Source organism: Streptomyces griseoloalbus, from assembly GCA_014650015.1.
GTDB classification, from domain to species: Bacteria; Actinomycetota; Actinomycetes; order Streptomycetales; family Streptomycetaceae; genus Streptomyces; species Streptomyces griseoloalbus.
Genome location: BMUD01000009.1, coordinates 170,191 through 227,052 on the forward strand (window position 1 = coordinate 170,191; position 56,862 = coordinate 227,052).

Consider the following 56,862-nt stretch of genomic DNA (forward strand, 5'->3'; position numbering starts at 1 on the left):
GCGCTGGTGGGCAACCAGAAGGGCTTCTTCCAGAAGGAGCTCGGCGGCACCGAGGCCAGGTACGCGGTGTTCAACGCGGGGCCGTCACAGATCGAGGCGCTCAACTCCGGTTCCCTCGACATCGGTTTCATCGGCCCGTCCCCCGCGGTCAACGGCTACACCAAGTCGGACGGCAAGAACCTGCGGATCGTCGGCGGTTCGGCGTCCGGCGGGGTGAAGCTCGTGGTGAACCCGGACAAGGTGACGTCCCTGAAGGACGTCAGGGGCAAGCGGATCGCGACCCCGCAGCTCGGCAACACGCAGGATGTCGCGTTCCTCAACTGGGTGGCCGAGCAGGGCTGGAAGGTCGACGCGCAGAGCGGCAAGGGCGATGTGACGGTCGTCCGCAGCGACAACAAGGTCACCCCGGACGCGTTCAGGTCCGGTTCGGTCGACGGTGCCTGGGTGCCGGAGCCGACCGCGTCGAAGCTGGTCGCGGAGGGGGGCAAGGTACTGCTGGACGAGGCGGCCCTGTGGCCGGACGGGAAGTTCGTGATCACGAACATCGTCGTGCGGCAGGAGTTCCTGAAGGAGCACCCGAAGGCCGTCGAGGCGGTGCTGAAGGCGTCGGCCGAAACCAACAAGTGGATCAACGCCCATCCGGACGAGGCGAAGGCCGCCGCCAACGCGCAGCTGGAGACCGACTCCGGCAAGGCGCTGCCGGACGACGTACTGGACCCGGCGTGGAAGTCGATCCGGTTCACCGACGACCCGCTGGCCGCGACCCTCGACGCGCAGGCGGAGCACGCCGTCGAGGCGGGCCTGCTGGAGCAGCCGGACCTGACCCGCATCTACGACCTGACGCTGCTCAACAAGGTCCTGAAGGCCGCGGGCGAGCCCGCTGTCGACGACGCCGGACTCGGCGCCGAGTAAGCCCGGATCACTACGAGTTCCCAGGAGGTGACGACCATGGCCACGACCCTCGCCAAGGCCGCCGACGGCACCGAGGCGGTCACGCAGGCCGCCCGGATCGAGCATGTCTCGAAGTCGTTCGCCGGCCCCGCCGGGCAACAGCTCGTGCTGGACGACATCACCCTCGATGTCGCGCCCGGTGAGTTCGTCACCCTGCTGGGTGCCTCGGGCTGCGGCAAATCCACACTGCTCAACCTGGTCGCGGGGCTCGACCGCCCCACGGCCGGCGCGATCAGCACGGACGGACGTCCGGCCCTGATGTTCCAGGAGCACGCCCTCTTCCCTTGGCTGACCGCGGGCAAGAACATCGAGCTCGCCCTGAAGCTCCGGGGCGTCGCGAAGAACGAGCGCCGCGGCCGCGCCGAGGAACTGCTGGAGCTGGTCCGGCTGAAGGGCGCGTACGGCAAGCGGGTGCACGAGCTGTCGGGCGGTATGCGGCAGCGGGTCGCGATGGCCCGGGCGCTCGCCCAGGAGAGCAAACTGCTGCTGATGGACGAGCCGTTCGCGGCCCTGGACGCCATCACGCGGGACGTACTGCACGACGAGCTGACCAGGATCTGGCGCGAGACGCGGCTGTCCGTCCTGTTCGTCACCCACAACGTGCGCGAGGCGGTCCGGCTGGCGCAGCGGGTGGTGCTGCTGTCCTCCCGCCCGGGCCGGATCGCCCGTGAGTGGACGGTCGGCATCCCGCATCCGCGCCGTATCGAGGACACCGCGGTGGCGGAACTGTCCGTCGAGATCACCGAAGAACTCCGTGGGGAGATCCGCCGTCATGGCCAGCACTGAGACGACCGCCAAGGACTCGGGCGACCTCGCCGGTCTGGAGGCGGGGCTCGACGCACTGGAGACGGTGCAGGCCGGACGCAAGCCGTTCCGGCAGACCTTCGTGGAGAAGATCTTCCCGCCCGTCGTCGCCGTCGCGCTGGTGCTGGCGGCGTGGCAGGCACTGGTCTCCTTCAAGATCGTCGACGATCCGACCAAGCTGCCCTCGCCGGGCGCGGTGTGGGAGGTCGTCCGCCAGGCGTGGCTCCAGGGCGAGCTGCTCGGCTACATCTGGACCAGCGTCTCGCGCGGTCTGCTCGGCTTCTTCTTCGCGCTGCTGATCGGCACCCCGCTGGGGCTGCTGGTGGCGCGGGTGAGGTTCGTCCGCGCGGCGATCGGCCCGATCCTGTCCGGCCTGCAGTCGCTGCCGTCGGTGGCGTGGGTGCCGCCGGCCGTGATCTGGCTGGGCCTGAACAACCAGATGATGTACGCGGTGATCCTGCTCGGCGCGGTCCCGTCGATCGCGAACGGCCTGGTCTCCGGCGTCGACCAGGTGCCCCCGCTGTTCCTGCGGGCCGGCCGCACGCTGGGCGCGACGGGACTCAAGGGCACCTGGCACATCGTGCTCCCGGCCGCGCTGCCCGGCTACGTGGCGGGTCTGAAGCAGGGCTGGGCGTTCTCCTGGCGTTCGCTGATGGCCGCCGAGATCATCGCGTCCTTCCCCGACCTCGGCGTGGGCCTCGGCCAGCTGCTGGAGAACGGCCGCAACGCCAGCGACATGGCCATGGTCTTCGAGGCGATCCTGCTGATCCTGACCGTCGGTATCGCCATCGACCTGCTGATCTTCAGTCCGCTGGAGCGGTGGGTGCTGCGCAGCCGCGGTCTGCTGGTGAAGGGCTGAGGCACACCATGCACCGTCCGGTTCTGCTCGTCATCGCCCACGGCAGCCGCGACCCGCGGCACGCCGCGACCGTGCACGCCCTGGTGCGGCGGGTGCGCTCGCTGCGGCCGGGGCTGCGCGTGGAGACCGGGTTCCTGGACTTCAACGTGCCTTCGGTCAAGGGGGTGCTGGAGTCCCTGGCGGCGGAGGGCGTCCGCGACGTGGTCGCCCTCCCGCTGCTGCTGACCCGTGCCTTCCACGCCAAGGCGGACATCCCCGCGGTGCTGGCGCAGGCTCCGCCGCGGCTGCGGATCCGGCAGGCCGAGGTGCTGGGTCCCTCCCCGCTGCTGCTGGCGGCGCTGGAGCACCGGCTGTACGAGGCGGGCCTGACGCCCGCCGACAAGTCCTCGACCGGGGTCGTGCTGGCCTCGGCGGGGTCCACCGACCCGGAGGCGATCGCAGTGATCGCAGACATCGCGCGGGAGTGGCGGCACACCGGTTGGTGCGCCGTGCGGCCTGCGTTCGCCTCCGCATCCCTGCCCCGCACCGAGCAGGCGGTACGCGAACTGCGCGCCCTCGGCTGCGAGCGCGTGGCCGTCGCGCCCTACGTCCTGGCGCCGGGCTTCCTCCCGGACCGCATCGCCCGGGGCGCGGCGGAGGCGGACGTCCTGGCGGATGTGCTGGGCCCGGCGCCGGAGGTGGCGCGGGTCCTGCTGGAGCGGTACGACGAGGCGCGGGCGCCGGTGCTCGCGGCGGTCGGAGCCTGATCGACGAGGCGCGGGCGCCGGTGCTCGCGGCGGTCGGAGCCTGATCGACGAGGCGCGGACGCCGGTGCTCGCGGCGGTCGGAGCCTGATCGACGAGGCGCGGACGCCGGTGCTCGCGGCGGTCGGAGCCTGATCGACGAGGCGCGGACGCCGGTGCTCGCGACGGTCGGAGCCTGATCAACGAGGCACGGGCGTCCGGGCACGGTCGTCCCGGCCCCGTTTCCTGGCCGCGCTTCCTGGCCCCGGTTCTCTCGTGCCCGCCTCCTCGGCCCCCTCGCCTCCTCTGCCCCGGTCGAAAGGACAGGCTGCCCGTCCCGGTCCGCTGCGGCTCGAAGAGGTGGGGGTGGGCGGCCGGGGCCCGGAAGCTGTCGAAGCGCTCGGCCGCCCGCGCACCCCGGGGGCGGCCAGGTCCCATCCCGGTGGCGCCCCGGTCAGTCGCCGGTGAGCTCCGCGAGTCTCACCACCGTGTTCCAGTTGCGGCTGGTGGCGATCAGACCCTTGTTGATGCGGGGTTTGGCCAGGTGCTCGGCGAGTTTGGAGCGGCCCAGGCCGGCCGGGGCGTACAGGTAGAGGGCGCGGTCGCCGAGTCGGAACTCCTCCGGCAGATACGCCTCCTGGTCGATCTCGGCGAAGCGCTCGGGGGCGACGGGCGCGGAGAAGTAGGTGACGTGGAGCTGTTTGGCCTCCAGGGTGGCGGCCGGGAACGGGCAGGCGTCGACGATCGCCCTGAGATAGGCGTGGTCGCGCACGATCACGTCCACGCCGAAGCCGAAGTGCCGCTCGAGCGCCGCCGCCAACTCGGCGGCCAGTGACTCCTCGTCGCCGTGTCCGGAGGTGAACGCCGCCTGGCCGCTCTGGAGATATGTGCGCACGCCCTCGTGACCGAGGCCCTCCAGGAGGGTGCGCAGTTCGGCCATCGGGACTTTTCTGCTGCCGCCCACGTTGATCCCGCGCAGCAGTGCCGCGTATCTCGTCACCATGCGGACACCATAGGACGGCCGTCGTGCCCCGTGGGGTGGGCACGACGGCCGTGTCCGCGGAACGCGGACCGGTTCCCGAGGGCGGTTCCGTGCCCCTGAGCGCGGCCCTGAAATCCCCCGGTAGGTGGAGGGGCACCTGTCCTACCCAGTGGGGAGGAGGCGGGCGCCGATCGGATGATTCCCGGCTCCGTGGCTTCACCGGACAGCAGGACGATCCGGACTTATCCGGCCCATACCGTCGAAAGCGATAGGTGGCGGCAGGGGTCGCTGCCGTACAAGGGAAGCGAGCCCGTCATGGGGAACGGAGAAGCGCGGGTGCGGGGCCTCGCCGCCCGGGCCGGCGGCTGGAGCGCCCGGCACCGCTGGGCGGCCGTCGGCGTCTGGGTGCTGTTCGTCGTGCTGGCGATGGGACTCGGTTCGGCCGCCGGCCGGGTCGACGTCGGCGACAGCGATCAGCTCAAGGGAGAGACCAGTACCGCCGCCCGCATCATCGAGGACGCCGGCATCGAGGAGCCGGCCGGTGAGACCGTGCTCGTCCAGGCCAGGGACGGCGGCCTCAAGGCCACGGACGCCGAGTTCCGGTCCGCGGTCACCGCGGTCGTCACGGCCGTGGAGGGGACCGGCGAGGTCACGGACGTCACCTCGCCGTACGAGAGCGACACCATCTCGAAGGACGGGCGCAGCGCGCTGGTCCAGTTCGACGTGCGCGGCGGCTCGGACACCGCCGGTGACCGGGTCGGGCCGGTGCTGAACGCCGTGGAGCGGGTCCAGAAGGACCATGAGTCGCTGCGGATCGAGGAGATCGGCGGCGCCAGCATGACGAAGACGTTCGACGACGCGTTCGGCGACGACTTCAAGAAGGCCGAGTACTCGGCGGTGCCGGTGGCCCTCGGCATTCTGCTGATCGCGTTCGGCGCGCTGGTGGCGGCACTGCTGCCGGTGGCGCTGGCGATCACCGCGATCATGGCGACGATGGGCCTGATGGGTCTCGTCAGCCACCTCCAGCCGATGAGCGAGACCGCGAACTCGGTGATGCTGCTGGTCGGCCTGGCCGTCGGTGTCGACTACTGCCTGTTCTACCTGCGCCGCGAGCGTGAGGAGCGGGCGGCCGGACGGGACGCGCGGACCGCGCTGCGGATCGCCGCCGCGACCAGCGGCCGGGCGATCGTCGTCTCCGGTGTCACGGTGTGCGTGGCCATGGCCGGCATGCTGTTCACCGGGCTCGCGGAGTTCGAGGCGATGGGCCTGGCCTCGCTGATGGTCGTGGCGGTCGCCATGGTCGGTTCCGTCACCGTCCTGCCCGCGCTCCTTTCACTGCTGGGCGAGCGGGTCGAGAAGGGCCGGCTGCCGTTCCTGCGCAGGCGGCGCTCCAGTGGCAGCGGCGACAGCCGGTTCTGGTCGGCCGTGGTGAAGCGCGTCCTCGCCAAGCCGGTGCTGTCCGTCCTGGTCGCGACCGGTGCGCTGCTCGCGGTGGCGGCTCCGGCGGTCGGGATGAAGACGCAGGACCTCACGCTGGACCAGGAGTTCGGCGACTCGCTGCCGATCGTGCAGACGTACAACCGGGTCAACGAGGCGTTCCCGGGCGGCTCCGAGCCGGCCGAGGTGGTCGTCAAGGCGGACGACATCAACGCGCCCGAGGTGAAGGCCGCGCTCGCCGCGTTCCGTGAGCGGGCGATCGCTTCGGGTGCCTCGCGCGGGCCGGTCGAGATCACGCTGCACGACCAGCGGAACGTCGCCTTCGTCCACGTCCCGCTGGTCGGCGGCTCCGACCAGGACAAGGCGGGCGTGAGCCTGGAGAAGCTGCGTGACGAGGTGCGTCCCGCCACGCTCGGCGAGGTGGACGGGGTCGAGGCCCCGGTCACCGGGCAGGTCGCCGGTTCGAAGGACTTCAACGACCAGGTGGTCGGCTCCGTCGTCCCGGTCTTCGCCTTCGTGGTGGCCTTCGCCTTCCTGGTGATGCTGCTGTCGTTCCGCTCGCTGACCGTCGCGATCACCTCGATCGTGCTGAACCTGCTGTCGGTGGGCGCCGCGTACGGCATCCTCGTGGCCGTCTTCCAGCACGGCTGGGGCGCGTCCCTGGTGGGCGCGGAGGGCGTCGGCGCGATCATCACCTGGCTCCCGCTGTTCCTGTTCGTGATCCTGTTCGGCCTGTCGACGGACTACCACGTGTTCGTGGTCTCCCGGATCCGCGAGGCCCGGCTGCGGGGCCGGACGACGCGGGACGCGATCCAGCACGGGGTGGTCACCACGGCCGGTGTGGTCACCAGCGCCGCGATCATCATGGTCGCCGTGTTCGGCATCTTCGGGACGCTGTCCATGCAGTCCATGAAGCAGATGGGCGTCGGCCTCGCGGCGGCGGTGCTCATCGACGCGACGATCATCCGGGGTGTGCTGCTGCCGGCGGTGATGACGCTGCTCGGCGAGCGCAACTGGTACCTGCCGAAGTGGCTGCGCCGGATGCCCGACCTGACCCACGACGAGTCGCCGGAGGCGGTGGCGCCGCCGAAGGCGCGGGACGACGAGGGTGAGCCGGTGCGGGTCTGATCCCGCAGGCACCGCGCGAAGGGGCCCGGCGGTGGTCTGCCGGGCCCCTTCGTCCTGGTCGCTCCTACCGTCCCGGCAGCTCGGCCTCGATGAGGTCGGCCGCCCGGCGGGTGCCGCCCTCCCGGGCCATGTCGGCCTGGATGTCCTTCAGCCGCCGGGCGACCTCCGGATCGTCGACGAGGGCGAGCGCCGTGGCCCGCAGGGTTTCCGCGGTCGCCTCCTCGGTGGGCAGTTGCCGGGCGACGCCGAGCGCCTGGAGCATGTCGGCGTTGCCGAACTGGTCCACGGCCTGCGGTACGGCGATCATCGGCGTGGCCGTGGCCAGCCCCTCCTGGCTGCCGCCCGCGCCGGCGTGGGTGACGAACAGGTCGGCCTGCCTGAGGATCGCGAGCTGCGGCACCCAGGTGCGCACCTCGACGTTCTCCGGTACGTCGCCCAGTTCGGCGGGGTCGACATGCCGGCCGATCTGGAGCACCAGGTGCCAGCCGGGCAGGTCGCCGAACGCCCTGACGCACTCCCGGTAGAAGGCGGGCTGCTTGGTGAACGCCGAGCCGAGCGACACCAGCACGACCCTGTCGGCCCCCGCGGGCCGCTGCCAGTCGCCCTCGGCGGCGCGGTCGCCCTGACAGGCCCCGACGAAGGAGTACACACGCTCGTCCACCCGGTCGGCGTGGGGCTGCAGCGCCTTGGGAATGAGGACGATCGAGCGGGCGGGACGGCCCCCGAAGTCGTCCGGGTGCTGGGTGATGCCGTTCTCCTCCAGCCAGGCCTGGAAGCGGGCGTAGTACGCCTTCCCCCGCTCGGTCTTCTTCGGCTCCTCCCACATCGGCTCGGCCACCTCCGCCTCGTACCCGTCCCAGGCGACGAGGTTCGGCGAGAGGGAGACCGCGGGCACGCCCCAGCGGTGGGCGAGCACACGCGCCGGGTAGGAGGCGATGTCGTGCAGGACGAGGTCCGGTTCGTCCCCGTCGTACGCCTCGATCAGCTGCGGGAGCGCCTGGATCGCGTCGTTCAGGAACGGCTCGACGTTGTCCAGCAGGGTGCTGCCCCAGGCCTCCGGATCGGCGTCGGGACCCGGCAGCGTGCTGTTCCACGGCCTGGGTTCGGCGCCGGTCCCGGCGACCTTCTCCGCGAAGACCGGCGGGATCGCGTACGTCACCCGGTGCCCCCGCGCCACGAGCTCGCGGATCACCTCCAGGCTGGGGTTCACGTGGCCGTGGGCGGCGATGGAGAACATGGCGATGTGAGCGGGACTGGTCATGCCGCGACAGTAAGCAAGACGATACGTCTCGTGCAACTGGTTTGCGATCACCGTGCCAGCACCTCGTGCAGCCGCAACCACTGCTCCGGCGTGGCCGCGCCGACCAGGACCCCCGGGTCCAGCCGCGCCGCCCGGAACGCGGCGTCCACCCGCCGCCGGGAATGCGTCCGGCACAGGGACGCGTGCAGTGAGCCGCCCACGCCGGAGAAGCCCAGCTCGACGAGATGGCGCCAGCCGTCGTACACGGCGGCGTCGAGCAGCGGGGCACGGCGGCGCTCGATCCGTACGACACCGGCGTCGACCCGCGGCACGGGCCGGAAGGAGCGCCGGCCGACCCGTGCGAGCAGCCGCCACTCGTAGTCCGGCCAGGTCAGCACCGTCAGGCGGGTCCAGCTGCCGTAGTCCCCGGTGCGTTTGCGGGCGTACTCGAGCTGGGTGAGGAGCGTGGCGTCGGTGAGCCGGGGCGCGCGCAGACACCAGTCGACGACGGCCGCGGTGCGGGAGAACGGCACGTTCCCGGCGACGGAGAACGGCGTGCGCGGCGGGCGCGCGGCGAGGAAGTCGGCGCCGACGACGCGGACGTGAGGGGTGCCGGAGAAACGGCCGCGCAGCGCGGACACGAGCCGTGGGTCGATCTCGTAGGCGTGCAGCTCCCGGCAGAGCGGGGCGAGGGTGTCGGTCAACGCACCCTTGCCCGCGCCGACTTCGAGCAGCAGCGGGGCGGATCCGCCGTGCGGGACGGCGAGGCGGGCGAAGCGCCGGGCGGTGGTGCGGTCGGCGAGGAAGTTCTGCGAGAGCGCGCGGGAGGTGGAGGTGGGGCGGGCCATGGCCTGCGGTCCTTGTCTTCCGTGAAGGGGAAAAGGGGCAGAGAAGTGCCCTGACCGGAAGACAGAGGGAAAAAGGGGGAGGCGTACGAACGGCAGCCGCGCTGGATCAGCGGGCGTGACTCCCCGGGCCGGTCAGGGCTCCGGGGCCACGACGCATCCGGAGGGAGTGCGTGCAGCCCCGGCCGGGACCGGAGTTGATGATCGCGTTGAACGCTGCCATGGAGCGCACGCTAGGCGGCGTGCGCGACCGCAGCAACGGGTTTTCGCACCGGTGCGCTCAGCGCTGGTAGCGGGCCAGTACCAGGTTGCCGTCCTCCTCCAGCCGCTCGCGCAGTTCGTCGAGGCCGATCGCCCCGCTGTAGTACTCCTGGAGCGCCGGGGTCGCCACCTTGTCCTTCCACTCGGGGTAGCCCCGCACGGTCTGGGCGGGGGCCGGGCGCAGACGGTCGGCGAGTGCGGTGCCGGTGGCCCAGCCGTGTTCGGCGGTGCGCAGGGCGGGGTCGGCGAGGGCCTGCCGGCCGGTGGGCAGCATCCAGTCGCCGAGGGCGAGACGGACCATGTTCTCCGGCTGGAGCAGGAAGTCGAGGAAGGCCGCGGCCTCCTTCTTGTACGGGCAGTCCTCGGCGACGGAGAGCGTCTGCGGGCTGACGCCCTGGGTGAGTCCGCCGGCTCCGGCCGGGGCGGGCAGCACCTGCCAGTCGAAGCCCTTCGGTGCCTGCTGGACGATCTGCTGACGGTAGGAGAAGCCGAGCGGCACCATCGCGTACTTGCCGGCGAAGAAGCCGGGCAGGGTGTCGGAGCCGCCGCTGCCGAGCGTGGTGGGCGAGGCGCTGCGGTCGGTGTTCGCCTGTTCGTGGACGGTGCGGGGGACGACCTCGTCGCCCTCCTCGAACCGGACGGTCACCTTGCCGTCGGCGCCCCGGTGGAAGAGCCGGCCGCCTGCGGAGAGGGACAGGTTGAGCGTGGCGGACACGGGCTCCTTGAGCGGCCAGGCGACGCCGTACTTCCCGTCGCCGCTGAGCCGCTTCGTCACCTGGCGGAATTCGTCCCAGCTCCAGGGGTGTTGCGGGGTCGGGACGCGGACACCGGACTGCTTCAGCCAGGTGGCGTTGGCGATGAGCACGCGCGGTTCCTGGAGGAAGGGCACGCCGTAGATGCCGTCCGCGAAGGTGACGGTCTGCCAGCTGCGGGGCGGGATGTCGGACTTCAGCCGCTCGGGCAGCAGCTCGGAGAGATCGGCGAGATAGCCGCCGTAGGCGAAGTCGGCGAGGTCGTCCGAGGCGTCGTGGATGATGTCGGGGGCCTCACCGCCCTCGAAGGAGGTGAGGAGCTGGTCGTGGACGCTGTCCCAGCTGCCCTGGACGTACTCCACCCGGACGTCCGGGTGGGTGGCGTTCCACTCCTCGACCAGTTCCTTGTTCGCCTCGACGGACTCCTGCTGCCAGGCCAGGGACTGGAAGCGCAGGGTGATCCGGGCGTCGTCCCGGGTGCCGCCGGCGGAGCAGCCCGTCAGCAGCAGGGCGACGGCGAGCACCGCCACGAGCGTTCTGGTCCGCATCAGCTCTTCACCGCCCCGGCGAGCATGCCGCCCGTGATCCGCCGCTGGATGATCGCGAAGACGACCAGGGAGGGCAGCGTCGCGAGGAACGCGGCGGCCGCCAGCGGGCCGAGGTCGGCGACTCCCTCGGCACCGATGAAGTGGGTGAGGACGACCGGCAGGGTCTGTTTCTCCGCGGTCTTGAGCAGCACGAGGGCGAAGAAGAACTCGTTCCACGCGGTGATGAAGGCGAACAGCGCGGTCGCCACGATCCCCGGCGCGAGAAGCGGCGCGGTCACCGACACCAGGATGCGCAGCCGCCCGGCCCCGTCGACGGCCGCCGCCTCCTCCAGCTCGGCCGGCACGGCGCGGACGTACCCCGCGAGCATCCACAGCGCGAAGGGCAGCGCCCAGACCACGTAGACCAGCACCAGGCCGGGCACGGAGTCGATCAGCCGCAGGTTCTTCAGCACGAGGAACAGCGGGATGATCAGCAGCACGAACGGGAACGCCTGGCTGACCACCACCCAGCCGGTCGCGGCCCGGGCGAGCCCGGTGCGGTGGCGGGCCATCACATACGCCATCGGGGTGGCGACGACGACGGCGACGACGGCCGCGGCGAGCGCGGCGAGCAGGGAGTTGAGGGCCGCTCGCAGCAGTGGTTGTTCGTCGAAGGCCTGACGGAAGTTGGCGAGGGTGGGGTCCTGGGGAATCCAGGTCGGGTGCAGACCGGCCAGCTCGCTCGGGGGCTTGAACGCCGTCGAGAGCAGCCAGAGGAACGGGAAGGCGAGGAAGACGAGGTAGGCGAGCAGCGCGGCGTACTGGCCGACGCGGGCGCCGGTGGTGGTCCTCATGCCTCCTCACCTCCCCGGAGCCGGCCGACGAGGAAGACGGCCAGCGTGATCGAGACCGCAGCGACCATGACGCATCCCATCGCCGCCGCGTAGCCGAACTGTCCGTAGCGAAAAGCCTCTTCGTAGGCGAAGAGCATGGGCAGCCGGGTGCGTCCGCCGGGGCCGCCCTGGGTCAGCACGTAGACCAGGGCGAAGGAGTTGAAGTTCCAGATCAGATTGAGTGCCGTGATGGCGAGGGCGATGGGGCGCAGGGCGGGCCAGGTGACCGTGCGGAAGCGGCGCCAGGCGCCGGCGCCGTCCACCGCCGCCGCCTCGTGCAGCTCGCGCGGGGTGTTCTGGAGCCCGGCGAGCAGCGCGACGGTCGTCTGGGGCATACCGGCCCACACACCCACGACGATCACCGCGGGCAGAGCGGTCGCCAAGCCGCTGAGCCAGTCCCGGTCGCCGCCGAGGCCGAGGTCGCGCAGCGTCTCGTTCAGGATGCCCGCGTCCGGGTTGTAGACGATCCGCCACATGATGCCGACGACCACCTCGGGCATCGCCCAGGGGATGATCGCCAGGGCGCGGGCCGCCCAGCGCAGTTTCAGGTCCTGGTCGAGCAGCAGGGCGAGGCCGAGGGCGAGCAGGAACTGCGGCACCGTCACCCCGACCGCCCACACCAGGCCGATGCGGAACGACTCCCAGAACAGCGTGTCGTGCAGGAGGTCCCGGAAGTTGAGGGTGCCGATCCACCGGGTCGGCTCGGTGCGGCCCGACTGGGCGTCGGTGAAGGCCAGCAGGACGCCGTAGAGCAGCGGTCCCACGCTGAGGACGAGGATCGGGAGCAGCGCGGGCAGCACCAGGAACCAGGGGCCGTGGCCGACGACGCGCCCCGGCCGACGGCCCGGGTCGGGGGCGCGGGGCGCGGATCTCCTCACCTCGGTCACCGATGTCACGGAATCAGCCCCTCTGCGCTGCTCGGTCGGGCCAGGTCATGGTCGTGAAGGCGGTCTGCCTCGTCAAGGCACCGCGCACACCGCCGGAGCTGTGCGAATGGGACACTGGCCGACGGATGGCCGGATCACGGCGGTGCAGCCGCGCGCGGCCCCCCGGATGGTGACCACGCCTGGGGCACGGTCGGACGCGTCCGGCCGGGCAGGGACGATCGGGTGCGGACGGACATGGAGGCGGGCGGATGGACGAGGCACGGGCGCGGGACGTACTGGCGGCCGCGGGGGTGCTGCCCGGTGCGGGGCGTGACGCGCGGCTGCTCGCCCTCGGCGAGAACGCGGTGTTCGCCGCCGGTGACCTGGTCGTCAAGGTGGGCCGCGACGCCGAGCTGCTGGGCCGGGCCCGCCGGGAGCTGGACATCGCGAAGTGGCTGGCCGGGGCGGGCGTACCGGCGGTGCGGCCGGCCGAGTCCGGGGCGGCGCTGGTCGACGGGCACCCGGTGACCGTGTGGCACCGGCTGCCGGAACCGGTGCGGCCCGCCGAGCCCCGGGATCTGGCCGGGCTTCTGCGGCTCGTCCACGCACTGCCCACTCCCCCCTTCGAGCTGCCGCCGCGCGAACTGCTGGGCGGTGTGGAACGCTGGCTGCGGCTCGCGGGCGACGCGATCGACCCCGCGGACGCGGCGTATCTGCGTGAACGGCGCGACGGTTTCGCGTCGGCCGCCGCGGCGCTGACGCCCCGTCTGCCGCCCGGCCCCATCCACGGGGACGCGCTGCCCCGCAATGTGCACATCGGGCCGGACGGGCCGGTCCTGGTCGATCTGGAGACCTTCTCGGCCGATCTGCGCGAGCACGACCTGGTGGTCATGGCCCTCTCCCACGACCGCTACGGGCTGCCGGACGAGGCGTACGCGTCGTTCACCGGGACCTACGGCTGGGACGTGCGCGCCTGGGAGGGCTGTGCGGTGCTGCGCGGTGCGCGGGAGACGGCCAGCTGCGCGTGGGTCGCCCAGCACGCGCCGGGCAACCCGAAGGCGCTGGCCGAGTTCGAGCGCCGGGTGGCGTCCCTGCGGGAGGGGGACGAGACGGTGCGCTGGTATCCCTTCTGAGACGGCACCGGGAGCGTCAGACCGGCTCGCCCGCCAACTCCCGCAGCGGCCAGGTGCCGTCGACCGATGCGGTGGTGTCGCCCTTGCGGCGCAGGAAGTTCTGGAAGTCCGCCGCCCACTGCGCGTACCACTCGATCTGGCGGCGGTGCAGTTCCGCCGGGCCGAGGGCCGCGACCTTGGGGTGGCGGACGGCTATCGCGCAGGCCAGCCGGGCCGCGGCGAGGGCGTCGGCGGTCGCGTCGTGCGCGGCGTCGAGGACGACGCCGTACTCCGCGCAGACCGCTTCGAGGTTGCGCTTGCCGCGGCGGTAGCGGTCGACGGAACGGTCGATGGTGTACGGGTCGATCACCGGGGCGGGGTCCCTCCCGCCCAGGCGGTCGCTCAGGGACGGCAGTCCGTGGCGCCGCAGTTCGGCGGAGAGCAGGGTCAGGTCGAAGGCGGCGTTGTAGGCGACGACCGGGACGCCCGTCCTCCAGTGGGCGGTGAGGACGTCGGCGATGGCGTCGGCCACCCGGTCGGCGGGGCGGCCCTCGGCGGCAGCCCGCTCGCTGCTGATGCCGTGCACCGCCACCGCGTCCGCGGGGATCGGCACGCCCGGGTCGGCCAGCCACTCCCGGCGGCCCATCGGCTCCCCCGCCCTGACCTCGATCACGGCCCCCGTGACGATCCGTGCCTCGCGCGGGTCGGTACCCGTCGTCTCCAGGTCGAAGCCGATCAGCAGCTCCCGGTGCCAGCCCATGGGCTGCCCCCCTTCTGTGTGGTGCGTTCCCCCAGTGGTCTCCACCCTCGCACGCGCCACTGACAATCAGAGGATCGCATTCCGCTTATCGGCCGGAGCAGGTCGCCACAGGCCGCCCCGGCACGGGGCGTTCACGACACAGGACGTGAATCCGCCCACATCAGCTCGAACTCCTCGCGGTAGATGGGGAACAGTCCACCTTCCTCGACTTCGCCCGGCTTGACCACCTTGGTCCCGTTGCGCAGGACCAGCACGGGCGCCTCCATCCCCCGGGAGCGGCGCAGATGGTTCTGCACGACCGCGACCCCGTCCGACCCGTCACCGTCCACGAGGTAGGCCGTGCAGCGGGGCGTCTCGTCGTAGACCTGGATCTCGAAGGCACCCGGGTCGCGCAGCCGGGACCGTACGCGGCGCATGTGCAGGATGTTCATCTCGACGGCGCGGGCGAGCTCGCCGCGCTTGATGCCGAGTTCGCGCTCGCGGCGCTTGACCGCGCTGGAGGCCGGGTTCAGGAACAGCAGCCGGACCCGGCAGCCGGACTCGGCGAGCCGCACCAGACGGCGCCCGGAGAAGTTCTGCACCAGCAGGTTGAGGCCGATACCGAGGGCGTCGAGCCGGCGCGCTCCGCCGAAGATGTCCTCGGCCGGGAACTGGCGCAGCAGCCGCACCCGGTCCGGGTGGACGGCGACCACATCGGCGTACCGGTCGCCGACCAGGTCCTCGACCGCGTCGACGGGCAGCCGGCGGGCGGACGGCACGTCCCCGCCGGCGCCGAGCATCTCCAGCAGCCGTGCGGAGGCCCGTTCGGCCTGGCTCAGGACCGCCTCGGACAGGGCGCGGTTGCGGGACACGACGTTCCGGGTGACCTCCAGCTCGTCCAGGGCGAGCTCGACGTCCCGGCGGTCGTCGAAGTACGGCTCGAAGCAGGGCCAGTGCTGCACCATCAGCTCGCGCAGCTGCGGCAGGGTGAGGAAGGACAGGACGTTGTCGTCGGCCGGGTCGAGCAGATAGCCCTTGCGGCGGCTGACCTCGCGCACCGCGACGGCGCGCTGCACCCATTCCTGCCCGGCCGGTCCGGCCGCGGCCACCACCCAGTCGTCGCCGTGCACGGGCTCGTACACGGGCCGCAGCACGGCCGCCACGACCGCGCGCAGCCGCTGTTCGACGAGGTTCAGCCAGATGTAGGCGCGGCCGGCCCGCTGGGCGCGGGTGCGCACCTCGCGCCAGGCGTCGGCGCCCCAGTCCAGTTCCGGCCCGATCGAGCCCGCGTCCATCGGCCGTGCCAGGGACACCGCTCCGGGCGGGACGTCCGTGGAACCACTCCCCTCGTGACCCTCGTCACCAGGGGGCAGTTCCAGCCCTCCCGAGCCCACCCGCGCACCGCCTTCCGCTCCCCCGAGCACTCCCCGTCCCGACGATCAAGGAGAGTACTCCGCATGCGGCGCACGGTGCAGCCCGATGGACAGGGTCGTTTCTCAACTTCCCCCGTCCAAGCGACCGTTCCGCCCTCCGACCGCACGGGGAGTGAGCGGATTCATAGCCCCGCCGCCACGGGACGACCGAGCACAACGCCCCACGGTGGGAAGGGAATCGGGCACCGGGGCGGGCCCGCTCGCCCGACATCGCGGCCCCCTCGCCGGCACCACGTTCACGCTCCCGGTCACCGCGACCGTCCTCCGGTCACCGCGCTCGCCCGCCCCGCCCCGCGACAGCTCACCCGGCCGTCCCGGCACCCGCCACACCCGCCCCGGCCCGCGCGAGGGCGACGTCCCGCGCGCGGCTCGCGGAAACCGCCCGTCGACGGATGCACGGGTCCGGGACGACGGGGCAGAGGTAAGGGATGGTTCCCGCCCTTTCGGGGAGACTCGGGAAGACTCGGAGCCCAGGCGCCGCCACCGGCGCCGTACACCTGAAAGAGTCGTATCCATGCAGGTCTGGCCTGGCGAGGCGTATCCGCTCGGTGCCACGTACGACGGCGCCGGAACGAACTTCGCGGTCTTCACGGAGGCCGCGGACCGAGTAGAGCTGTGTCTGCTGCACGACGACGGCTCGGAGACGGCGATCGAGCTGCGCGAGAGCGACGCGTTCGTGCGGCACGCGTACGTGCCCGGCGTCATGCCCGGGCAACGGTACGGCTTCCGGGTGCACGGGCCGTACGCCCCCGAGCGCGGGCTGCTCTGCAACTCCGCGAAGCTGCTGCTCGACCCGTACGCGCGTGCGATCAGCGGGTCGGTCAGCTGGGGCGAGGAGGTGTACGGCTACCACTTCGACGCACCCGACCGGCGCAACGACCTCGATTCGGCGCCGCACACGATGTCGTCGGTCGTGGTCAACCCGTACTTCGACTGGGGCGACGACCGGCGCCCCCGTACGGAGTACCACCACACGGTGATCTACGAGGCCCACGTCAAGGGCCTCACCATGCGCCACCCGGGGCTGCCCGAGGAGCTGCGCGGCACCTACGCCGGCCTCGCGCACCCGGCGGTGATCGATCACCTCACCGAGCTCGGGGTGACCGCCCTGGAGCTGATGCCGGTGCACCAGTTCGTGAACGACCACCGCCTGGTCGACATGGGCCTGAACAACTACTGGGGCTACAACACCATCGGCTTCTTCGCCCCGCACAACGCCTACGCGTCCTGGGGCGACCGCGGCCAGCAGGTGCTGGAGTTCAAGTCGGCGGTGAAGGCGCTGCACGAGGCCGGGATCGAGGTGATCCTCGACGTGGTCTACAACCACACCGCCGAGGGCAACCACCTGGGCCCGACGCTGTCCTTCAAGGGCATCGACAACCCCTCGTACTACCGGCTCACCGACGACCGCCGCTACTACATGGACACGACGGGCACCGGGAACTCCCTGCTCATGCGGTCCCCGCACGTACTGCAGATGATCATGGACTCGCTGCGGTACTGGGTCACCGAGATGCACGTCGACGGGTTCCGCTTCGACCTCGCGGCGACCCTCGCGCGGCAGTTCCACGAGGTGGACCGGCTGTCGTCGTTCTTCGACCTGGTGCAGCAGGACCCGGTGGTCTCCCAGGTGAAGCTGATCGCCGAGCCGTGGGACGTCGGCGAGGGCGGCTACCAGGTGGGCAACTTCCCGCCGCTGTGGACCGAGTGGAACGGCAAGTACCGCGACACCGTGCGGGACCTGTGGCGGGGCGAGCCGCGCACGCTCGCGGAGTTCGCCTCCCGGCTGACCGGCTCCTCGGACCTGTATCAGGACGACGGACGGCGCCCGCTGGCCTCGATCAACTTCGTCACCTGCCACGACGGCTTCACGCTGCACGACCTCGTGTCGTACAACGACAAGCACAACGAGGCCAACGGCGAGGACAACCGGGACGGCGAGAGCCACAACCGGTCCTGGAACTGCGGCGTCGAGGGCGGGACCGACGATCCGGACGTGCTGCGGCTGCGGGCCCGGCAGATGCGCAACTTCATCGCGACGCTGATGCTCTCCCAGGGCGTGCCGATGATCAGCCACGGCGACGAGGTGGCCCGTACCCAGCGCGGCAACAACAACGCCTACTGCCAGGACAGCGAGCTGGCCTGGCTCGACTGGCCCGAGCCCGGGCAGGCCGAGGACGACGAGGGGGACATCCGCCGCCGGCTGCTGGAGTTCACGCGCGCGATGGTGTGGCTGCGCAAGGACCACCCGGTCCTCCGCCGTCGCCGCTTCTTCCACGGCCGGCCGGTGGAGGGCACCCACGACGACCTCTCCGACATCGCCTGGTTCACCCCCGAGGGGGCGGAGATGACCCAGCGGGACTGGGACTCCGCGCGGGCGTCGGCGCTGACGGTGTTCCTCAACGGCAACGCGATCTCCGAGCCCGGACAGCGCGGGGAGCGCATCACCGACGACTCGTTCCTGCTGATGTTCAACGCCTCCCCCAAGCCGCTGGACTTCGTGGTCCCGGTCGACCACGGCCGGCAGTGGCAGGTGGTGGTCGACACCGCCCGCGCGGACGGCGTCCCGCCGGGCACCGGCCCGAAGGTGGCGGCCGGCACCCGGCTGACCCTGATCGACCGCAGCCTGACCGTGCTGCGACGGCCGACCTGAGCGGCCCGGAGAGCCACCCGTCCGGGCGACGGGTGGCCCGGTGGGGTAAGCGATGACACGAAAGGCGGCCACGCGGGTACGTAGGTTCCCATGACCCCTGAGCGACCTGACCCGGCGGTGCCCACGGCCACCTACCGGCTGCAGCTGCAACCCGACTTCCCGTTCGGGGCGGCGGCGGACGCCGTGCCGTACGTGGCCTCGCTCGGCGTGTCCCATCTGCATCTGTCCCCCGTCCTGGAGGCCGTGCCCGGCTCGGCGCACGGCTACGACGTGGTGGACCACACGCGCGTGCGCGAGGAACTGGGCGGCGAGGAGGGGCTGCGGGAGCTGGCGCGCACCGCGCGGGAGCACGGGCTCGGTCTGGTCGTGGACATCGTCCCGAACCACATGGCGATGTCCCCGCGCCACAACCACGCCCTGTGGGAGGTGCTGCGCGACGGACCCGCCTCGCGCTACGCGCGGTGGTTCGACATCGACTGGGAGGCGCAGGGCGGACAGGTGCTGCTGCCGGTGCTCGGGGGGCCGCTCGGCACGGAGATCGACCGGCTCAGGACCGACGGCGACGTGCTGCGCTACTACGACCACGTGTTCCCGCTCCGCGAGGGCACGGCACAACTGCCGCTGCCGCAACTGCTGGACGCGCAGTGGTACCGCCCGGTGTGGTGGCGCCTGGCCCGGACCGAGCTGAACTACCGGCGGTTCTTCAGCATCTCCGAGCTGATCGGCGTGCGGGTGGAGGACCCCGAGGTGTTCGAGGCCACGCACGCGACGGTCCTGCGGCTGCTGCGCGAGGGCGTGATCGACGGGCTGCGCGTCGACCACCCCGACGGGCTGGCCGACCCCGACGGCTATCTGCGGCGGCTGCACGAGGCGACGGGCGGCCGGTGGACGGTGGTGGAGAAGATCCTGTCCGACGGGGAACCGCTGCCCGCCTCCTGGCCGGTCGCGGGCACCACCGGCTACGACGCCCTGCGGCACGTGGACGGCCTGTTCACGGACCCGGCGGGGTTCGGGGAGCTGCTCGGCCAGTACCGGCGGTTCGCGGCCCCGCAGACGGACCGGGGCGGCGACTGGGGCGCCACGGTGCGGCGGGCCGCGTACAAGGTGCTCACGCACGAGCTGGCCACCGAGGTCGACCGGCTGACCCGGGTGGCGAGCCGGCTGTGCGCGACCTCGCCCGAGCCCGGGCTGCGCGACCGCGCGCCCTGGGCGCTGCGCACCGCGCTCCTGGAGCTGCTGGTGCGGCTGGAGGTCTACCGCCCCTACACGTCGGTCGACGCGGCCGGTGTGGTCACCGAGGAGGCCGCCGCCGAGGCCCGGCTCGCCTTCGCCGTCCCCGAGGAGGCCGGGGCGGTGGACGTCGTACGGGACCTGGTGCTCGGGCGGTACGGGGACGGGCCGCGGCACGTGGAGTTCCGTACCCGTTTCGCGCAGACCGCGTCGGCGCTGCGGGCCAAGTCCGTGGAGGACACGGCGTTCTACCGCTACGTGCCGCTGCTGTCGGCGAACGAGGTGGGTGGCGACCCGGGCAGCCCGGCGGTGTCCCCGGAGCGGTTCCACGCGTACTGCGCGCGCGTGCAGCGCGACTGGCCGGCGACCGGGACGGTCGTCTCGACGCACGACACCAAGCGCAGCGCCGATGTGCGCGCGGCGCTGCATGTGCTCACCGAGTGCCCGGGGCGCTGGGCGGACGTCCTGGCGGAGGTGACCCGCACCGGCGAGGGCGTGCCGGACGCGCAGGTGGCGTGGGCGGCCTGGCAGACGGTGTTCGGGCTGGGGCCGGCCGAGGAGGAGCGGGTGCGGGGGGCGCTGCTGAAGCACGTCCGCGAGGCGGGGCTGTACACGAGCTGGACCGAACAGGAGCCGCCCTACGAGGAGGCGGTGGCGCGGTTCGTGGCGGCGGGGCCGTGCGGGGTGCCGGGCGAGCGGGTGGCGGCGTTCCGCGCCGCACTGGAGCCGCACATCCGGGCGAATGTGCTGGGCACGGCTCTGGTCCAGCTGACGATGCCGGGGGTCCCCGACCTCTACCAGGGCACGGAGCACGAGTACCGGGCGCTGGTCGACCCGGACAACCGGCGGACGGTGGCCTTCCCCTCCGTACCGGCCGCCGGTGCGGTCACCGACGCGGACGCCGATGCCTACGCGGCCGCGGACGCCAAGGAGGTGGTGACCCGTGCGGCGCTGGGGCTGCGGGCACGGCGGCCGGAGGTGTTCGGTGAAACGGCCTCCTACGCACCGCTGACCGCCGAGGGACCGGCCGCGGCCCACTGTCCGGCGTTCGTACGCTCCGGAGAGGTGCTCACCGCCGTGACCCGACTGTCGCTGCGGCTCACGGAGGCGGGGGGCTGGCGCGGGACACGGCTGCCCCTGCCTCCGGGACGCTGGACCGACGTACTGGAGCCGGGCCGGGAGTTCACCGGACACGCGCGCGTGGCCGACCTGTTCGAACGGCTGCCCGTGGCACTGCTGGAACGCGTCCCGGACTGACACCCGCGTCGGTCCGGGTCGCGGCGCGCGTACGCCCGAAGCGTCACGGCCCCTCTCGGCCCTCTCGGTGCTCTCGGCCGGATGCGATGGCGGCCCGGCGTGCACACCGGGCCGTCCTCGCGCGGGAGCGGGTGACACCCGCGCGGTGACCGGGACGGGCCTTAGGACGCCCCCGGGAACCTCCCCCCTCACGCCCTTGACACCGTCTTCCGGCCGTGGGGTACTGCGCAGTGCGGATTCAGGTGGTGCGACGGGGGGTGAGTCCGCTGGCGGAGCTGCGCTATCCGACGGTGGCCGAAGTGGTCTCCTCCTCCCGCGCGCTGACCGTTCAATGGCCCGGTCTGTGCGTAATGCGGCAGGTGGGGGTCTCCCGCGCGGGCCGGCCGCTGCATCTGCTGTCCGTGGGACACGCCCGGCGTGCCGTGCTGGTGGTGGCCGGCGCGCACGCCAACGAGCCGGCCGGCGGGGGCACCCTGCTCGCGCTGGCCCGGCGGACCCTTCAGGAGCGGGACCTGCGCGACGGCACGTCCTGGCACTTCCTGCTGTGCGCGGACCCCGACGGGGCGAGCCTCCATGTGACGCCGGCGCCGCGCAGTCTGTACGACTACCACCTCGGGTTCTTCCGCCCGGCGGGGCCGGAGCAGCCGGAGTGGGCGCCGTCGGTGCTGCCGCCGGACCGGCTGCCACCCGAGACCCGCGCCCTGACCGGGGTCATCGACGAGGTACGGCCCTATCTCCAGGTGTCCCTGCACGGCACCGACCTGGGCGGCAGCTGGGTGCAGCTGACGGGCGACCTGCCGGGTCTGGCCGAGCCGTTCGCCAAGTCCGCGGCGGAGTCGCACATCCCGGTGGAGACGGGCGCCTCCGACGCGGCGGGCTGGCCGGCGTCCGGCCCGGGGGTGCATGTGATGCCGGCGCCCGAGGCCGCGGCGGCCTATCCGAGCCTCACCGACGACGCGCGGCACAGCACCTGGTACGACGTCCACCGGTACGGCGGTCTGACCGCGGTGATCGAGGTGCCGATGTGGGCCAGCGACCTGGTGGACGATCCGGCACCGCATCCGGCGCCGGCCGCGGCGATGCGCCGGCTCGCGGACCGGCTGCTGCGGGACGCGGGCGAGGTGCGGCGGGTGCTGGAGGAGGCGCGGCCGCGGCACGAGGACACCGGCGGCCCGCTGCTGCGGGCGGCCACCTGGGGGCTGGAGCTGGTGCCGGGGCTGGCCGCCGACCTGGTCCGCACGCCGCCCGTCGACGGCACGAGGGCGTATGTGGGCAGCGTGGACGCGTTCGCGCGCCGGGTGCCGCTCAGGGCGGCGGCCATGCTGCGGCGGGCGCTGCTCGAGACGGACGCGCACGCGGCGGCCCGTCTCGAGCGTCTGGTCGCGCACTGGAGCGACGCCTTCGCCGCGCGCTTCCACGCCCGCTGGGTGCCCGTGGAGCACCAGGTCGAGCACCAGTCGCGCACGGTGGTGGCGGCGGCCCACCAGGCCCGCGAACAGGCCCCCTGAACACCGGCGTCCGCCGGGTGGCGGCGAGGTGCCGGCCCGGCCCGCACGTGCGCGGTGGGCCGCGTCCGGCGCCGTTCCCGGACGCCGCCGGACCGTTACGGCCCGTCCAGGGCGAAGACCGACCCGGTCCGGGCCGCCAGCATGCAGGAGTTCGGGAAGGTCTCGGTGTACTCGACGGGCTGCCCGCGCCATGTCCCGCGCGCGTGGGCGGTCACCGGGGCGTAGAGCATCGGGCAGAAGACGTCCTTCGCCGGGATGGCGGTGATGCGCCCGTCCGCCGCGGCCAGTTCCGCGCAGGCGTCGGCGGCGTGCCGGTGGCCGCGGGGCGGGTCGCACCGCAGCAGGGTGCCGCCCTGCGCGGTGGACGGCGTCTCTCCCTGGCTGACGGTGAGCAGCAGATAGCTGTCCGGGGCCAGGTGCCCGGTGGTCGCCCGTGCGGGTGCCGCACAGGCGAGCAGGACGAGGGCGGCGAGCAGTCCCGCCCGTACCGCTTTCACTGAGGTGTGCGTCATTCCCGATGCATCGGCACGGCGGTCCCCGAACCCCACCCCGGCTCACCCGAACGGGAGGGGGTCCAGGGGTGACGCGGGGCCAGTTCGAACGCGGCGAGCACGACGCGTGCCTGGTACCCGGCCTGGCGCGGGACGGGGATCCGGCGTGCCCGGCTGACGTCCCGGTAGTCGGCGCACCGCGCGTCGATGAGCCGGTCCAGCTCCGGCAGCGCCGCGGCCGGGCCGTGCCCGGCTCGCGTCACCCGCGCAGGGCCCGCCGTCTGACCGGGAGTGCACGGTGTACGCACCGTCAGTCACGACGGCCGGGGGGTACGCCACCACCGTGACCGGCACGGGGATGTGGCGGCCGGCGGTGCCGGCGCGGTCAGCGCGCCGCGAGCCGGTAGGTGATCCGGCCGAAGCCGATCTGGTCGCCCTCGCGGACGACGGCCGCGCCGACCACCCGGCGCCCGTTCACCGTCGTGCCGTTGGTCGAGCCGAGGTCCCGCAGCACCCATAGGCCGCCCTGATGGCGGAGTTCGGCGTGCACGCGGGAGACCGTCTCGTGGCTGAGCCGCAGTCCGCTGGCGGGATCGCGCCCTATGCGCAGCGGGTGACCGGCCGCCGGGTGCGGCAGCAGCAGCTTGGGCAGCTTCTCGGCCTGCCAGGCCCGGCGCAGCCGCACGGTGAATCCGGAGACCGCCTCCACGGTGCCGAACACCAGGCGCGAGAGGCGGGATTCCCTGGGGAGATCGGCGGTGAGCACGGCGAGTTCGTGAGAGCGGCGGGCGGCGAGCGCGAGTTCCATGCGGCGGACGAACGTGTCGTGGGACAGGCGGCCCATGGCGACACCGTCCCGCAGCACGTCCAGCACCTTGTCGCGCTCCGCGTCGGAGATCCGCGCGGGGTACGTGTGGAACTCGAAGGACGACGTCACGCTGCTGATTGTCGGTCAGCGACGGCCGGGCTGTCCAGAAAGCGGGAGTACGGCGCCCCACCGCGCGTACCGGGCGACACCCGCCGCAAAAGGGAGGATCCGCCAGCGCACGGACCTCCCATGGCGCACGATGGACGGGCCAGGGGGTGCCGTTCGGATCAGGTCGGCTCCGGGGGACAGCGGCTCGCGACCGATCCGAGCGGGCCGGGGCCCGCGCGGCACCGGCCGGATCCGAACGGCCCCCCTGCATCAGGGCGAGCAGACGAAGGGGAACCGTCCGTGCAGTTCGAGGTGTGGGCACCGCAGGCCGGCCGAGTGACGCTCCAGTGCGACGGCGTCGCACACGCGTTGGAGCGCGATCCGCGGCGGGAGGGGTGGTGGCGGGGGGAGGCGGAGGCGCACGACGGCTCCCGGTACGGCTTCGCGCTGGACGACGGTCCGGTGCTGCCCGATCCGCGCTCGCGCCGCCAGCCGGACGGCCCGGACGGACCGAGCGCGGTCGTCGACCACGACAGGTTCGCCTGGCGCGCTCGGTGGTCCGGGCGCCCGCTGCCCGGCGCGGTGCTGTACGAGCTGCACGTGGGCACGTACACGCGCGAGGGCACCTTCGACGCGGCCGCCGAGCGGCTCGGTCATCTCGCGGACCTGGGCGTGACGCATGTGGAGCTGATGCCGGTGTGCCCCTTCCCGGGCCGGCACGGGTGGGGGTACGAGGGCGTGTCGCTGTGGGCGGTGCACGAGCCCTACGGCGGGCCGGAGGGGCTCAAACGGTTCGTCGACCGGGCGCACGCGCTGGGTCTCGGCGTCGTCCTGGACGTCGTGCACAACCACCTGGGGCCGTCCGGGAACTACCTGCCCCGGTTCGGCCCGTACTTCACGGACACCCATCACACTCCGTGGGGCGCGGCGGTCAATCTGGACGCCCCCGGCTCCGACGAGGTGCGCGCGTATCTCGTGGACAGCGCGCTGGCCTGGCTGCGGGACTACCGGATCGACGGGCTGCGGCTGGACGCGGTGCACGCGCTGGTGGACACGCGCGCGCACCACTTCCTGGAGGAACTGTCCCGGGCCGTCGACGCCCTGTCCGCCGACACGGGGCGGCCTCTGTTCCTGATCGCCGAGTCGGACCTGAACGACCCCCGGCTCGTCATGCCGCGCGAGGACGGCGGCCTCGGGCTGCACGCCCAGTGGAACGACGACTTCCACCACGCTCTGCACACCGCGCTGACCGGCGAGTCGCAGGGGTACTACGCCGATTTCGCGCGCGCCCCGTTCGCGGCCCTCGCCAAGACGCTCACCGGCGGCTTCTTCCACGACGGTACGTACTCCAGTTTCCGGGGCCGGCACCACGGCCGTCCGCTGGACCGCGACCGGGTGGCCGCGCACCGGCTCCTCGGATACGGCCAGACCCACGACCAGGTGGGCAACCGCGCCCAGGGGGACCGGCTGGCCGCTCTCCTCTCCCCCGGCCTGCTGGCCTGCGCGGCGGCCCTCACGCTGACCGCCCCCTTCACGCCGATGCTGTTCATGGGCGAGGAGTGGGCGGCCGGCACGCCCTGGCAGTTCTTCACCGACCACACCGACCCCGGACTCGCCAGGGCGGTGCGCGACGGCCGGCGGCGGGAGTTCGCGGCGCACGGCTGGGCCGAGGAGGACGTGCCCGACCCGCAGGACCCCGCCACCCGGGACCGCTCCTGCCTGGACTGGTCGGAGCCGGAGCGCGATCCCCACGCGCGCGTGCTGGCCTGGTACCGGCTGCTCGTCGCCCTGCGCCACGAACAGCCCGACCTCACCGACCCCGACCTCGGCGACACCAAGGTGGCCTACGACGAGGAACACCGCTGGCTCGCCTTCCGGCGCGGTGACATCAGGGTCGCCGTGAACCTCGCCGGCCGGCCGGCCGCCATCCCGCTGGGCGTCCCCGGCGCCCGCGTCCTCGCGGCGTGGGAGCCCGTGGAGGCACCGGGCGCGGACGGGGTGCTGCGGCTGCCCGGGGAGTCGGCGGTGGTGCTGCTTCAACAGTGAGGGCCGGCCCGCGAACCCTCGCACGGGTCTACGGCGCTTCGTCGCCGCCCCTGAGGTCCGTCACGCGCTCCAGCAGGATCGGCTCCCAGGCGCGCCGCAGTCGGGTGCGCAGCGGGGGCAGGGGGACGGTCGTGCCGCGCGTGAGCGCCTCGGCCAGGTGGAGGACTGCGTCGCAGCGGGCCAGCCACAACCCGCGCAGGCAGGGGCGGGCGCCGTAGCCGGCGAGGGTGGCGGCGCGGACGGCGGCCGGGGCCCCGACGGCGCGTGCGAGACCCGCGATGTCCTCGGCCGGGTCGCCGACCACCGCGGCGTCCCAGCCCAGGACGCCACGTACCCGGCCGTCCGCGCTCACCACGAGGTGCCCTTCGGTCAGGGCGTGATGGACGAGGACCGGCGTGCCGGGCTGGGCGGCGAGCTGGACCGCGGCGGGCGGGGTGAGCTGGTTCAGGCGGGCGGAGTCGAACTCGTCGGCCTCGGCGAGCAGTTCGGCGGCCTCTGCGGCGCCCCGGCGCAGCGCCTCGAGGGAGCGGGGTGACACGCGCGGCACGCCGAGCGTCTCCGCCTGCCGCACCGGCACCTCGCGCAGCCCGGTGAGCAGTCCGGCCAGGTCGGCCTCGCCGATGGCGGACACGTCGTGCTGCTCCCCCGTCCCGCCGGTCACCCGGGTGTCCAGGGTGCAGAGCAGACCGGGCGCCCACTCGCCGTGCGCCACGCTCGACGGCAGCGCGACCGGGAGGTGCGGGCGGACGAGGTCGCGCAGCCGCAGTTCCCGGCGCCGCCGTGCGCTCGCCTCACGGTCGGGGGCGAGGCGCAGCACGTGGCGGGTGCCGACCCACCAGGTGGCGGGCCCGGCGCCCTCGGCGACGGGCCGGACGTCGGGTCCGGCGGCGGATGCCGCGCCGCCGCCTCCCCCGCTGTCCGTCAGCAGGGAGCGGGCCAGCCGGCGTACGGTGTCCGCGGTGGGGGTCGGTGCCTGGGTCATGGTCGCGCCATTGCCGTTCGGGAGGCAGGGAGGGGACGGGAAGGGGCCGTTCAGTCCACTATGACCAGCTCCCGCGCGGTGTTGTTCAGCCGTCGCCCGCCGTCCTCGGTCACGGTGACGATGTCCTCGATGCGTACGCCGAACCGGCCGGGCAGGTAGATGCCGGGTTCGACGGAGAAGCACATGCCGGGGACGAGGGGCTGTTCCTCGCCCTCGATCATGTAGGGGGGTTCGTGCGTGGTGACGCCGATGCCGTGCCCGGTGCGGTGGATGAAGTACTCGCCGTACCCGGCGTCGGCGATGACCGCGCGGGCGGCGCGGTCGACCTCCTGGCAGGCGGCACCGGGCCGCACCGCGCGAAAGCCCGCCTCCTGTGCCTCGCGGACGAGGTCGTGCACCCGGCGTTCCTCGTCGGTGGGTTCGCCGACGTGGACCGTGCGGGAGGTGTCGGAGCCGTAGCCGTCCTTGAGGCCGCCGAAGTCGAGGACGACCATGTCGCCGCGTTCGATGACGCGGTCACCGACCTCGTGGTGCGGGTTGGCCCCGTTGGGCCCGGAGGCGACGATCGTGAAGTCGACCTGGGAGTGTCCGAACCGCCGCAGCAGGGCGGCGAGATCGGCGGCGACGTCCGACTCGCGGCGGCCGGCGAAGGCGACCTGCCTGATCTCCTCGAACGCCGCGTCGGCGGCGGCGCCCGCGGCGGCCAGCAGCTCGAGTTCCGCCGCGTCCTTGACGGCGCGCAGCATCGGCAGGGCCTCGGTGAGCGAGGCGTACGAGGTGCCGGGCAGCGTCCTGTGCAGGCCCAGCAGGTGCATGGCCCAGGTGTTGTCGCTGATGCCGAACCGCCCGTTCGCGTCCAGCAGGGCGGCGGTGGCGGCGTAGGGGTCCTTGCCGTCGGTCCAGTCGCGCAGGGTGAGGGCCGGGGCACCGGGGGCCCGCGCGGCGTCCGGGGCCTCCAGGGTGGGGACGACGAGCACGGGGTCCCGGCCGGCGGCCAGCACCAGCAGGGTGAGCCGCTCGGTGACCGCGGTGGGTGTGTAGCCGGTGAGCCACACCAGGTCGGGGCCGGGGGCCACGAGCAGACCGGCGAGCCCGGCCTCGGCGGCCTGCCGCGCCGCACGCTCCATACGGGCCTCGTAGTCGTCGGCGGTGAAGGACGCGGGCACGGTACCGGTCATCCGGGGGCCTCCCAGGGCGGACATCGGGGCTACGGGCAGCATCCTGCCCGGCTGACGGGGGCGACGCGAGCCGGTTCGCGGAGTTCGCCCACGACCCACCGCCGATCATTGCCCCACCACGAAAACTCATGCTTGGATCAAACTTTTCCGTTGGCGGCACAGCCGGGGAGGCATGCGACCGTGCTCGTACTCGCGCACATCAGCGATCTGCATCTGGACGGAACCGCGCGGGCGACGGAGCGCGCCCGGCGGGTGCGCGACCGGCTGTGGGAACTGCCGGACCGGCCGGACGCGCTGCTGGTGACCGGGGACATCGCGGACCACGGCACCGAGTCCGAGTACGAGGAGGCCGCCCGCCTGCTGGGACTGCGTGACGGGAGCGCCCCGTTCCCGGTACTGACCTGCCCGGGCAACCACGACAGCCGCGCGCCGTATCGCAAGGCCCTGCTCGGGCAGCCGGGTGCCGACGGGCCCGTCAACAGCGCGCACGTGCTGGACGGCGGCGCCGTGCTGATGTGCGACTCCAGCATCCCGGGCCATGACGACGGCGAGCTGGACACGGAGACCTGCGCCTGGATCGAGTCCACGCTCGACGGCCTCGACGGCGGTCTTCCGGTCCTGCTCGCCTTCCACCACCCGCCGGTACCGCTGCACCTCCCCCTGCCCGACTCGTATCCCCTGCGCGCCCCCGAGCGGCTGGCCGCCCTGCTGGCGCGCCGGCCCGAGGTCGCCGGGCTGATCACCGGTCACGCCCACACCCCGGCCGCCACGACGTTCGCGGGCCGCCCCGTGCTGGTGGGGCCAGGGGTGACCTGGACGCTGCGACTGCCCTGGGAGGGCGGGCAGGTCGCGGACCGGGACGCTCCGGTCGGGCTCGCCTTCCATGTCCTGGACGACGAGGGGCGGCTCACCAGTCATTTCCGCGTGGTCACGTGACGATGCCGGGGACGGCCGTCAGCTGCTGGTAGCCGCCGCTGCGACGGCGCACCGTCAGTGTCACCTCCTCGCCCGGGCGGGCACGGGCGACGGCGCGTGCCAGGTCGGCGGCCGAGTCGACCCGGGTGGAACCGAAGGCGAGAAGGACGTCGCCCCGCGTGAGGCCGGCCGAGAACCCGGGGCCGGGGATGTGCACACCGACCACCCGGGCCCCCGGTCTCCCGTCGTCGGCCACCTCCACCCCCAGCCGGGCGACGACGGGAGCGGCCGGCTCCGACGACGCGGCCGGGGCGGAACGCGGCGAGGCGGCCGGCGGCGTTCCCGTCGGCCGCTTCGGCTCGGCGAGTGAGGCCGCCCCGATGACCGTGGCCCCCATCGCCCCCAGCCCGGCCCCGGACAGCACCAGGAACGCGCCGATCAGCACCCCGGACACCGCGGACACCAGCCGTCGCCCACGCCCGCGCCCGCCGTCCTGCCCGGGCCGGCCGGAGCCCGGCCCGTCCCCGGCCTCCGGTCCCCGCCTGTCCCCCGGCATCGGCCTGGGCCGCAACGCAGTCTGTCCCATGGTTCGTCTCCGGCAGGAGTGCGGACGCGTCAGAGGAGAGCCGGCAGTGCCGGCGAGCGGTACGGGAGGAATCCGTGGACGCGGCCGGACAGGTACTCGTCCTTGTACCGTGCGACGTTCCGGTGCCAGTTGAGGATGCCCGCCATCCAGTTCTGCAGGTCCGTCACATAGCCCCGCATGATCGTCCGGGCCTCCTCCGACAGATCGAACTCGTCGTACACGACGGGCAGTTCATGTGCCACGACGTGCTCGAACTGGCGCATGCGCTGGTTCATCAGGTCCTGCACCACGGGCAGCGCGGTCGGATAGTCGATGCCGAAGAAGTTCTGCACGACGAGGACCGCGTTGTGGATCTCGCCCTCGAACTCGATCTCCTTCTGGTACGAGAAGATGTCGTTGAGCAGGCACGCGTAGTCGATCGCCGCGTTCTCCAGGGAGCGGACGGGACCGCTGCGGTAGACCTCGGGCGGCACCGCCGGTCCGTGTCCGGCGCGGCTAAGTCCCAGGGTGAGGTGGGAGCCGAAGGTGGCGCGCCGCATCTCCAGGTAGTCCACCGGGTCCGGGACGCGGTTCTGGATCTGGTTGGACAGCTCCCACACCCACGCCTCGGTCATCGTCTCGATGGCCGACTTCAGGGGGCGGCGCTCGTCGGGTGTCATGCCGGCCGTCGTGCGCGCCCACAGGTCGATCAGGGCGCGCTCCATGGCGTTGGCGGGCGGCAGGACCGGCTCGGAGTCGAGGGGCATGCAGGCCGACAGGCGGGCCGTGGTCAGCCGGGCGGCGGCCAGGTCGCGGCGGTGGCCGTAGACGAGCGGGTAGTAGTCGTCGCCGTAGGTGCCGAAGGCCAGCCAGTCGGAGGCGAGGTCGAGTTGGTCCTGGGTGGCGTCCGGGTCGAGGCCCGCCGCGCACAGGGGGAGGTCGCAGCTCGCGAGTTTGTCCTCGTCCCAGACGCCCTCGCTGAGGAACCCGATGCGCCCCGACCACTCCAGCAGGTGCCGCCGCGCACCGTCCAGGGCGGGGCTGAGCTCCAGCGGGAACGGCATGCGGATGTCGGGAATGACCGACGGGCCGACCTTGCGGAACGGCACGTGCGTGTAGGCGCGCAGCCTCTCGGCCCCCGCGCCGGCGAGCAGCGCGCCGACGTCGGCGGCGGACGTCCCCGGGCCGGACAGGGACTGCCAGGGGGCGTCGGAACGCGCGCCCTTGTTCATGTAGCGGCTGGAGCGCAGGTGCCATTCGTGACCGCCGGACTGCCAGTCCTGCAGGCCCTTCGCGTACGCGCCGATGGCCACGACCTCGGCCGGGGTGAGCCCCTTCTCCAGGGCCACGGCGGGGACTTCGGTGAACGCGGTGTGCTCGAACTGGTGGAGCCGTGAGGTGAGGACGTCGCCCACGATGTCGGCGGCCTGCTGGGTGGTGCAGCCGAAGAAGGTCTCCAGGACGAGCACGCCGTTGCTGAGTTCCCCCTCGTCCTCGACCTCCCGCTGGTAGGAGAACAGGTCGTTGCGCAGGTGCACGGCGTCGGAGAACGTCTCCATCAGCACCCTCAGCGGCCTGGACCCGGCGACGGCGGCGGGCACTTCGGCGGTCGCGTACTCCACGAGCCCGGCGGACCACGGGGCACCGCCCACTTTGCGGCGCATCTCGATGTACTCGACGGGGTTGGCGATCCGCCCCTCGTTGATGTTGGACAGCTCCCACAGGGACTCGTTGAGCAGGTGCTCGGTGGCGACCGCGAACCGGCGGCGCCAGTCGGCGGACATCGCCGGCACCGTGCGCGCCCACAGGTCGGCAAGGCCCGCCTCGACCGGGTTCCGCGGCGCGGGGACGGGCGCTGCCGGGTCCAGCGGCATGAACAGCGGCAGCCGGTCCAGGTGGGCCTTGCCGCCGTGGCGGTCCTGGGTGCGTTTGAACATCTCCAGGAAGTGGTCGTCGAAGAAGAAGACCCACACGTACCAGTCGGTGATGAGCGACAGGGCGGGACCGTCGCAGTCGGGATGGGTGTAGGCGCAGAGCAGGCCGTAGTCGTGCGCGTCGAGGTCGGCCTGCTCCCAGACCCCGCTGCCCTCCAGCATGCCCATCTCGCGCGCCCAGGCCGTCGCATGGGCGCGGGCCTCGTCGACATGCGGATTGAGCCGCGCGGGATGCGGCAGGTAGAAGTGCGGGAGTTCGAACGGCTGCGTCATGGCCGGGGGCTACCCGTGGCCCGGTGGCCGCATCCTCCGGCGGGGACGTGATCACACCATCGCGTGAACCGTCTCCGGTACGGGAGTCGCGGAGCTCAGGTCCGTACCTGGATCAGCGCATGGGTGCCCGCGGTCCGCCAGCGCTGCCCCTCCGCCGCGACGAGCGCCGCCTCGGTGTCGGCGGTCAGCCCGGTGATCACGTCGGACTTCAGGGTGCGCAGAGCGGCGACCGGACCCGGGAAGTAGCCGGTGACCTCCGCGAACGGCGTGGCCGGCGGCCAGTACCGGTCGCCCACGAGACGGCGGTAGTTGAGGTCGCCCTTGACGACGGTGACCGCGGCGGCGGCGAAGTCGGCGCGCAGGTCGTCCGGCATCTCCTCGTACGGCAGGGGTGAGCAGGAGAAGGGGTGCGCGCGGAGGGTGAGCCGGCCGTCGGAGAGGGCGGCCCACAGACCGCGCCCGTACTCGGCCGCCGCCCCCTTCGCGTCGGTGAGCCGGCGCAGCGCGTCGACGACGTCGGCGGTGGTGGCGTCGGAGACGTAGTACGGGTAGGGCTTGACGTGCAGCACCGCCCTGCCGATGCGTCCGCAGGCCAGCAGATGGGCGACGAGCAGCAGGTCCGGGACGAGTTCGCGGCCCGCGTTGTCGGCCACCAGGCACAGCGTGCCGGTGCCGGAGGTGCCGAGCAGCGGCCACAGCCGTTCGCTGTCGTCCGCCACCAGAGCGGGGACGGCGGCGGTCTCCTCGGCCCCTTCGGCGGACAGCCGGAACCCGAGGTCGGCGCGGTTGCCCCACAGGGAGCCGTGCAGCAGGGCGCGGGCCCGTTCGTCCTCCGGCCGCCCGGCGAGGTCGTCGAGCGCGGCCAGCTCCTCGTCCGTGGCGGGCGAGCCGAGTTCGGCGAGCTTGGACGGGCGGAAGGGGTCGATGCCCTGCCAGGGGCCGGGACCGAAGTAGCCGACCGCGTGCAGCAGTCGGCGGTAGAACCAGCTCTCGGACCACAGCCAGGGCACGTCGTACCAGGAGCGCCCGGCGTACGCGTCCATCCCCCAGGTCCGCCAGCGCTCCCGGTCGTGCGCGTCGGCGGGGAGGGGTTGGATCGTGCCCTCCGTGCACTCGGTCAGCAGCGCGTCGAGCGCGTGCCGCTGCCCGGGCTCGTACGGGAACGCCTCGCGTACCTGCCGGATGATCGCGGGGTGCCGCTCGGCCAGCACGCCGTGGGGGAACGTGCCGGGCTCGTTGCCGAGGATCAGGGGCGCGGTGGGGATGTCGGACATGCGGCTCACCGTAACGCGCGCCCGTGGTCGCGCGCCGCTGGTCACACCGGCGCGATCTCCCGCTCCAGCCGTGCGGCCAGGCTGAGATAGCGCGCGCGGCGGGTCACGGGGACCAGGCCGCGGATGAGGATCTGCCACATCTCGGCCGTACGGCGGGGCTGCCGGGCCACGCCCTCACGGGAGCGGCCGACGACGCGGGTGCCCACGAAGAAGCAGACGAGGGAGTGGGCCACGACGTCGATGTCGACGTCCGGATGGACGTCGGCCTCCTTGACGGCACCGAGGAGCCGGGCCGTGACGATGTCCAGCCATTCGGTGAAGGGGTGGCTGAGCGGCGGGCGCGGCCGGGTGCCACCGGTGGCGAGCCGCAGGCCGGCCCGTAGGACGGGGTCCTCGGCCGACATCCTGGCTATGCCGAAGGTGAGGCGCATCAGCGCCTCCAGGGAGGTGTGCCCCCGGATCTCGGTGTCCCTGGCCAGCCGGCGGCTCGTGGCCGACTGCAGTTCCAGGATGGCGTGGGCGAGATCCTCCTTCGCCGCGAAGTGGAAGTAGAGGGCCCCCTTCGTGACATGGGCGTGCTCGACGATGTCGCTGAGACTGGTCGATTCATAGCCCTGCCGGTCGAACAGGTCGGCGGCGGCCGTGATGATCGTCGCGCGGGTCTGCTCGGCGCGTACCTGCCTCGCCATCGGCTGAACTCCTGAGCGGAAAGGAACGGGTCATGCCGTTTGTTTTTGACTCCCTGTACACGATAGCTCACCCTGCGACGACGTTCATCACACGGGCATGCCATGACACTTGGAGCACATCCGGCAAAACAAACGCGCGCTCCGCGAAAGAAAACGGCGCGTCCGGTATCTAAGTGTGTCAGGTGTGGCGACAAAAGAGAACGGCGGGCCGACCGGTGCCCATCCGCACCGGCCGACCCGCCCGCTTGTGGGGTGGATCAGAAGGTCAGCTGCCAGCCGTTGAGCCGGCCCGTGTCCTGCGACGCCGTGTCCTGCACCCGCAGCTTCCAGGTCCCGTTGGCGGTCTCGGCGGAGGCGTTCACCGTGTAGGTGGCGTTGACGTTGTCCGCGGAGTCCGAGGAACCGGCGGACTTCAGGCGGTACACCGAACCGTCCGGCGCCACCAGGTCGATGACCAGGTCACCGCGGTAGGTGTGGGTGATGTCCACGCCCACCTGCAGGGCCGACGGGGCGTTGCCGCCGCGGCCGCTCACGGTGATCGGCGACTCGATCGCCGAGCCGTTGTCCGGGATGGAGACGGCGGTGCCGCTGGTGTACGTGGAGCCCGTGGACGTACCGCCCTTGACCGCCTGGACGGTCTTCGCGGCGTCCGCGAGGCCCGCGCCGCAGCCGCCGGAGCAGGTGCCGGGCAGGGGACGGGCGTTGGACTTGATCGCCGACTCGATCTGGGCCGGGGTGAGCGTGGAGTCGGCCGACTTCATCAGCGCGGCGAGGCCCGCGATGTGCGGGGTGGCCATGCTGGTGCCCTGGTAGTAGGCGTAGCTCTCGGTCGACGGGGTCCGGGTGCCGGAGTTCAGCGTGGACAGGATGCCGTTGGCGGTGGTGGTCCGGGTCTCGCCACCGGGGGCGGAGATGTCCACGATGGTGCCGTAGTTGGAGTAGGAGGCCCGGCTGCCGGCGCGGTTGGTCGCGGCCACCGTGATGACGTTGCCGCAGTTCGCCGGCGAGGAGTTGGCGGCGTTCCGGTTCTCGTTGCCGGCCGCGACGACGACCGTGGTGCCGCGGTTCACGGCGCCGTTGATGGCGCTCTGGGTCGCGGTGGAGCAGGCGCCTCCCCCTCCGAGGCTCATGTTGATGACCTTGGCGACGTTGGCGTTGGCGGGCACGCCGGCGACGGTGCCGCCCGACGCCCAGGTGATGGCGTCGATGATGTCGGAGTCGTAGCCGCCGCACTTGCCGAGCACGCGCACCGGGGAGATCTTCGCGTTGTACGCGATGCCGGCGACGCCCTTGCCGTTGTGGGTGGCCGCGGCGATGGTGCCCGCCACGTGGGTGCCGTGCCAGGAGGAGTTGCCGCCGGTGGCCTGGCCGCACTCCCCGGCGGCGTACCAGTCGCCGGGGTCCGCCGGGTTGCTGTCGCGGCCGTTGCCGTCGACGGCGACGGCGGTGTCGGAGATGAAGTCGTATCCGGCGACGATGTTCGCGGCGAGATCGGAGTGGGTGACGTAGCCGGTGTCGATGACGGCGACGGTGACACCGCTGCCGGTGGCGAGGTCCCACGCGCCCGGCACGCGCAGGCCGGCGGTGGTCTCGAACAGGTCCCACTGCTTGGTGTACTCGGTGTCGTTCGGGGTGGCCTGCGGCTTGTTGAGACGGTCCGGCACGACGTAGGCGACCTGCGGGTCGGCGCTGTACTGGGCGACGACGTCGGCGACATCGGCCTTGGTGAGCCGCTCGCCCAGGCCGACGAGGGCGGCACCGGTGCCCAGGCGGCGCTGGAAGTCGACGTCCTCGCCGGCCCTCGCGCCCTTGGCGGCGGCGTCGGCGGCGGCGGCCTTGTCGGACCCGGCCTCGGCGGCACCGGACCTGTAGCCGACGATGAGCCGCTCGGCGGGGGTGCCCGGGGCGGCCTCGGTGCCGGCCGCGGGGACGGCGGCCCGGGTGCCGGAGGGGGCGTCCTGGGCGACGGCGACCTGGGCGGAGCCGACCGTCAGCAGGGCGGCGGAGAGCGCGGCGACGGATATCAGCTTCCGTCTCGGGGAGGAGCTTCGGGGGGAGCTCGACGAGGTGCGCAAGGGTATGCCTTTCGTGCCGGGACTCCGGACGACGCGGAGTGGGGGAGTGGAGGTCCGATTCGCTTCGTCCTCGAAGCGGCGGGGGGTGCATCGAAGTGCGGCAGCACGGCCGGCCGGGCGCGAGCAGCGGCCCGTTCCGGGGGTGACCCGTGGGCCGACTGCGCTCGAACGATAGGCAGCGCGAAGCCCGGCGGGATACGGGGGAAACCCTCGATCCGGCCGGGAACCCACCCTCGACGCACAGGGGTTGACCAGGAACGGACCGCTATGCCCGCATCGCCGGTCACGGGGTCGCCGGCCGCCCGGGGGGACGGTGGCGCCGAACCGCCCGCCCCGTACCGTCCATCCGGTTCGGGCGCCGACGGCCTCACCCCTCGGATCACGGTTCATCACAATGCGGCAGCAGCCTCTCACTTCGAGTGGCTGTTCACTTGACGACCAGTGGTCCCACAGGGTTGGCTCCGGCCCAGTGAGAATCACCCGGTCGGCGCACGCGTCCGCGGTTCCGTCCGTGCTCTCCCCCTGCTCTGTCTCGGCCGCACAGCGAGGTCCGCACTTCCCATGAACAATCGCCCCCCGTCCCCCCGCTACCCGAGACGTACCGTCCGCCTGGCGGCCCTGGCAGCCGCCGTCGGTCTGCTGGTGACCGGCTGTTCCGTTCTCGGCACGGACGACGACTCCTCGGGCTCGGACACAGCGGGCGCGCCCGGCTCCGGACGGATGAAGGTCGCGCTGGTCACGCACGGCGACGAGGGCGACGCCTTCTGGGACCGGGTGAAGCGCGGCGCCGAGGCGGCGGCCGAGAAGGACGGCATCGACCTGACGTACGTGAGCGACCCGGAGGAGGCGGGGCAGGCGGAGCTGGTCCGCAACGCGATCCGGGACGGCGTCGACGGCATCGCGCTGACCCTGGCCAAGCCACAGGCCATGAAGGGCCCGGTCGGCGAGGCACGCAAGGCGGGCATCCCCGTGGTCGGGCTCAACTCCGGTATCGACGCCTGGAAGCCGGCGGGACTGCTGGAGTACTTCGGGCAGGACGAGACCGTCGCGGGCCGTGCCGTCGGCGACAAGCTGAACGATCTGAAGGCCAAGCACGCCCTGTGCGTCGTCCACGAGCGTGGCAACGTTGCCGTGGAGGCCCGCTGCGCCGGAGTGAAGAAGACGTTCGGCGGGACGACCGAGAACCTCTACGTGGACGGCACCGACATGCGCGCCGTCTCCGGCATCATCACGGCCCGGCTGCGCCAGGACTCGACGATCGACGAGGTCGTCACCAACGGGGCGGCCTACGCCCTCACCGCGGTCGAGGCGGTGAAGGAGGCGGACAGCAAGGCCCGGGTCGCCACCTTCGACCTGAACAAGGACCTGGTCGACGCGGTGCGCGCCGGCGACGTCCAGTTCGCCGTCGACCAGCAGCCCTATCTGCAGGGCTATCTCGCCGTGGACGCGCTGTGGCTGTACAAGGAAAACGGCAACATCAGTGGCGGCGGGGTCGCGCCCGTTCTCACCGGGCCGGCGTTCGTCACGAAGACCAACGCGGCCTCGGTCGCCGGGTTCGCCGCCGCCGGAACCCGCTGACCGGCGGGCCTGTGCGTACTTCCCCCACCATCCGACCGTTCTAGGACCACGATGTCTCCACGGACAGGTGCCCGGCGCCGCCTCGGCTCCATTCGTCTCTCACTGTTCTTCCTCGCGCTGGTGCCCAGCGTCACCCTCGCCGGGATGTGGGGCCTGACGACGATCCAGATGTTCTCCGAGGGGCTGCAGCTGCGTTCCCAGACGGAACTGAGCCGGTCGACCGGCGCGATGGGCACACACGCCACGCTCGCGTTGCAGGAGGAACGGAGGCTGACCGCCGCGTGGCTCGCCGAGCCGGACAGCTCCCGGTCCGCCCTCGACGCACAGCGCGGGAAGACCGACGAGGCGGTGGCGAAGCTGGCCGGGAAGGCGGACGTCATCGCCGAGGCGCCTGCCCGCATCTCGGACCAGATGTACTCGGTGCTCGGCTCGGTGGGCAGCCTGGAGTACTACCGTAGCCAGGTGGACAACCCCAGCGACATCACCGCCGAGGAGGCGCTGGACCAGTACACCTCGATCATCGACGACCAGATCCACGCCTTCCAGGAACTCTCTCAGGTCGACGACGGAGACCTGACCTCCCAGGCCGGACCGCTGATCGCGCTGGAGCACGCGGCGGAGCTGGTCTCCCGGGAGAACGCGCGGCTCACCCTCGCCTGGCCGTCCGGCAGCTTCGACGAGCAGGGCTGGACCGATTTCGCGGAGCTGGTCCACACCCGCCGCTGGCTGATCGAGGACCAGATCGTGCCCTCCCTGCGCGGCGAGACCAAGACGCAGACCGAGCGGATCCTGCGGAGCCCCGAGTGGCGTGCCCTGGAGGCGGTCGAGGACCAGGTGCTCGCCACCCGGGCCACGGCCGACGACCGCACCATCGAACTGCCGGACCTGAAGGACCGGTGGGACGACGCCGTGAGCCGGGTCTCCCCGCTGTACGCCACCATGATCCGGCAGCAGACCGACGCGCTGCTCACCCGTAGTGCCGACGAGGCCCACGGCCTGCTGCTGAAGGCCGCCTCCCTGAGCGCCGGCGGACTGCTCGCGCTGCTGCTGTGCGTCGGCCTGTCCTGGCGCATCACCCGTTCGCTGTCCCGCCGGCTGCGCGGCCTGCGGATGGCCACCCTCGGCCTGGCGGAGGAGCGGCTTCCCGATGTGGTGGCCCGGCTGGAGCGCGGCGAGAAGGTCGACGCGGAGTCGGCGACGACCCCGCTGGACTACGGGCACGACGAACTGGGCCAGGTGGCCCAGGCCTTCAACACCGCGCAGCGCACCGCCGTCCACACCGCGGTGGAACTCGCCGACACCCGGCGCGGTTTCCAGAAGGTCATCCTGGGCATCGCCCGGCAGAGCCAGAACCTGGTCAATCTCCAGCTCAGCAAGCTCGACGCGCTGGAACGCCGGCACACCGACCCCGAGGTCCTCAAGGGGCTGTACGAACTGGACTCCACGGCCAGCCAGTTGCGCCGCTACGAGGAGAACCTCGTCATCGTCAGCGGCGAGCGCCCCGGCCGTTCCTGGAGCGAACCGGTCGCGCTGATCGACATCGTGCGCAGTGCCGTCGGCGAGGTCGCCGAGTACCAGCGGGTCGAGGTGCACACCGAGGAGGAGGTGTCCGTCGCCCCGCCCGCGGTGGCCGACGTGATCCATCTGCTGGCCGAGCTGATCGACAACGCGACGGTGTACTCGCCGGCGCCGAGCCCCGTCGGGGTGCGGGCGGCGATGGTGGCCAAGGGCCTCGCCATCGAGATCGAGGACCGGGGCCTCGGCATGTCCGAGGAGGACTACGCCTCCCTCAACGCCCAGTTGGCCAAGCCCCCGCAGTTCGACGTGGTGGCGCTCGCCGACGACCTCCGGCTCGGCATGTTCGTGATCTCCCAGCTCGCGCACCGGCACGGCATCACCGTCACCCTGCGCCCGTCGCCGTACGGCGGGACGACGGCGATCGTGCTGGTCCCGCACGAGATCGTGGTGCGGGACCAGGCGTCCGGCAAAGGCCGGGAGGCGGCGGACACCCGAGCCGCCGAGGCCCCGGCGGCGGTCGACGGCCCGGCGGGCGGCCGGCGTGAGGAGAGCGCCGCGAGCGCGGGGGACGGCGCGAGCACGCAGACCCCGACGTCCCGGTCGGCGACCGGCGTCCGGACCGCCCCCGCACCGGCCGCCTCGGTGCCGGCCCCCCGCCGGGACGGTCTCACCCCGCTCCCCCGCCGGGTGCCGCAGACCAGTCTGGCCGCCGAGCTGCGCGAGGAGAGCACACCGGACGCCGAGGACGACTCCGGCGAGGACTATTCCGCGGAACGCGCCGCCTCCTCCCTCGCCGGCTTCCAGCGCGGCACGCTCCAGGCACGGGACGACGACACCGACGACGAGGCCGCACCGCCGTACGACGCGGCCGCGTATGTGCCCGCCGCCTCCGCAGGGTTCCCGACTCCGCCGGCCGACCGGCGACCGCCGACCGCTCACGAAGGATCACCGTCATGACACGCCCCATCCCCGCCACCCACACCCAGCTGGACCAGCTGCTGACCGGACTCGTGGAACGGGTCGCCGACGTGAACCAGGCCGTGGTGCTGTCCGAGGACGGGCTGGTGGTCAGCAAGTCCACCGGATTCCTGCGCGACGACGCGGAACGCCTCGCGGCGACCGCGTCGGGTCTGATGAGCCTCAGCAAGGGCGTCAGCATGGACTTCCGCGGCGGGCCGGTGCGCCAGGCGCTCATCGAGATGGCCCACAGCTACCTGATCCTCACCTCTGCCGGTCCCGGCGCCCATCTGGTGGTGCTGACCGGCCCGGGCGCGGACGTCGGCGTGGTGGCGTACCAGATGAACATGCTGGTGAAGAAGATCGGCGAGCACCTCAGCGCGGCCCCGCGGGGCACCGCCGGTCCGGCCGTCGACCCCGGCGTGTGAGGTGGGCGGAAGCGACTCGGCGGGGCGGCTCGTACGGCCGTTCACCCTGACCGGGGGCCGGACCCGGCCCAGCCGCGCCGACTTCACGCTCATCACGACGGTGACGGCGGCGGATCCGCAGCCCCAGGCGGCGGGTCGGACGCAGCCCGAGCACACGCGGATCCTGCGGCTGTGCGCCAGGCCGGTCGCGGTCGCCGAGCTCGCCGCGCGTCTCGACCTCCCGGTGAGCGTGGTCGTCATCATGCTGTGCGACCTGCTGGAGGCGGGCCGGATCACCGCCCACCCGCCGCACCCCGTCAACCGCACCACCCCGGATCTGGACCTGCTGCAGAAAGTGAGGGAGGGCCTTGGCCGGCTCTGACACCATCGCTGAGGCGTCCGCCGACCGTCCGGCACCCGACACGGTCAAGATCCTGATCGCCGGTGGCTTCGGCGTGGGCAAGACCACCATGGTCGGCTCGGTCAGCGAGATCGTCCCGTTGCGTACCGAGGAACCGCTGACCATGGCGGGCCTGGACGTCGACGACCTGGAGGGCGTGGAGGAGAAACGTGCCACCACGGTCGCCCTGGACTTCGGCCGGATCTCCGTCTCGGACGACCTCGTGCTGTATCTCTTCGGCACGCCGGGGCAGCAGCGGTTCTGGTTCATGTGGAACGACCTGGCCGTGGGCGCCCTGGGCGCGGTGGTCCTGGTGGATGTGCGCAGACCCAAGTCCAGCTTCGCCGCGATCGACTTCTTCGAGCGCCGGGGCATCCCCTTCGTGATCGCCGTCAACGGCTTCTACGGGGAGCACCCGTACCCGGTCGAGGACATCCGGGACGCGCTGACGCTGCCGGAGGGCGTGCCCGTGCTGCTGTGCGACGCGCGGGAGCGGGACTCGTGCCGGGATGTGCTGATCGCGCTGATCGACCGGCTGATCGCCGAGGCGGCGCCGGCGCTCTGAGTGCCCGCGGGGTGCGGCCGGTTGGCCGCACCCCGCCAAAGGGGTCAGTCCAGACCGGCCGACTTCAGCCAGGCCTTGGCGACGTCCAGCGGGTCCTTCTTGTCCAGCTGCACCTGGGCGTCGAGGTCGAGGAGGGTCTCGGTGTCCAGCTTCGCGGAGACCGCGTCGAGGGCGTCGACGCCCTCCTGGGGGAGCCCCGCCTTGTGGACGAGCGGGGTCACGTTGGCGAATCCGAAGAGGTTCTCCGGGTCCTTCAGGACGACGAACTTCTCCTTGAGGATGGTCGGGTCGGTGGTGAAGATGTCCGCGGCCTGCACGGTGTTCCTGGTGAGCGCCGCCTGGGTCAGCGGGCCGCCCGCGTCGAGCGCCTTGAAGGACTCGAACTTCAGGCCGTAGACGGTCTCCAGGCCCTTGAGCCCCTGCTGCCGGGTCTGGAACTCGGGCGAGCCGCCGATCACCAGTTCCGGTGCGACGTCCTTGAGGTCCGCGAGGGTGGACGAGGACGTCAGACCGTACTTCTTCGCGGTCTCGGCGTTGACGCTGACCGAGTCCTTGTTCTCGGCCGGCGACGACTCCAGGAGCGTCAGCTTCTTGTCCAGTTCGGCCTTGACGGCCTCGTTCACGGCATCCGCCGACTCCTGCCCGGCCTCGGGGTCGAGGTAGGCGAGCAGCGAGCCGTTGTACTCCGGCAGGACGGTGATGGAGCCGTTCTTCATCAGGCCGTACGTCGTCTCACGGCTGCCGATGTTGTGCTTGTAGCTGACCTCCAGGCCCTTGGCCCGGAGTGCCTCGCCGTAGATGTCGGCGAGCAGGGTGCTCTCGGCGAAGTTGTTCGAGCCGACGACGACGGTGCCCGCCTCGGCCTTCTCGCCCTCGAGGGGGTTGTCGGAGGTGTCGTCTGAGGAACAGCCCGCGAGCAGCGCCGCCGCGGCGGCGAGCGCGACGGCCGCCGCGCCGGTGTGCCTCGTGATGGACCTGCTGCTCTTCGTGCTAAAAGTCATTCACTGATCCAATCCAGCCGCTTTACGGTCAGTCAAGAGCATCCTGGTCACGGTTTGTCGCCCGGCTGATCGGCCGTCAGCGCCTGCGCACCCCGGGCGACACCGCGAAGCGTCCCGCCGCCCAGAACACGGCGAGGGTGATCAGCGCGAGGACGGCCACCAGCGTGGCGCCGCCGACCACCTTCTCGTAGTCCCGCTGGTAGAGCCCGTCGACGATGTAGCGGCCGAGGCCGCCGAGACTGACGTACGCGGCGATGGTGGCCGTGGAGACGATCTGGATGGCCGCCGAGCGCAGGCCGCTCAGGATCAGCGGGAGCGCCACCGGCAGTTCGACCTGGAGGAGGATCCGCGACTCGTGCATGCCCATGCCCCGGGCGGCGTCCACCGGGGAGGGGTCGACGGAGCGGACCGCCTCGTAGGTGGTCACCAGGATCGGCGGTACGGCCAGGACGACCAGCGGGATCATCACGGGCAGCAGGCCGAAGCCGATCGAGAGCACGGCCAGCACCAGCAGGCCGAAGCTGGGCAGGGCGCGGGCGGCGTTGGCGATGAGGGCGAGCGCGTTCCCGCCGCGTCCGGTGTGGCCGGTCAGCAGGCCGACGGGCAGGCCGATCGCGGCGGCGACGGCGAGGGCGAGCAGCGAGTACTGGACGTGTTCCCAGAAGCGCTGCGGGATGCCGTCGTAGCCGTGCCAGTGGGCACTGTCGCTGAAGAAGGCGTTGCCGAAGTCGAGGATGTTCACCGGGTCACGCCCTCCGGTGTGAGCTGTTCCCGCGGCGCGGCGGCTCTCCGGTGTGCGCCGCGCGGCATCCACGGCGTCAGCAGGACCCGCAGCAGGACCAGCAGGGCGTCGCACAGGATCGCCAGGACGGCCATCGTGACCACGGCGTTCACCGCGAGTTCGGGCCGGTCGTACTTCTGCGCGGCCGCCAGCAGGTTGCCGAGGGCGCCCTGGTTGCCGATCAGGGCGCCGACGCTGACCAGGGAGATGCTGGACACGGTGGCCACCCTGAGCCCGGCCATGATGGCGGGCGCGGCGATCGGCAACTGCACCTGGAGGTAACGGCGTACGGGACCGAAGCCCATGGCGGTGGCGGCGGCCAGGGTCTCCTGCGGGACCGAGCGTACCCCGTCGACGATGGCGGGGATCAGCACCACCAGGCTGTACACGGCCAGCGGGATCATCACGGTGAGCTCGGTCTGGCCGGTGTAGTCGATGAGGACGACGAAGAACGCCAGCGAGGGGACGGCGTACAGCACGGTGGTCAGGCCGAGAACGGGCGGGTAGAGCCAGCGGAAGCGCACGCACAGCTGGGCCAGCGGCAGCGCGAGCAGCAGTCCGGCGGCCACCGGCAGCAGCGACTCCCGCAGGTGCAGCCCGATCAGGCCGGCCCAGCTGTGCTGGAGGTCGCTCGGGATGTCGAAGAAGCCGTTCACTCGGCGACCCCGGCCCCGGCCTTGTCCGCCCGGCTCTCGGTGTGGGCGGCGCGGATCGCCTCGCCGATGGTCTGCTGGGAGACGACGCCGGTCACCCGGCCGCCGCCGTCCACGGCGACGGCCCAGCCGGTGGGCGAGAGCACGGCGCAGTCGAGGGCGACCCGGAGGGAGTCGGTGCCGGGTACGAACGGCCGCCCGAACGGCAGCAGCCGGTCGGTGGCGATGTCCCCGGCGGTCAGGCCGGTGCGTTCGGCCCAGCCGAGCGGGCGGCCGTCGGGGTCGGTCACGAGCAGGTGCGGGGCCTTCACGGCGGCGATCCGTTCGGCGGTCGCGTCGGCCGGGACCACGGCGTCGGTGGTCAGGTCCAGTTCGGCGGAGGCGAAGAACGACAGCCGCCGGATGCCGCGGTCGGCGCCGAGGAAGTCCTCGACGAAGCCGTCCGCGGGGGCGGACAGCAGCTCGGCGGGCGGCGCGTACTGGGCGAGCCGGCCGCCCTCGCGCAGGACTGCGACCATGGTGCCCAGTTTGATCGCCTCGTCGATGTCGTGCGTGACGAAGACGATGGTCTTGCCCAATTCGTCCTGGAGGCGCAGGAGTTCGTCCTGCAGCCCCTTGCGCACCACGGGGTCGACGGCCGAGAACGGCTCGTCCATCAGCAGCACCGGCGGGTCCGCGGCGAGCGCCCGCGCTACCCCGACGCGCTGCTGCTGGCCGCCGGAGAGCTGGTACGGGTACCGCTTGGCCAGCGCGGTGTCCAGCCCCACCCGCTCCATCAGCTCCGCAGCCCGCTCCCGGGCCCGCTGCTTGCCCCAGCCGAGCATGCGGGGCACGGTGGCGATGTTGTCGACGATCGTGCGGTGCTGGAAGAGCCCGGCGTTCTGGATGACGTACCCCATGGACCGGCGCAGGGTGGTGACCGGTTGTCCCTGGATGTCCTCGCCGTCGAGGAGGATCGTGCCCTCGGTGGGTTCGACCATCCGGTTGATCATGCGGAGGGTGGTCGTCTTGCCGCAGCCCGAGGGGCCGACGAGGACGGTGATCGAGCGGTCGGGGATCTCCAGCGACAGTCGGTCGACCGCCACCGTGCCGTCCGGGTACCGCTTCGTGACTGAGTCGATCCGTATCAAGACGCCGATTGCCCTTCGGGTGGCGGAAGCTTCTGGTCCAGGTCGCGCAGGCAGTTATGCCGGTCGAGTCTAGACGCCGCCTCCGACAAGCACCCGGCGGCACGGCGCGCGGTGCGGTCCCGTGCCGCCCCGGCGAACGGACGGCACGGGTGTCGGCGGACCGGGCGATGGCCGAGCACATGGGCATGGCCGGCGTCCGGCTCCAGGCGTCCGTCGACGGCGTGTCCCAGGCGGCCTCCGGGCAGGCGGGTTCGGGGGCGGTCGAGTCGTCTCCCGCCGTCCGCCCGAGGCGGACACGGTCGCCACGGCGGCCTGCGGCGCCCGCGCCGTGCGAGCGAGCGAGGGCTTCGGAAGCCGCCGGGGCGGGAGGTGTCACGACAGGCGCTTGCGCCGCCTCCCCCGCGCCGCCCCGAGGCGCGGGCCTCCTCCACCGCCGGGCGGGCCGGATGTTCGGCGGCGGACGGTCACACCGCCGGTTCCCGCAGCGCACCGGCCGTGCGGAACCCTGAGGTCCGCACCACTCGCCGGTCCGCGTCCACGGCGAACACCTCGCAGCCGGGGCGCGCGGCCGCCCAGTCGATCCCCTCCCGTCCCAGCGCGAAGGCCGCCGTGGCGACCGTGTCCGCCTCGGTCAGGGTGGGGGCGACGACGGTCAGGCTGAGCAGGCCGGTGGCCGGACGGCCGGTGCGTCCGTCGAGGATGTGGTCGCCGCGTTCGTAGCGTGCGGAGGTCGCGACCGCACCGTCGGTGAGGTGCAGGACGGTGCACAGCCGGTCGGCGTGTTCGGGGTGCCGTACACCCACGCGCCAGGGCCCGCCGGCGGCGACCACGTCCCCGCCGGCGTTGAGGCAGAAGCGCCGTGCCCCGGCCGCCGCGAGCAGATCGGCGCCCCGCCGCACCGACCAGCCCTTCAACTGCGGCTGGATCCGCAGCGCATCCGGCAGGTGCTGGACAACCTGCTCACCAACGCCGCCGTGCACACCCCGGCCGGCACCCGGGTGTCGGTGGAGGTCACGGTCGCCGGTGACGCGGCGCTGGTGCGGGTCGCCGACGCGGGCCCCGGTGTCCCGGCCGAGGACCGGGAGCGGGTCTTCGACCGCTTCCACCGGGTCGACAAGGCCCGCAGCCGCGACCGTGGCGGCAGCGGGCTCGGCCTCGCGGTCGCCCGGTCCCTGGTGCGGGCGCACGGCGGCGGCATCGCGCTGAGCAGCGAACCGGGGTCGACGGTCTTCACCGTACGGCTGCCGCTGGATGGCGGCCCGGCCCCGGAGCATCCCGGCTGCTAGGGCCAGCCGCTCACGGCTGCTGACGGGGAGCCACCCCGCGAGCGGGAATCGAGCAGCCGGACGGGCGACCTTCCCGCCAGCGGGAATCGAGCAGCCGGACGGGCAACCTCCCCGCCGGCGGGAATCGAGGACCCCGCCGGAGCGTCTCCCGCCGGGCAGGGCTCACGGCTCCCGACGGCAGGCGGCGGAGCGAGCCGGGGTCGGCGGTTCCACCGGTCAGGTGCCCGGCGGGCCGGGTCCCGCGTCTTACGGACCGGTGACGTGCCGGGCGCGGCCCCGCCGGCCGGCGGGGGGCGCGCCTAGCGTGGGCGCATGCGTGTACTGGTCACCGGCGGTGCCGGGTTCATCGGGTCCCATGTCGTCGAGGCGCTGCGGGCGCGCGGGCACGAGCCCGTCGTCTTCGACGTCCGCGCCGATCCGACGGCGGACGTCCGCTCCCCCGGCGCCGTGCGCGACGCGCTGTCCGGCGTGGACGCCGTCTGCCACCAGGCGGCGATGGTCGGCCTCGGCACCGGGTTCGCCGACGCCCCGGAGTACGTCTCCCACAACGACCTGGGCACGGCCGTGCTGCTGGCCGCGATGGCGGAGGCGGGGGTGGGGCGGCTGGTGCTGGCCGGTTCGATGGTGGTGTACGGCGAGGGGCGCTACGCCTGCCCCCGGCACGGGGTGGTGCGGCCGGGGCCCCGGGCCGTCACCGACCTGGCGGCCGGGCGGTTCGAACCCGCCTGCCCGGTGTGCGGTGCGGGCCTCGAACCGGGCCTCGTCGGCGAGGACGCCCCGGCCGATCCGCGCACCGTGTACGCCACGACCAAGCTGGCCCAGGAGCACCTGGCCGCCGCCTGGGCCCGGTCGACGGGCGGCTCGGCGGTCTCGCTGCGCTACCACAACGTCTACGGCCCCGGTATGCCCCGTGACACCCCGTACGCGGGCGTCGCCTCCTTCTTCCGCTCGGCGCTGGCCCGCGGTGAGGCCCCGCGCGTCTTCGAGGACGGCGGTCAGCGACGGGACTTCGTCCACGTACGGGATGTGGCGCGGGCGAATGTCGCCGCGCTGGAGGCGGAGCGGCACGCGGGTGCGGCGACCGCCTACAACGCCGGCAGCGGCACGCCCCACACGGTCGGCGAGATGGCCCGCGCCCTCGCCCTCGCGTACGGCGGCCCGGACCCGGTGGTCACCGGTGAGTACCGCCTGGGCGACGTGCGCCACATCACCGCGGACTCCTCCCGGCTGCGGGCGGAGCTGGGCTGGGAGCCGGAGGTCGACTTCGAGGAGGGCATGCGGGAGTTCGCGGCGGCGGGGCTGCGCGGGGACTGATTCACCCCTGCGCGGCGGGAAGTGTCACCTCGAAGCGGCAGCCGCCCGTGACGTTGCGGACGGTGGCGCTGCCCCGGTGGGCCTCGACGATGCCGCGCACGATGGCGAGGCCGAGGCCCGCGCCGGCCGGCGGGGTGCGGGCGTGGGTGCCGCGCCAGCCGGTGTCGAAGACGCGGGGCAGGTCCTCGTCGGGGATGCCGCCGCAGCCGTCCGTCACCGACAGCACCACGCCCTGGGCCGAGCGTTGGGCGGTGACGGCGACCGTGCCGTCGGCCGGGGTCCGGCGGATCGCGTTGACCAGCAGGTTGCCGAGCACCCGGCTCATCTCCCGCCCGTCCACCTCCACCGGCACCGGCTCCACCCGGTCGCCGACGAGCCGTACGCCGTGCTCGCGGGCGAGCGGGTCCGCGCCGGCGAGGGCGTCGCCGATCAGGTCGTACAGGGAGATCCGGGAGAGCGAGAGGGTCAGCGCGCCCGCGTGGATGCGGGAGAGCTCGAAGAGGTCGCCGACCATGTCGTTGAGGCGTTCCACCTCGGTGCGGATCTGCCGCAGGTAGCGGTCGGGTTCGGCGGCGACACCATCCTCCAGCGCCTCGGCCATCGCCCGCAGTCCGGCGAGCGGGGTACGCAGGTCGTGGGAGATCCAGGCGACGAGTTCCCGCCGGGAGGACTCCAGGGCCCGTTCGCGGTCCCGGGACTCGGCGAGCTTGACGCTGGTGGCCTCCAGCTCGCGGCTGAGCGCGGCGAGTTCGGCGGTGGACGGGCCGTCGGGCGCGGCGAAGGCCCCGCCGTCGCCGAAGGAGCGGGCGGCGAGCGCCAGGTCCCGGCTGCGGGCGACGACCCAGCGGCCCAGCAGCAGCGCGGTGACCGTGGAGACCACGGCGGCCATGGCGACGACCGTCGTCACCACGGTCAGGTCGTGCGCCGAGAGGAACATGGCCTGGGCGACGGCCAGGGTGCCCGCGAGCATCGCCGACACCGCGACCCCGGAGACGACCGCGAGGTGCGCGGTCAGCGACCGGCGCCGGATGAGCAGCAGGACGCAGGCGCCGAGCAGGCCGGCCGCGGCGGCGCCGAGGAAGGCGAACAGGGCGATGAGAAGCGTGTCACGCACGGCTCACTCCTCTCCGGCCCCGGCGAAGGGGTCGAAGCGGTAGCCGACGCCCCACACCGTCTGGATGAGCCGGGGCCGGGCCGGATCGTCCTCGACCTTGCCGCGCAGCCGCCGCACATGGACGGTCACGGTGGACAGGTCGCCGAAGTCCCAGCCCCACACCTCCCGCATCAGCTCCTCGCGCGCGTAGGCCCGCCCGGGATGGCGCAGGAAGAAGGCGAGGAGATCGAACTCACGGATGGTCAGGGCGAGTTCGGCACCGCTCTTGGTGGCCCGGCGGGCGGCGGGGTCGATGGAGAGGCCGGCCGCCCGCAGGGCACCGGACGCGGCCGGGGCGGGACGGGCGCGGCGCAGTACGGACTCGACGCGCAGGACGAGTTCGCGCGGGCTGAACGGTTTGGTGACGTAGTCGTCGGCGCCGACCTCCAGGCCGAGGATGCGGTCGTCCTCGTCGCCCCGCGCGGTGAGCATGATGACCGGAACCGGCCCGTGGCCGCGCATCCGGCGACACACCTCCAGGCCGTCCATGCCGGGGAGCATGAGGTCGAGAACGACGAGGTCCGGCCAGTGGGCCGCCGCGCGGGCGAGCGCGTCGGGCCCGTCACCGGCCCGGTCGACGACGTACCCGGCGCGGTCGAGGTAGCCCGTGACGATCTCGGCGACGGTGGGGTCGTCGTCGACGACGAGGACCCGGGCTCCGGCCTCGGCGTGCGGTGGTCGTTGCTCCATGCGGCCAGCCTCGCACCACGCGCGCGCGAGCGGCGCGGCCGGCCGCCGACGTCCGCGTTCCGTAAGAAGCCGATGTCCGGTATGCGAGGTTCGCGTTCGTAGGGTGAGAGCCGTGACCACCTCCTCCCCCGCCCCGGAACCGGACCCGCCGTCCGTGGACGTCGTCCTCCCCTGTCTCGACGAGGCCGCGGCGCTGCCGTGGGTTCTGGAACGCGTTCCGCCCGGCTGGCGCGCCCTCGTCGTGGACAACGGCTCCACGGACGGCTCCGACCGCATCGCCCGCGAGCTCGGCGCGACCGTCGTGCACGAGGGGCGGCGCGGTTTCGGCGCCGCCTGCCATGCCGGGCTGACGGCCGCCACGGCCGACATCGTGTGTTTCTGCGACTGCGACGCCTCGCTGGACCCGGCGGATCTGCTGCCGTTCGTGCGCGAGGTCCGGGCCGGTCGGGCCGACCTGGTGCTGGGGCGGCGCCGCCCCCGGTCGCTCGGGGCCTGGCCGGTCCACGCCCGCGCGGGCAACCTCGCCCTGTCCCGGCTGCTGCGCCGCCGTACCGGACTGCGGCTGCGCGATCTCGGTCCGCTGCGGGCCGCCCGGCGCGCGGACCTGCTCGCCCTGGAGCTGACCGACCGGCGCAGCGGCTATCCGCTCCAGATGGTGGTGCGCGCCGCCGACGCCGGCTGGCGGATCACCGAGCACGACGTCCCGTACGCGCCGCGCACCGGCGCCTCCAAGGTGACCGGTACCTGGCGCGGCACCTTCCAGACGGTACGGGACATGAGCCGGGTGCTCCAGGAGTCGCCCGCGCGGGAAGGGGCGGTGTCGTGACGCCGGGGCCGGCGCCCGTGACGCTGCTCGTCATCGCCAAGGAGCCCCGCCCGGGCCGGGTGAAGACCCGGCTGTCCCCGCCGTTCACCCCCGAGGAGGCGGCGGGGCTCGCCGAGGCCGCGCTCGCCGACACCCTGGACGCGGTGGCGCGTACGCCCGCGCGGCGCCGGGTGCTGGTGCTGGACGGGGCGCCGGGACCCTGGCTGCCGGACGGCGTCGAGGTCGTGCCGCAGTGCGCGGGCGGGCTCGACGAGCGGCTGGCCGCGGCGTTCGCCGGGTGCGACGGACCCGCCCTCCTCATCGGCATGGACACGCCCCAGGTGACGCCGGGGCTGCTCACCGTGGACTTCGCGGACTGCGACGCGTACTTCGGCCCCGCCGAGGACGGCGGTTTCTGGGCGCTCGGGCTGGCCGAACCCGACCCGGGGCTGTTGCGCGGGGTCCCCATGTCGGCCCCGGACACGGGGGCCGCGCAACGGCGGCGGCTCGCCCATCTGCGGGTGCGCGAACTGCCGCTGCTGCGGGACGTGGACACGGCGTACGACGCGGCGGTGGTCGCCGGTGCGGCGCCCGGCGGACGGTTCGCCGCGCGGCTGGCCCGGCTGACGGCGGCGCGCCGGTGAGCGGGGCACGGGCGGCGACGAACGCACGCGTCGGGCGGCAACGGACCACGGAACGGATCGTTGCGTCCGCCGGACACGCCTGGTCCGCCGATCCCTACGCCGACGCCCTGCACACCGGCCGGGGCCCGCTGTTCCTGCGCCGGGCCGACGGATGGCTGCTGCCGCTGGACGTGGAACGCTGGTGCGCGGAGGCCGACGCGGCGGACCTGGAGGTGCTGCGGCGCTGCGAGGGCACGGTGCTGGACGTGGGCTGCGGGCCGGGGCGGCTGGTGGCGGCCCTGGGCGCCCAGGGCCGCCGCGCGCTCGGCATCGACGTCAGCGAGGCCGCGGTGGAGCACACGGTCCGGCGGGGCGGGCAGGCGCTGCTCCGCTCCGTCTTCGACCCGCTGCCCGGCACCGGCGGCTGGGGCACCGCCCTGCTCCTGGACGGCAACATCGGCATCGGCGGCGACCCGGGCGCCCTGCTGGAGCGGCTGGCCCGGCTCCTCGCACCGGGCGGCCTGACGATCGTCGAGACGGTGCCGTACCCGGACGTCGACGAACGCGCCCTGGTCCACGTCACCGACGCCCACGGCACCCCCGGCGCCCCCTTCCCCTGGGCCCGCCTCGGCACCCCGGCGCTGCTGCGGTGCGCGCGGGGTGCCGGCTGGCGGGCCCAGGAGCAGTGGTCGACGGGCGGGCGCTCCTTCGTGGCGCTGCGCGGCCCCGGCGCGACCGGAGCGCGCGCACGGCCCGGCAGGACGACGGCCGGCGGCGCCCACCGGGCCGGGTGAGCCGGCCGCAAGCGCGTGCGGGACGAGGCGGGCCCGGCGTGGAAGGGGCGTCAAGAGGGGGGACGGAAAGGGCGGCTGACCGGCCGGCAGGAAAGGGCCGCACCCGCACCATCCGGGTGCGGCCCGGGACCGGGCCGCCCGCCCCGCAGGGTGCGGGAGCCCGACCCGCAGAGTGCCGGGCGCCGGGCGCCGCAGAGTGCGGGAGCCCGACCCGCAGGGTGCCGGGCGCCGGGCGCCGCGGTGGCCCGTGAGGTGCGCCGGCCCCCGCGCCCGACGGTGCGCGGGCCCTCGTCCGCGGGACCGGCGCGCCGTCGGGCAGCCGTCGGCCGTCAGTCGTCAGCGGGCGGGCGCCGCCTCAGGCGCACCGCGAACACCACCGCCGAACCGCCGAAGAGTACGGCCGTGACGAGCAGCCAGCGGGACAGGAAGCCGTCCGCCGACAGGCCCGCGACGCCGGCGTAGCGTTCCGACACCCTGCCGGTGATCAGCGGGAACCAGACGAGCAGCAGCAGCCCGGACAGGGCGGCCGGCACCCGCAGGTAAGGGACCCACACCCTGCGCCGGCTGCCCGCGCCTTTGACCAGCGCGCGGTCGGCCGCCGCGTACAGCGGCAGCAGCACCAGGTCGTGGAGCACCGCCGCACCCACGAACCACAGCATGACCATGAACCAGTCGCCGTCGAGCAGCCGCACCCCCGCGTACGCGCAGAGGGCGAACGAGCAGAGCAGCACGAGCAGGTGGAACGGGCTGCCGAGCACGGGCCGGACCATCCTGTACGGCACGGAACGTCTCACGGGAACGGGTCTCCTCACAGGTCGCCGAAGGTCAGCCGGGCGACCCACTTGGTGTTGAGCACGCCGGGAGCGGCGGGGACGATGATCCGGGCCGGATGACCGTGATCCAGGGTCAGCTCCTCGCCGTTGACGAACAGGGCGAGCAGGGACCGCGGGTCGGCCACCTGGTTGGCGCGCAGCGCCGCGCGCCGGAAGGCGCCATGGCGTTGCAGCGACTCCACGAACACGTCGGCCGGGTCGTCGTGGCCGACGAGCGCCGCGAGGTCCCGCAGCCGTACGCCGCGCCACCACTGGTCGGAGGTGGACCAGCCCTCCACGCAGGCGATGGGCAGCGCGGCACTGTGCAGCGGCATGCCGAGCAGGTCCGCCCGGCTGAGCCGGACGGTGCCCGAGCGGCCCCTGACGGCCAGCCGCCACGCCTCCTCGCTCGTCTCGGCGGCGCGGATCCCGGCGTAGGCGGCCGTCTTGTTGATCTGGAAGGCGTTGGGCCCGGAGCCGGGTTCGGGGCCGCCGTGCGGGGTGAGGACGGCGGTCTCGCGCAGCGGCCCGTCGAAGCTGCGCCCGGCGGAGGTGGCCAGGAGCAGCAGCGAGCCGCCGCCGACCAGCCCGAGCGCCCCGCGCCGCGAGACGGTCGGCCGGTCGGGACGCGGAGCCACCAACTCGTCTGCCGCGTCGTCACTCCCCTCACTCCCCTCGCTCCCCTCCCGCATCTTCCGCAGATTGCGCAGCGCCACCGGCGCCTTCAGCACCACGTGGGCGACGAACGCGCCGAAGAACACCCAGGCGCCGTAGAAGTGCAGCGGGTAGAAGGAGCCGGGGAGGACGTAGTCGAGCTGGACGTTGAGGATGCCCGTGGTGAACTCGAACAGCGCGCCGCCGACGAGGAGCAGCAGGGAGATCCGCTCCAGGGCGTGGGTGAGCGAGCGGGCCGGCGGCAGGGTGAACAGCTTGGGCACCACCGACCACAGCTTGGCCAGCAGCACGGGGACCAGCGCGAGCCCGAGCGTGACGTGGACGCCCTGCGTGAGCCGGTACAGCCACGGCGGGTCGGTGGGCCAGGAGAAGAGATAGAAGCCGAGGATCCCCTTGTCGGGGGTCTTGTCGTTGACCGGCGCCAGGTCCGGGTTGTACGCGGCGTACGAGAGCAGTCCCGTCACGAACAGGATCGTGATGCCCGCGAGGAGGACCACCCCGAGCACCGAGGTGAACCGGGGGCCGCGCAGTGGGCTGCGCCAGAAGTCCGGTGAGAACGGGCCACGCCCGGGACGGGTGGGGAGGAATGACCGTGCCATGTGCCGACCGTAGGTCCGCACCACCCCGGGAGAGGGTCCGCAAGCGATGACGAAACGCTGACATCCGCCCTCGTCAGCCAGTCGCCGCAGCTTCCCCGGCCTAGCGTGACGGCGTGAACCGCGATCTTCCCCGCCCCGCCCCGAGCGGCCTCGCCCGTGATCTCCGCGTGGTCGCGGCGGCCGCGCTGCTCGTCTCGGCCGCCGTTCTGATCGGCACCTGGATCCAGGACCGCCACGGCACGCTCCGGGTGAACCGGCCACCGCTGCTGGCCGACTGGGCGCCGCACGCCGGCCCGGGCACTCCGGCCGCGCTGACCGTCGCCGCCGCCGTGGTGGCGTACGGCCCCGCCCTGGCCGCCCGGCTGTCCTGGCGGCCCCTGCTGCTCACGGTGTGGGGGGCGTCCCTGGCGTGGACCTGGTCGCTCGCCCTGGTCGACGGCTGGTCCCGGGGCGTCGCCGGGCAGCTGACCACCGCGCAGGAGTATCTGCGGGTCGTCGACCGCTTCCGGGACATCCCGGCCACCCTGAGGGACTTCAACGGGCACATCCTGCTCGACACCCCCGACAACTGGCCCGCCCATGTCGCCGGGCACCCTCCGGGCGCCACCCTCACCTTCGTCGTCCTCGACCGGATCGGACTGGGCGGCGGGGGGTGGGCCGGTGCCTTCGTCATCACCGTCGGCACCACCGCGGCGGTCGCGATCCTGGTCGCCGTACGCCGGCTCGCCGACGAGTCGCTCGCCCGCCGCGCCGCGCCCTTCCTGGTCCTGGCCCCGGCGGCGGTGTGGGTGGGCACCTCGGCCGACGGCTTCTTCACGGCGGTCACCGCCTGGGCCGTCGCGCTGCTCGCCCTCGCCGTGACGGGGCACCGGCCGGCCCGGACCGGCTTCGGCTCGGGACTGCTGTTCGGGCTCAGCGTCTATCTGTCGTACGGGCTCACGCTGTTCGCGGTGATCGGCGCGGCGGTCCTGCTGCTGGGCACGCGGCGGCTGCGGCCGCCGCCGTATGTGCTCGCCGGGTTCCTGGTCGTGCCGGTGGTGTTCACCGCGCTGGGGTTCGACTGGTGGGAGGCGTACCGGCTGCTGGTCACCCGCTACCACCAGGGGGCGGGCGGGGTACGGCCGTACGGGTACTGGATCTGGGCGAATCTCGCGTGCGCGGTGCTGATCACCGGTCCGGCGACGGTGGCCGGGCTGCGCAGGGGCGGCGGCCTGCTGATCCGGGGCCGCGCCCGGCTCACCCGCACCGCCGCTCCCCGTCTCGGCCTGCTGCTGCTGTCCGCGCTCCTCGCACTGCTGATCGCCGACCTGTCCGGGATGAGCAAGGCGGAGACGGAACGCATCTGGCTGCCCTTCGCGTTCTGGCTGCTGCCCGCCGGTGCCTTCCTGCCCGGCCCGCGTGCCTGGCTCGCCGGGCAGGCAGCCCTCGCCCTGCTCCTCAACCACCTGCTGCTCACCGGCTGGTGAGCAGCGGGTACGGCGATCAGCCCTCGGCGGACCGCAGCCTCAGCGAGATGCTGTTGATGCAGTACCGCTGGTCCGTGGGCGTCGGATACCCCTCACCCTCGAACACGTGCCCGAGATGAGAGCCGCAGCGGGCGCAGCGGACCTCGGTGCGCACCATGCCGTGCGAGCGGTCCTCCACCAGCTCCACGGCGTCGGTGTCCTTCGGGTCGTAGAAGGACGGCCAGCCGCAGTGCGACTCGAACTTGGTGCCCGAGGTGAACAGCTCGGCGCCGCAGGCGCGACAGGAGTAGACGCCCTCGGTCTTGGTGTCGGTGTACTCACCGGTGAAGGCGGGTTCCGTGGCCGCCTGGCGCAGAACGGCGTACTCGGACGGGGACAGTTCCGCGCGCCACTGCTCGTCCGGCTTCTCCACGTCGTACGGCATGAGCTTCCAGCCCCTTACTTCGACAGACGGTCCAGGATGCGCGGGCCGAGGTCGGTGACGTCGCCCGCTCCCATGGTGAGAACGAGATCACCGGGCTTCGCCATTCCCGCGATCACCCCGGGGATCTCCGCCTTGTCGTGGACGGCCGTCACGTCCGCGCCGGCCGCCCGCGCTGCCTCCATGATCAGCTCGCTGGTGACGCCGGGGATCGGGTCCTCGCGGGCCGGGTAGATGTCGAGCACCACCGAGGCGTCGGCCAGGGACAGGGACTGGCCCATCTCCGTGCCCAGCTCCCGGGTGCGGGAGAACAGGTGCGGCTGGAAGACGACGAGGATGCGGCCGTCCCCGGCGGCGGCGCGCATCGCCTCCAGGTCGGCGGTCATCTCGGTCGGGTGGTGCGCGTAGGAGTCGATGACCTGCACGCCCGCGGCCTCGCCCTTGAGCTGGAGGCGCCGCTTGACCCCGGTGTACGCGGCCAGCGCCGGGGCCAGCTCGGCGGCCGGGACGCCGAGCGCCATGCCCGCGGCGAGCGCGGCCACCGCGTTGTGCGCGTAGTGCCGGCCGGGTACCGACACCGTGAAGGTGAGCGGGGCGCCGTCCAGCTCGACGGTCACCTCGCTCTTCAGTCCCTGCGGGACGACCGACAGCACCCGCACGTCGGCGTCCGCCGCCTCGCCGTACGTCACCGTCCGCACCGAACCGTCCAGTCGCCGCGTCAGCTCACGGGCCCCCTCGTGGTCCGCCGAGATCACCAGGGTCCCGCCGGGCACGATCCGGCCGACGAACGTCTCGAAGGACTCGTGGATCTCCTCCATGGACGCGTAGTTGGCGTGGTGGTCCAGCTCGACGTTGAGGATGATCGCGACCTCGGGCGCGTACTTGTGGAAGCTGCGGTCCGACTCGTCCGCCTCGGCGACGAAGATCTCGCCCTCGCCGTGCAGCGCGTTGGAGCCGGGGGCGTCCAGGTCGCCGCCGATCGCGTACGACGGCTCGCGGCCCAGCTCGGTCAGGGAGACGGCCAACATGGAGGTGGTGGTGGTCTTGCCGTGGGTGCCGGCCACCGCGATCGGCCGCAGGCCGTCCATCAGGGCGGCGAGGGCGTCGGAGCGGTGCACCACCGGGATGCCCAGCTCGGCCGCCCGCACCAGCTCGGGGTTGTCCTCGCGGATCGCGGAGGACACGACCACGCAGCTGGCGTCGTCGGCGAGGTGCCCGGCGGCGTGACCGATGTGCACGGTGGCGCCGAACGCGCGCAGGGCGTCGGCGGTCGCGGAGTCCTTGGCGTCGCTCCCGGCCACCTTGGCGCCCCGCTGCGCGAGGATCTTGGCGATGCCCGACATCCCGGCGCCGCCGATGCCGATGAAGTGCGGTCGGTCCATGGCGGTAGGAAGGCCGGGTGCCATGCGTGTTCTCCCAGTGGTACGACGAGCGGGACGGCGGTCTTCGCGCCCTCGCGGGAAGGCGCCGCCCCAGCCTATGCCTTGCTGTGGGAGAAGAGTTTCAGCACCGGCACCCCGACCTTGTGCCGGGCCCGGGAGGCCCAGTCCCGGTGGAAGAACTCCTCCACGTAGTGCGGGTCGGTCAGGACGATCACCTCGTCCGCCTCGACCTCCTCCACCATGGCCTTCAGCGCGTCCAGGGGGTGGTTCCCGACGAGGCGGCCGTCGGCCTCGTCGCCGGTGGCGCGCAGGGCC

Annotated in this window: 49 protein-coding genes and 3 pseudogenes (2 of these 52 cut by a window edge); 22 read left to right on the top strand and 30 right to left on the bottom strand. The window is 73.1% G+C overall.

Annotated features, from left to right (window positions below; genetic code table 11):
- The 4 genes in view from IE178_RS16155 to IE178_RS16170 are tightly spaced (at most 36 nt apart) and all read left to right on the top strand, a layout consistent with a single transcriptional unit that may run on beyond the window.
- Positions 1–912 carry the 3' portion of an aliphatic sulfonate ABC transporter substrate-binding protein gene (locus tag IE178_RS16155; RefSeq protein ID WP_193512777.1) on the top strand. It extends 192 nt beyond the left edge of the window, so the window shows 912 of its 1,104 coding nt (coding positions 193–1,104); the start codon falls outside the window, past its left edge; its stop codon occupies positions 910–912.
- 36 nt (positions 913–948) lie between these two features.
- The gene (locus tag IE178_RS16160) at positions 949–1,737 is read left to right on the top strand and encodes an ABC transporter ATP-binding protein (protein WP_184761461.1); all 789 of its coding nucleotides are present in this window, start codon (positions 949–951) and stop codon (positions 1,735–1,737) included.
- Positions 1,724–2,614: an ABC transporter permease gene (locus tag IE178_RS16165; RefSeq protein ID WP_193512778.1), complete on the top strand. Its 891-nt coding sequence runs from the start codon at positions 1,724–1,726 to the stop codon at positions 2,612–2,614. The genes IE178_RS16160 and IE178_RS16165 overlap by 14 nt, the downstream gene beginning before the upstream one ends.
- An 8-nt stretch (positions 2,615–2,622) precedes the next feature.
- Positions 2,623–3,360, top strand: coding sequence for a sirohydrochlorin chelatase (locus IE178_RS16170; RefSeq protein ID WP_193512779.1), 738 nt, complete (start codon positions 2,623–2,625; stop codon positions 3,358–3,360).
- Positions 3,361–3,790: 430 nt separating this feature from the next.
- Here IE178_RS16170 and IE178_RS16175 read toward each other — a convergent pair whose 3' ends face one another.
- Positions 3,791–4,339, bottom strand: a complete 549-nt coding sequence (locus IE178_RS16175) for a DUF1697 domain-containing protein (protein WP_193512780.1) — start codon at positions 4,337–4,339, stop codon at positions 3,791–3,793.
- 294 nt (positions 4,340–4,633) lie between these two features.
- Here IE178_RS16175 and IE178_RS16180 point away from each other — a divergent pair, with 294 nt between their 5' ends.
- A complete protein-coding gene (locus tag IE178_RS16180; RefSeq protein WP_193512781.1) occupies positions 4,634–6,883 on the top strand; it encodes an MMPL family transporter in 2,250 nt (749 codons plus the stop codon).
- 64 nt (positions 6,884–6,947) lie between these two features.
- Here IE178_RS16180 and mgt read toward each other — a convergent pair whose 3' ends face one another.
- The 5 genes from mgt to IE178_RS16205 form a co-directional block, all read right to left on the bottom strand.
- Positions 6,948–8,144, bottom strand: coding sequence for a macrolide-inactivating glycosyltransferase (gene mgt, locus IE178_RS16185; protein ID WP_438874381.1), 1,197 nt, complete (start codon positions 8,142–8,144; stop codon positions 6,948–6,950).
- Between the two features lie 47 nt (positions 8,145–8,191).
- A complete protein-coding gene (gene erm, locus IE178_RS16190; protein WP_193512783.1) occupies positions 8,192–8,971 on the bottom strand; it encodes an ErmE/ErmH/ErmO/ErmR family 23S rRNA (adenine(2058)-N(6))-methyltransferase in 780 nt (259 codons plus the stop codon).
- 277 nt (positions 8,972–9,248) lie between these two features.
- Positions 9,249–10,529 (bottom strand): ABC transporter substrate-binding protein, encoded by a 1,281-nt coding sequence (locus IE178_RS16195; RefSeq protein WP_193512784.1) that lies wholly within the window; start codon positions 10,527–10,529, stop codon positions 9,249–9,251.
- Positions 10,529–11,362 carry a carbohydrate ABC transporter permease gene (locus IE178_RS16200; protein WP_184761471.1) on the bottom strand — a complete coding sequence of 278 codons (834 nt, stop codon included), beginning with the start codon at positions 11,360–11,362 and terminating at the stop codon, positions 10,529–10,531. The genes IE178_RS16195 and IE178_RS16200 overlap by 1 nt, the downstream gene beginning before the upstream one ends.
- Complete coding sequence (locus tag IE178_RS16205; protein WP_193512785.1) at positions 11,359–12,297, bottom strand: carbohydrate ABC transporter permease; 939 nt, start codon at positions 12,295–12,297, stop codon at positions 11,359–11,361. Before IE178_RS16205 ends, IE178_RS16200 begins: the two co-directional genes overlap by 4 nt.
- Positions 12,298–12,536: 239 nt before the next feature.
- Between IE178_RS16205 and IE178_RS16210 the strand changes: the two genes are divergently transcribed.
- The gene (locus IE178_RS16210) at positions 12,537–13,400 is read left to right on the top strand and encodes a phosphotransferase enzyme family protein (protein WP_184761473.1); all 864 of its coding nucleotides are present in this window, start codon (positions 12,537–12,539) and stop codon (positions 13,398–13,400) included.
- 16 nt (positions 13,401–13,416) lie between these two features.
- On the opposite strand, the gene IE178_RS16215 is transcribed toward IE178_RS16210, so the two are convergent.
- Positions 13,417–14,139: a 3'-5' exonuclease gene (locus IE178_RS16215; protein WP_193512786.1), complete on the bottom strand. Its 723-nt coding sequence runs from the start codon at positions 14,137–14,139 to the stop codon at positions 13,417–13,419.
- Positions 14,140–14,270: 131 nt separating this feature from the next.
- Entirely contained in the window at positions 14,271–15,512 is a 1,242-nt protein-coding gene (locus tag IE178_RS16220; protein ID WP_229875587.1) for a DUF5919 domain-containing protein, read from the bottom strand.
- A 553-nt stretch (positions 15,513–16,065) separates the two neighbouring features.
- Here IE178_RS16220 and glgX point away from each other — a divergent pair.
- The 3 genes from glgX (at position 16,066) to IE178_RS16235 (ending at position 22,199) form a co-directional block, all read left to right on the top strand.
- Positions 16,066–18,204, top strand: a complete 2,139-nt coding sequence (gene glgX, locus IE178_RS16225) for a glycogen debranching protein GlgX (protein ID WP_193512787.1) — start codon at positions 16,066–16,068, stop codon at positions 18,202–18,204.
- 90 nt (positions 18,205–18,294) lie between these two features.
- Positions 18,295–20,691 carry a malto-oligosyltrehalose synthase gene (gene treY, locus IE178_RS16230; RefSeq protein ID WP_193512788.1) on the top strand — a complete coding sequence of 799 codons (2,397 nt, stop codon included), beginning with the start codon at positions 18,295–18,297 and terminating at the stop codon, positions 20,689–20,691.
- A 257-nt stretch (positions 20,692–20,948) separates the two neighbouring features.
- Entirely contained in the window at positions 20,949–22,199 is a 1,251-nt protein-coding gene (locus IE178_RS16235; RefSeq protein WP_193512789.1) for a M14 family zinc carboxypeptidase, read from the top strand.
- Positions 22,200–22,294: 95 nt separating this feature from the next.
- Here IE178_RS16235 and IE178_RS16240 read toward each other — a convergent pair whose 3' ends face one another.
- From IE178_RS16240 to IE178_RS16250, 3 genes and pseudogenes are all read right to left on the bottom strand, one after another.
- On the bottom strand, positions 22,295–22,711 hold the full coding sequence (locus IE178_RS16240; protein WP_193512790.1) for an SSI family serine proteinase inhibitor: 417 nt from the start codon (positions 22,709–22,711) through the stop codon (positions 22,295–22,297).
- Positions 22,708–22,953: pseudogene (locus IE178_RS16245) on the bottom strand (dehydrogenase); the annotation flags it as partial. The gene IE178_RS16240 and the pseudogene IE178_RS16245, both read right to left, overlap by 4 nt.
- Before the next feature lie 122 nt (positions 22,954–23,075).
- A complete protein-coding gene (locus IE178_RS16250) occupies positions 23,076–23,627 on the bottom strand; it encodes an FHA domain-containing protein (protein ID WP_193512791.1) in 552 nt (183 codons plus the stop codon).
- A gap of 279 nt (positions 23,628–23,906) precedes the next feature.
- Between IE178_RS16250 and treZ the strand changes: the two genes are divergently transcribed.
- Positions 23,907–25,652 (top strand): malto-oligosyltrehalose trehalohydrolase, encoded by a 1,746-nt coding sequence (gene treZ / locus IE178_RS16255; protein ID WP_184761481.1) that lies wholly within the window; start codon positions 23,907–23,909, stop codon positions 25,650–25,652.
- A 28-nt stretch (positions 25,653–25,680) separates the two neighbouring features.
- On the opposite strand, the gene IE178_RS16260 is transcribed toward treZ, so the two are convergent.
- Together IE178_RS16260 and IE178_RS16265 are read right to left on the bottom strand one after the other, a co-directional pair.
- Complete coding sequence (locus IE178_RS16260; protein ID WP_193512792.1) at positions 25,681–26,634, bottom strand: aminoglycoside phosphotransferase family protein; 954 nt, start codon at positions 26,632–26,634, stop codon at positions 25,681–25,683.
- Between the two features lie 50 nt (positions 26,635–26,684).
- Complete coding sequence (locus tag IE178_RS16265) at positions 26,685–27,812, bottom strand: aminopeptidase P family protein (protein WP_193512793.1); 1,128 nt, start codon at positions 27,810–27,812, stop codon at positions 26,685–26,687.
- Between the two features lie 180 nt (positions 27,813–27,992).
- On the opposite strand from IE178_RS16265, the gene IE178_RS16270 reads away from it, so the two are divergent.
- On the top strand, positions 27,993–28,748 hold the full coding sequence (locus tag IE178_RS16270) for a metallophosphoesterase (RefSeq protein ID WP_184761484.1): 756 nt from the start codon (positions 27,993–27,995) through the stop codon (positions 28,746–28,748).
- Here IE178_RS16270 and IE178_RS16275 read toward each other — a convergent pair.
- From IE178_RS16275 to IE178_RS16295, 5 genes are all read right to left on the bottom strand, one after another.
- Entirely contained in the window at positions 28,741–29,313 is a 573-nt protein-coding gene (locus IE178_RS16275; RefSeq protein WP_193512794.1) for a PDZ domain-containing protein, read from the bottom strand. The two genes, IE178_RS16270 and IE178_RS16275, sit on opposite strands and share 8 nt — an antisense overlap.
- 29 nt (positions 29,314–29,342) lie before the next feature.
- Complete coding sequence (gene cyc2 / locus IE178_RS16280; RefSeq protein ID WP_193512795.1) at positions 29,343–31,499, bottom strand: germacradienol/geosmin synthase Cyc2; 2,157 nt, start codon at positions 31,497–31,499, stop codon at positions 29,343–29,345.
- Between the two features lie 95 nt (positions 31,500–31,594).
- A complete protein-coding gene (locus tag IE178_RS16285; protein WP_193512796.1) occupies positions 31,595–32,773 on the bottom strand; it encodes a damage-control phosphatase ARMT1 family protein in 1,179 nt (392 codons plus the stop codon).
- 41 nt (positions 32,774–32,814) lie between these two features.
- On the bottom strand, positions 32,815–33,462 hold the full coding sequence (locus tag IE178_RS16290; RefSeq protein ID WP_184761488.1) for a ScbR family autoregulator-binding transcription factor: 648 nt from the start codon (positions 33,460–33,462) through the stop codon (positions 32,815–32,817).
- Positions 33,463–33,719: 257 nt separating this feature from the next.
- Entirely contained in the window at positions 33,720–35,537 is a 1,818-nt protein-coding gene (locus IE178_RS16295; RefSeq protein ID WP_193512797.1) for a S8 family peptidase, read from the bottom strand.
- Between the two features lie 561 nt (positions 35,538–36,098).
- Here IE178_RS16295 and IE178_RS16300 point away from each other — a divergent pair.
- From IE178_RS16300 to IE178_RS16320, 5 genes are read left to right on the top strand one after another with little or no spacing between them, the layout of a single operon-like run.
- Positions 36,099–37,115: a substrate-binding domain-containing protein gene (locus tag IE178_RS16300; RefSeq protein WP_193512798.1), complete on the top strand. Its 1,017-nt coding sequence runs from the start codon at positions 36,099–36,101 to the stop codon at positions 37,113–37,115.
- A 51-nt stretch (positions 37,116–37,166) separates the two neighbouring features.
- On the top strand, positions 37,167–39,590 hold the full coding sequence (locus IE178_RS16305; RefSeq protein ID WP_193512799.1) for a sensor histidine kinase: 2,424 nt from the start codon (positions 37,167–37,169) through the stop codon (positions 39,588–39,590).
- A complete protein-coding gene (locus IE178_RS16310; RefSeq protein ID WP_145866524.1) occupies positions 39,587–40,018 on the top strand; it encodes a roadblock/LC7 domain-containing protein in 432 nt (143 codons plus the stop codon). The genes IE178_RS16305 and IE178_RS16310 overlap by 4 nt, the downstream gene beginning before the upstream one ends.
- A gap of 1 nt (position 40,019) precedes the next feature.
- Complete coding sequence (locus tag IE178_RS16315; protein ID WP_184761492.1) at positions 40,020–40,379, top strand: DUF742 domain-containing protein; 360 nt, start codon at positions 40,020–40,022, stop codon at positions 40,377–40,379.
- On the top strand, positions 40,366–40,962 hold the full coding sequence (locus IE178_RS16320; protein WP_184761493.1) for a GTP-binding protein: 597 nt from the start codon (positions 40,366–40,368) through the stop codon (positions 40,960–40,962). The genes IE178_RS16315 and IE178_RS16320 overlap by 14 nt, the downstream gene beginning before the upstream one ends.
- 44 nt (positions 40,963–41,006) lie before the next feature.
- On the opposite strand, the gene IE178_RS16325 is transcribed toward IE178_RS16320, so the two are convergent.
- From IE178_RS16325 to IE178_RS16345, 5 genes and pseudogenes are all read right to left on the bottom strand, one after another.
- The gene (locus IE178_RS16325; RefSeq protein ID WP_193512800.1) at positions 41,007–41,963 is read right to left on the bottom strand and encodes an ABC transporter substrate-binding protein; all 957 of its coding nucleotides are present in this window, start codon (positions 41,961–41,963) and stop codon (positions 41,007–41,009) included.
- A gap of 76 nt (positions 41,964–42,039) precedes the next feature.
- On the bottom strand, positions 42,040–42,705 hold the full coding sequence (locus IE178_RS16330; RefSeq protein WP_184761495.1) for an ABC transporter permease: 666 nt from the start codon (positions 42,703–42,705) through the stop codon (positions 42,040–42,042).
- Entirely contained in the window at positions 42,702–43,400 is a 699-nt protein-coding gene (locus IE178_RS16335) for an ABC transporter permease (protein WP_193512801.1), read from the bottom strand. The genes IE178_RS16330 and IE178_RS16335 overlap by 4 nt, the downstream gene beginning before the upstream one ends.
- Entirely contained in the window at positions 43,397–44,527 is a 1,131-nt protein-coding gene (locus tag IE178_RS16340; protein WP_193512802.1) for an ABC transporter ATP-binding protein, read from the bottom strand. The genes IE178_RS16335 and IE178_RS16340 overlap by 4 nt, the downstream gene beginning before the upstream one ends.
- A 464-nt stretch (positions 44,528–44,991) precedes the next feature.
- Positions 44,992–45,441: pseudogene (locus IE178_RS16345) on the bottom strand (FAD:protein FMN transferase); the annotation flags it as partial.
- Between IE178_RS16345 and IE178_RS16350 the strand changes: the two are divergent.
- Together IE178_RS16350 and IE178_RS16355 are read left to right on the top strand one after the other, a co-directional pair.
- A pseudogene (locus IE178_RS16350) lies at positions 45,433–45,813 on the top strand (sensor histidine kinase); the annotation flags it as partial. The pseudogenes IE178_RS16345 and IE178_RS16350 sit on opposite strands and share 9 nt — an antisense overlap.
- 312 nt (positions 45,814–46,125) lie before the next feature.
- Positions 46,126–47,127 carry an NAD-dependent epimerase/dehydratase family protein gene (locus tag IE178_RS16355; RefSeq protein WP_193512803.1) on the top strand — a complete coding sequence of 334 codons (1,002 nt, stop codon included), beginning with the start codon at positions 46,126–46,128 and terminating at the stop codon, positions 47,125–47,127.
- Position 47,128: 1 nt separating this feature from the next.
- On the opposite strand, the gene IE178_RS16360 is transcribed toward IE178_RS16355, so the two are convergent.
- Entirely contained in the window at positions 47,129–48,241 is a 1,113-nt protein-coding gene (locus IE178_RS16360; protein WP_193512804.1) for a sensor histidine kinase, read from the bottom strand.
- Positions 48,242–48,244: 3 nt separating this feature from the next.
- Entirely contained in the window at positions 48,245–48,970 is a 726-nt protein-coding gene (locus tag IE178_RS16365) for a response regulator transcription factor (RefSeq protein WP_193512805.1), read from the bottom strand.
- Positions 48,971–49,073: 103 nt separating this feature from the next.
- On the opposite strand from IE178_RS16365, the gene IE178_RS16370 reads away from it, so the two are divergent.
- Genes IE178_RS16370 through IE178_RS16380 form a run of 3 tightly spaced genes read left to right on the top strand, consistent with a single transcriptional unit; the run spans position 49,074 to position 51,192 of the window.
- Entirely contained in the window at positions 49,074–49,796 is a 723-nt protein-coding gene (locus IE178_RS16370) for a glycosyltransferase family 2 protein (RefSeq protein WP_318280081.1), read from the top strand.
- Positions 49,793–50,419, top strand: coding sequence for a TIGR04282 family arsenosugar biosynthesis glycosyltransferase (locus IE178_RS16375; protein ID WP_318280082.1), 627 nt, complete (start codon positions 49,793–49,795; stop codon positions 50,417–50,419). The genes IE178_RS16370 and IE178_RS16375 overlap by 4 nt, the downstream gene beginning before the upstream one ends.
- Entirely contained in the window at positions 50,416–51,192 is a 777-nt protein-coding gene (locus IE178_RS16380; RefSeq protein ID WP_184761502.1) for a class I SAM-dependent methyltransferase, read from the top strand. The genes IE178_RS16375 and IE178_RS16380 overlap by 4 nt, the downstream gene beginning before the upstream one ends.
- Positions 51,193–51,521: 329 nt before the next feature.
- Here the strand turns inward: IE178_RS16380 and IE178_RS16385 are convergent, their stop codons facing one another.
- A complete protein-coding gene (locus tag IE178_RS16385; protein WP_373301071.1) occupies positions 51,522–52,034 on the bottom strand; it encodes a hypothetical protein in 513 nt (170 codons plus the stop codon).
- A complete protein-coding gene (locus IE178_RS16390; RefSeq protein WP_193512807.1) occupies positions 52,001–53,278 on the bottom strand; it encodes a molybdopterin-dependent oxidoreductase in 1,278 nt (425 codons plus the stop codon). The genes IE178_RS16385 and IE178_RS16390 overlap by 34 nt, the downstream gene beginning before the upstream one ends.
- Positions 53,279–53,391: 113 nt before the next feature.
- Between IE178_RS16390 and IE178_RS16395 the strand changes: the two genes are divergently transcribed.
- The gene (locus tag IE178_RS16395) at positions 53,392–54,744 is read left to right on the top strand and encodes a hypothetical protein (RefSeq protein WP_229875591.1); all 1,353 of its coding nucleotides are present in this window, start codon (positions 53,392–53,394) and stop codon (positions 54,742–54,744) included.
- A gap of 16 nt (positions 54,745–54,760) precedes the next feature.
- On the opposite strand, the gene msrB is transcribed toward IE178_RS16395, so the two are convergent.
- From msrB to IE178_RS16410, 3 genes are all read right to left on the bottom strand, one after another.
- On the bottom strand, positions 54,761–55,168 hold the full coding sequence (msrB, locus tag IE178_RS16400; protein ID WP_184761504.1) for a peptide-methionine (R)-S-oxide reductase MsrB: 408 nt from the start codon (positions 55,166–55,168) through the stop codon (positions 54,761–54,763).
- A 14-nt stretch (positions 55,169–55,182) separates the two neighbouring features.
- Entirely contained in the window at positions 55,183–56,571 is a 1,389-nt protein-coding gene (gene murC, locus IE178_RS16405) for a UDP-N-acetylmuramate--L-alanine ligase (RefSeq protein WP_184761505.1), read from the bottom strand.
- Positions 56,572–56,642: 71 nt separating this feature from the next.
- Positions 56,643–56,862 carry the end of an indole-3-glycerol phosphate synthase gene (locus tag IE178_RS16410; protein ID WP_184761506.1) on the bottom strand. Its footprint extends 254 nt past the window's final position, so only the last 220 of its 474 coding nucleotides appear in the window; its start codon lies off the right edge, out of view — the gene reads right to left on this strand; it ends in the stop codon at positions 56,643–56,645.

Bases quoted from the DNA above. Each gene is read 5' to 3' on its own strand.
- IE178_RS16390 (WP_193512807.1), bottom strand. From the start codon at position 53,278: ATGGCACGGTCATTCCTCCCCACCCGTCCCGGGCGTGGCCCGTTCTCA.
- IE178_RS16200 (WP_184761471.1), bottom strand. From the start codon at position 11,362: ATGAGGACCACCACCGGCGCCCGCGTCGGCCAGTACGCCGCGCTGCTC.
- IE178_RS16305 (WP_193512799.1), top strand. From the start codon at position 37,167: ATGTCTCCACGGACAGGTGCCCGGCGCCGCCTCGGCTCCATTCGTCTC.
- IE178_RS16165 (WP_193512778.1), top strand. From the start codon at position 1,724: ATGGCCAGCACTGAGACGACCGCCAAGGACTCGGGCGACCTCGCCGGT.
- IE178_RS16170 (WP_193512779.1), top strand. From the start codon at position 2,623: ATGCACCGTCCGGTTCTGCTCGTCATCGCCCACGGCAGCCGCGACCCG.
- IE178_RS16240 (WP_193512790.1), bottom strand. From the start codon at position 22,711: ATGACGCACACCTCAGTGAAAGCGGTACGGGCGGGACTGCTCGCCGCC.
- IE178_RS16260 (WP_193512792.1), bottom strand. From the start codon at position 26,634: ATGACCCAGGCACCGACCCCCACCGCGGACACCGTACGCCGGCTGGCC.
- IE178_RS16265 (WP_193512793.1), bottom strand. From the start codon at position 27,812: ATGACCGGTACCGTGCCCGCGTCCTTCACCGCCGACGACTACGAGGCC.
- IE178_RS16300 (WP_193512798.1), top strand. From the start codon at position 36,099: ATGAACAATCGCCCCCCGTCCCCCCGCTACCCGAGACGTACCGTCCGC.
- IE178_RS16195 (WP_193512784.1), bottom strand. From the start codon at position 10,529: ATGCGGACCAGAACGCTCGTGGCGGTGCTCGCCGTCGCCCTGCTGCTG.
- IE178_RS16290 (WP_184761488.1), bottom strand. From the start codon at position 33,462: ATGGCGAGGCAGGTACGCGCCGAGCAGACCCGCGCGACGATCATCACG.
- mgt (WP_438874381.1), bottom strand. From the start codon at position 8,144: ATGACCAGTCCCGCTCACATCGCCATGTTCTCCATCGCCGCCCACGGC.
- cyc2 (WP_193512795.1), bottom strand. From the start codon at position 31,499: ATGACGCAGCCGTTCGAACTCCCGCACTTCTACCTGCCGCATCCCGCG.
- erm (WP_193512783.1), bottom strand. From the start codon at position 8,971: ATGGCCCGCCCCACCTCCACCTCCCGCGCGCTCTCGCAGAACTTCCTC.
- glgX (WP_193512787.1), top strand. From the start codon at position 16,066: ATGCAGGTCTGGCCTGGCGAGGCGTATCCGCTCGGTGCCACGTACGAC.
- IE178_RS16175 (WP_193512780.1), bottom strand. From the start codon at position 4,339: ATGGTGACGAGATACGCGGCACTGCTGCGCGGGATCAACGTGGGCGGC.
- IE178_RS16310 (WP_145866524.1), top strand. From the start codon at position 39,587: ATGACACGCCCCATCCCCGCCACCCACACCCAGCTGGACCAGCTGCTG.
- IE178_RS16365 (WP_193512805.1), bottom strand. From the start codon at position 48,970: ATGGAGCAACGACCACCGCACGCCGAGGCCGGAGCCCGGGTCCTCGTC.
- msrB (WP_184761504.1), bottom strand. From the start codon at position 55,168: ATGCCGTACGACGTGGAGAAGCCGGACGAGCAGTGGCGCGCGGAACTG.
- IE178_RS16215 (WP_193512786.1), bottom strand. From the start codon at position 14,139: ATGGGCTGGCACCGGGAGCTGCTGATCGGCTTCGACCTGGAGACGACG.
- treY (WP_193512788.1), top strand. From the start codon at position 18,295: ATGACCCCTGAGCGACCTGACCCGGCGGTGCCCACGGCCACCTACCGG.
- IE178_RS16160 (WP_184761461.1), top strand. From the start codon at position 949: ATGGCCACGACCCTCGCCAAGGCCGCCGACGGCACCGAGGCGGTCACG.
- IE178_RS16180 (WP_193512781.1), top strand. From the start codon at position 4,634: ATGGGGAACGGAGAAGCGCGGGTGCGGGGCCTCGCCGCCCGGGCCGGC.
- murC (WP_184761505.1), bottom strand. From the start codon at position 56,571: ATGGCACCCGGCCTTCCTACCGCCATGGACCGACCGCACTTCATCGGC.
- IE178_RS16285 (WP_193512796.1), bottom strand. From the start codon at position 32,773: ATGTCCGACATCCCCACCGCGCCCCTGATCCTCGGCAACGAGCCCGGC.
- IE178_RS16355 (WP_193512803.1), top strand. From the start codon at position 46,126: ATGCGTGTACTGGTCACCGGCGGTGCCGGGTTCATCGGGTCCCATGTC.
- IE178_RS16210 (WP_184761473.1), top strand. From the start codon at position 12,537: ATGGACGAGGCACGGGCGCGGGACGTACTGGCGGCCGCGGGGGTGCTG.
- IE178_RS16275 (WP_193512794.1), bottom strand. From the start codon at position 29,313: ATGGGACAGACTGCGTTGCGGCCCAGGCCGATGCCGGGGGACAGGCGG.
- IE178_RS16325 (WP_193512800.1), bottom strand. From the start codon at position 41,963: ATGACTTTTAGCACGAAGAGCAGCAGGTCCATCACGAGGCACACCGGC.